This is a genomic window from Pseudomonadota bacterium, from assembly GCA_018817425.1.
In the GTDB taxonomy this organism is placed as follows: domain Bacteria; phylum Desulfobacterota; class Desulfobacteria; order Desulfobacterales; family RPRI01; genus RPRI01.
The window spans coordinates 57,672-115,342 of the sequence record JAHITX010000001.1; the positions used below are offsets into that span (position 1 = coordinate 57,672).

Annotated in this window: 59 protein-coding genes, 2 tRNA genes and 1 riboswitch (2 of these 62 cut by a window edge); of the genes, 39 read left to right on the plus strand and 22 right to left on the minus strand. The window is 39.4% G+C overall.

Translation table 11 applies throughout. The features are described from left to right. A protein-coding gene (nhaA, locus tag KKC46_00290) for a Na+/H+ antiporter NhaA (protein MBU1052252.1) crosses the window boundary here: on the plus strand, window positions 1-893 show its 3' portion. Its footprint begins 268 nt before the window's first position; the window shows 893 of its 1,161 coding nt (coding positions 269-1,161); its start codon lies beyond the left edge, outside the window; its stop codon occupies window positions 891-893. Window positions 894-1,194: 301 nt separating this feature from the next. Here the strand turns inward: nhaA and KKC46_00295 are convergent. Then, window positions 1,195-1,270, minus strand: a tRNA-Ala gene (locus tag KKC46_00295). 119 nt (window positions 1,271-1,389) lie between these two features. Between KKC46_00295 and KKC46_00300 the strand changes: the two genes are divergently transcribed. Continuing rightward, on the plus strand, window positions 1,390-3,120 hold the full coding sequence (locus KKC46_00300; protein ID MBU1052253.1) for a YcaO-like family protein: 1,731 nt from the start codon (window positions 1,390-1,392) through the stop codon (window positions 3,118-3,120). A 75-nt stretch (window positions 3,121-3,195) separates the two neighbouring features. Here the strand turns inward: KKC46_00300 and KKC46_00305 are convergent, their stop codons facing one another. Then, complete coding sequence (locus KKC46_00305) at window positions 3,196-3,993, minus strand: O-antigen ligase family protein (protein ID MBU1052254.1); 798 nt, start codon at window positions 3,991-3,993, stop codon at window positions 3,196-3,198. Between the two features lie 514 nt (window positions 3,994-4,507). Next, on the minus strand, window positions 4,508-5,659 hold the full coding sequence (locus tag KKC46_00310; GenBank protein ID MBU1052255.1) for a glycosyltransferase: 1,152 nt from the start codon (window positions 5,657-5,659) through the stop codon (window positions 4,508-4,510). Between the two features lie 274 nt (window positions 5,660-5,933). Here KKC46_00310 and KKC46_00315 point away from each other — a divergent pair, with 274 nt between their 5' ends. Together KKC46_00315 and KKC46_00320 are read left to right on the plus strand one after the other, a co-directional pair. Continuing rightward, window positions 5,934-7,070 carry a glycosyltransferase gene (locus KKC46_00315; GenBank protein ID MBU1052256.1) on the plus strand — a complete coding sequence of 379 codons (1,137 nt, stop codon included), beginning with the start codon at window positions 5,934-5,936 and terminating at the stop codon, window positions 7,068-7,070. Window positions 7,071-7,072: 2 nt separating this feature from the next. After that, window positions 7,073-7,315, plus strand: coding sequence for a hypothetical protein (locus KKC46_00320; GenBank protein ID MBU1052257.1), 243 nt, complete (start codon window positions 7,073-7,075; stop codon window positions 7,313-7,315). Between the two features lie 44 nt (window positions 7,316-7,359). Here KKC46_00320 and KKC46_00325 read toward each other — a convergent pair whose 3' ends face one another. The 8 genes from KKC46_00325 to KKC46_00360 form a co-directional block, all read right to left on the minus strand. Further along, window positions 7,360-8,259, minus strand: coding sequence for a hypothetical protein (locus tag KKC46_00325; GenBank protein MBU1052258.1), 900 nt, complete (start codon window positions 8,257-8,259; stop codon window positions 7,360-7,362). A 280-nt stretch (window positions 8,260-8,539) separates the two neighbouring features. Beyond that, window positions 8,540-8,794, minus strand: coding sequence for a GIY-YIG nuclease family protein (locus KKC46_00330; GenBank protein MBU1052259.1), 255 nt, complete (start codon window positions 8,792-8,794; stop codon window positions 8,540-8,542). A gap of 60 nt (window positions 8,795-8,854) precedes the next feature. Next, on the minus strand, window positions 8,855-9,526 hold the full coding sequence (locus tag KKC46_00335) for a virulence RhuM family protein (GenBank protein MBU1052260.1): 672 nt from the start codon (window positions 9,524-9,526) through the stop codon (window positions 8,855-8,857). 694 nt (window positions 9,527-10,220) lie between these two features. Then, window positions 10,221-10,296, minus strand: a tRNA-Ala gene (locus KKC46_00340). 63 nt (window positions 10,297-10,359) lie between these two features. Next, window positions 10,360-11,229 carry an agmatinase gene (speB, locus tag KKC46_00345; GenBank protein MBU1052261.1) on the minus strand — a complete coding sequence of 290 codons (870 nt, stop codon included), beginning with the start codon at window positions 11,227-11,229 and terminating at the stop codon, window positions 10,360-10,362. A gap of 142 nt (window positions 11,230-11,371) precedes the next feature. Continuing rightward, on the minus strand, window positions 11,372-11,917 hold the full coding sequence (locus KKC46_00350; protein ID MBU1052262.1) for an arginine decarboxylase, pyruvoyl-dependent: 546 nt from the start codon (window positions 11,915-11,917) through the stop codon (window positions 11,372-11,374). 250 nt (window positions 11,918-12,167) lie between these two features. Next, the gene (locus tag KKC46_00355; GenBank protein ID MBU1052263.1) at window positions 12,168-13,388 is read right to left on the minus strand and encodes an aldo/keto reductase; all 1,221 of its coding nucleotides are present in this window, start codon (window positions 13,386-13,388) and stop codon (window positions 12,168-12,170) included. Window positions 13,389-13,531: 143 nt separating this feature from the next. Next, window positions 13,532-15,466 (minus strand): 4Fe-4S binding protein, encoded by a 1,935-nt coding sequence (locus tag KKC46_00360; GenBank protein ID MBU1052264.1) that lies wholly within the window; start codon window positions 15,464-15,466, stop codon window positions 13,532-13,534. 317 nt (window positions 15,467-15,783) lie between these two features. Here KKC46_00360 and KKC46_00365 point away from each other — a divergent pair, with 317 nt between their 5' ends. The 11 genes from KKC46_00365 to KKC46_00415 all read left to right on the plus strand — a co-directional run bounded on the left by KKC46_00365 (window position 15,784) and on the right by KKC46_00415 (window position 24,635). Further along, a complete protein-coding gene (locus tag KKC46_00365) occupies window positions 15,784-17,292 on the plus strand; it encodes a sodium-dependent transporter (GenBank protein MBU1052265.1) in 1,509 nt (502 codons plus the stop codon). A 76-nt stretch (window positions 17,293-17,368) separates the two neighbouring features. Further along, entirely contained in the window at window positions 17,369-17,575 is a 207-nt protein-coding gene (locus tag KKC46_00370) for a hypothetical protein (protein MBU1052266.1), read from the plus strand. 209 nt (window positions 17,576-17,784) lie between these two features. Continuing rightward, window positions 17,785-18,510: a spermidine synthase gene (locus tag KKC46_00375; protein ID MBU1052267.1), complete on the plus strand. Its 726-nt coding sequence runs from the start codon at window positions 17,785-17,787 to the stop codon at window positions 18,508-18,510. Window positions 18,511-18,627: 117 nt separating this feature from the next. After that, window positions 18,628-19,056: a hypothetical protein gene (locus KKC46_00380; protein MBU1052268.1), complete on the plus strand. Its 429-nt coding sequence runs from the start codon at window positions 18,628-18,630 to the stop codon at window positions 19,054-19,056. Window positions 19,057-19,149: 93 nt separating this feature from the next. Next, window positions 19,150-19,599 carry a hypothetical protein gene (locus KKC46_00385; GenBank protein MBU1052269.1) on the plus strand — a complete coding sequence of 150 codons (450 nt, stop codon included), beginning with the start codon at window positions 19,150-19,152 and terminating at the stop codon, window positions 19,597-19,599. A 53-nt stretch (window positions 19,600-19,652) separates the two neighbouring features. Further along, the gene (locus KKC46_00390; protein ID MBU1052270.1) at window positions 19,653-20,282 is read left to right on the plus strand and encodes a hypothetical protein; all 630 of its coding nucleotides are present in this window, start codon (window positions 19,653-19,655) and stop codon (window positions 20,280-20,282) included. Between the two features lie 203 nt (window positions 20,283-20,485). After that, a complete protein-coding gene (locus tag KKC46_00395; GenBank protein ID MBU1052271.1) occupies window positions 20,486-21,514 on the plus strand; it encodes a TIGR00730 family Rossman fold protein in 1,029 nt (342 codons plus the stop codon). A gap of 79 nt (window positions 21,515-21,593) precedes the next feature. Beyond that, complete coding sequence (tpx, locus tag KKC46_00400) at window positions 21,594-22,220, plus strand: thiol peroxidase (GenBank protein MBU1052272.1); 627 nt, start codon at window positions 21,594-21,596, stop codon at window positions 22,218-22,220. A gap of 15 nt (window positions 22,221-22,235) precedes the next feature. Next, window positions 22,236-23,348, plus strand: a complete 1,113-nt coding sequence (locus tag KKC46_00405; protein ID MBU1052273.1) for an FAD-dependent oxidoreductase — start codon at window positions 22,236-22,238, stop codon at window positions 23,346-23,348. 48 nt (window positions 23,349-23,396) lie between these two features. Then, complete coding sequence (locus KKC46_00410) at window positions 23,397-23,753, plus strand: DsrE family protein (protein MBU1052274.1); 357 nt, start codon at window positions 23,397-23,399, stop codon at window positions 23,751-23,753. Between the two features lie 30 nt (window positions 23,754-23,783). Then, the gene (locus KKC46_00415; protein ID MBU1052275.1) at window positions 23,784-24,635 is read left to right on the plus strand and encodes a sulfurtransferase; all 852 of its coding nucleotides are present in this window, start codon (window positions 23,784-23,786) and stop codon (window positions 24,633-24,635) included. Between the two features lie 6 nt (window positions 24,636-24,641). On the opposite strand, the gene KKC46_00420 is transcribed toward KKC46_00415, so the two are convergent. From KKC46_00420 to KKC46_00430, 3 genes are all read right to left on the minus strand, one after another. Continuing rightward, the gene (locus KKC46_00420; GenBank protein ID MBU1052276.1) at window positions 24,642-25,073 is read right to left on the minus strand and encodes a pyridoxamine 5'-phosphate oxidase family protein; all 432 of its coding nucleotides are present in this window, start codon (window positions 25,071-25,073) and stop codon (window positions 24,642-24,644) included. A 227-nt stretch (window positions 25,074-25,300) separates the two neighbouring features. After that, the gene (locus KKC46_00425) at window positions 25,301-26,200 is read right to left on the minus strand and encodes a TIGR01777 family oxidoreductase (protein MBU1052277.1); all 900 of its coding nucleotides are present in this window, start codon (window positions 26,198-26,200) and stop codon (window positions 25,301-25,303) included. Between the two features lie 178 nt (window positions 26,201-26,378). Further along, complete coding sequence (locus KKC46_00430; protein MBU1052278.1) at window positions 26,379-26,846, minus strand: SRPBCC family protein; 468 nt, start codon at window positions 26,844-26,846, stop codon at window positions 26,379-26,381. 108 nt (window positions 26,847-26,954) lie between these two features. On the opposite strand from KKC46_00430, the gene KKC46_00435 reads away from it, so the two are divergent. The 8 genes from KKC46_00435 to KKC46_00470 all read left to right on the plus strand — a co-directional run bounded on the left by KKC46_00435 (window position 26,955) and on the right by KKC46_00470 (window position 35,063). Continuing rightward, window positions 26,955-27,632, plus strand: a complete 678-nt coding sequence (locus KKC46_00435; protein MBU1052279.1) for a DUF2071 domain-containing protein — start codon at window positions 26,955-26,957, stop codon at window positions 27,630-27,632. Window positions 27,633-27,652: 20 nt separating this feature from the next. Beyond that, the gene (locus tag KKC46_00440) at window positions 27,653-28,090 is read left to right on the plus strand and encodes a hypothetical protein (GenBank protein ID MBU1052280.1); all 438 of its coding nucleotides are present in this window, start codon (window positions 27,653-27,655) and stop codon (window positions 28,088-28,090) included. Window positions 28,091-28,115: 25 nt separating this feature from the next. Then, window positions 28,116-28,862 (plus strand): DUF4197 domain-containing protein, encoded by a 747-nt coding sequence (locus tag KKC46_00445; GenBank protein MBU1052281.1) that lies wholly within the window; start codon window positions 28,116-28,118, stop codon window positions 28,860-28,862. Window positions 28,863-28,871: 9 nt separating this feature from the next. Continuing rightward, window positions 28,872-29,771 (plus strand): AEC family transporter, encoded by a 900-nt coding sequence (locus tag KKC46_00450; GenBank protein ID MBU1052282.1) that lies wholly within the window; start codon window positions 28,872-28,874, stop codon window positions 29,769-29,771. Window positions 29,772-30,186: 415 nt separating this feature from the next. Continuing rightward, the gene (locus tag KKC46_00455) at window positions 30,187-31,542 is read left to right on the plus strand and encodes an efflux RND transporter periplasmic adaptor subunit (GenBank protein MBU1052283.1); all 1,356 of its coding nucleotides are present in this window, start codon (window positions 30,187-30,189) and stop codon (window positions 31,540-31,542) included. Window positions 31,543-31,550: 8 nt separating this feature from the next. After that, window positions 31,551-32,297 carry an ABC transporter ATP-binding protein gene (locus KKC46_00460; GenBank protein MBU1052284.1) on the plus strand — a complete coding sequence of 249 codons (747 nt, stop codon included), beginning with the start codon at window positions 31,551-31,553 and terminating at the stop codon, window positions 32,295-32,297. Continuing rightward, complete coding sequence (locus tag KKC46_00465) at window positions 32,294-33,658, plus strand: ABC transporter permease (GenBank protein MBU1052285.1); 1,365 nt, start codon at window positions 32,294-32,296, stop codon at window positions 33,656-33,658. The genes KKC46_00460 and KKC46_00465 overlap by 4 nt, the downstream gene beginning before the upstream one ends. After that, a complete protein-coding gene (locus KKC46_00470; GenBank protein MBU1052286.1) occupies window positions 33,651-35,063 on the plus strand; it encodes an efflux transporter outer membrane subunit in 1,413 nt (470 codons plus the stop codon). The genes KKC46_00465 and KKC46_00470 overlap by 8 nt, the downstream gene beginning before the upstream one ends. Before the next feature lie 325 nt (window positions 35,064-35,388). Here the strand turns inward: KKC46_00470 and KKC46_00475 are convergent, their stop codons facing one another. Continuing rightward, the gene (locus KKC46_00475; GenBank protein ID MBU1052287.1) at window positions 35,389-36,162 is read right to left on the minus strand and encodes a sulfide-dependent adenosine diphosphate thiazole synthase; all 774 of its coding nucleotides are present in this window, start codon (window positions 36,160-36,162) and stop codon (window positions 35,389-35,391) included. Between the two features lie 114 nt (window positions 36,163-36,276). Then, window positions 36,277-36,381, minus strand: a riboswitch (TPP riboswitch). A 110-nt stretch (window positions 36,382-36,491) separates the two neighbouring features. Continuing rightward, window positions 36,492-37,643, minus strand: a complete 1,152-nt coding sequence (locus KKC46_00480; GenBank protein ID MBU1052288.1) for a DNA polymerase IV — start codon at window positions 37,641-37,643, stop codon at window positions 36,492-36,494. 187 nt (window positions 37,644-37,830) lie between these two features. Here KKC46_00480 and KKC46_00485 point away from each other — a divergent pair, with 187 nt between their 5' ends. The 7 genes from KKC46_00485 (at window position 37,831) to KKC46_00515 (ending at window position 44,603) form a co-directional block, all read left to right on the plus strand. After that, the gene (locus KKC46_00485; protein ID MBU1052289.1) at window positions 37,831-39,354 is read left to right on the plus strand and encodes a sigma 54-interacting transcriptional regulator; all 1,524 of its coding nucleotides are present in this window, start codon (window positions 37,831-37,833) and stop codon (window positions 39,352-39,354) included. A gap of 900 nt (window positions 39,355-40,254) precedes the next feature. Then, entirely contained in the window at window positions 40,255-41,139 is an 885-nt protein-coding gene (gene lepB, locus KKC46_00490) for a signal peptidase I (GenBank protein ID MBU1052290.1), read from the plus strand. A 103-nt stretch (window positions 41,140-41,242) separates the two neighbouring features. Next, window positions 41,243-41,629, plus strand: coding sequence for a hypothetical protein (locus KKC46_00495; protein MBU1052291.1), 387 nt, complete (start codon window positions 41,243-41,245; stop codon window positions 41,627-41,629). 16 nt (window positions 41,630-41,645) lie between these two features. After that, window positions 41,646-42,599, plus strand: a complete 954-nt coding sequence (locus KKC46_00500) for a hypothetical protein (GenBank protein ID MBU1052292.1) — start codon at window positions 41,646-41,648, stop codon at window positions 42,597-42,599. A gap of 113 nt (window positions 42,600-42,712) precedes the next feature. Continuing rightward, window positions 42,713-43,306 (plus strand): DUF502 domain-containing protein, encoded by a 594-nt coding sequence (locus KKC46_00505; GenBank protein ID MBU1052293.1) that lies wholly within the window; start codon window positions 42,713-42,715, stop codon window positions 43,304-43,306. Continuing rightward, window positions 43,303-44,109 carry an FRG domain-containing protein gene (locus tag KKC46_00510; protein ID MBU1052294.1) on the plus strand — a complete coding sequence of 269 codons (807 nt, stop codon included), beginning with the start codon at window positions 43,303-43,305 and terminating at the stop codon, window positions 44,107-44,109. The genes KKC46_00505 and KKC46_00510 overlap by 4 nt, the downstream gene beginning before the upstream one ends. 29 nt (window positions 44,110-44,138) lie before the next feature. Then, complete coding sequence (locus tag KKC46_00515; protein MBU1052295.1) at window positions 44,139-44,603, plus strand: hypothetical protein; 465 nt, start codon at window positions 44,139-44,141, stop codon at window positions 44,601-44,603. Window positions 44,604-44,783: 180 nt separating this feature from the next. On the opposite strand, the gene KKC46_00520 is transcribed toward KKC46_00515, so the two are convergent. The 4 genes from KKC46_00520 to KKC46_00535 form a co-directional block, all read right to left on the minus strand. Beyond that, a complete protein-coding gene (locus tag KKC46_00520) occupies window positions 44,784-45,701 on the minus strand; it encodes a mechanosensitive ion channel (GenBank protein ID MBU1052296.1) in 918 nt (305 codons plus the stop codon). 6 nt (window positions 45,702-45,707) lie between these two features. Further along, window positions 45,708-46,145, minus strand: a complete 438-nt coding sequence (locus KKC46_00525) for a DNA-binding protein (GenBank protein ID MBU1052297.1) — start codon at window positions 46,143-46,145, stop codon at window positions 45,708-45,710. Window positions 46,146-46,326: 181 nt separating this feature from the next. Next, window positions 46,327-47,232 (minus strand): NAD-dependent epimerase/dehydratase family protein, encoded by a 906-nt coding sequence (locus KKC46_00530; GenBank protein ID MBU1052298.1) that lies wholly within the window; start codon window positions 47,230-47,232, stop codon window positions 46,327-46,329. A 402-nt stretch (window positions 47,233-47,634) separates the two neighbouring features. Continuing rightward, the gene (locus tag KKC46_00535; GenBank protein MBU1052299.1) at window positions 47,635-47,793 is read right to left on the minus strand and encodes a hypothetical protein; all 159 of its coding nucleotides are present in this window, start codon (window positions 47,791-47,793) and stop codon (window positions 47,635-47,637) included. A 175-nt stretch (window positions 47,794-47,968) separates the two neighbouring features. Between KKC46_00535 and KKC46_00540 the strand changes: the two genes are divergently transcribed. Both KKC46_00540 and KKC46_00545 read left to right on the plus strand, forming a co-directional pair. Continuing rightward, a complete protein-coding gene (locus KKC46_00540; GenBank protein ID MBU1052300.1) occupies window positions 47,969-48,664 on the plus strand; it encodes a hypothetical protein in 696 nt (231 codons plus the stop codon). A gap of 393 nt (window positions 48,665-49,057) precedes the next feature. After that, the gene (locus KKC46_00545; GenBank protein ID MBU1052301.1) at window positions 49,058-49,426 is read left to right on the plus strand and encodes a phosphomannose isomerase type II C-terminal cupin domain; all 369 of its coding nucleotides are present in this window, start codon (window positions 49,058-49,060) and stop codon (window positions 49,424-49,426) included. A gap of 36 nt (window positions 49,427-49,462) precedes the next feature. On the opposite strand, the gene panP is transcribed toward KKC46_00545, so the two are convergent. Both panP and KKC46_00555 read right to left on the minus strand, forming a co-directional pair. Next, window positions 49,463-51,091, minus strand: coding sequence for a putative pyridoxal-dependent aspartate 1-decarboxylase (panP, locus tag KKC46_00550; GenBank protein MBU1052302.1), 1,629 nt, complete (start codon window positions 51,089-51,091; stop codon window positions 49,463-49,465). Further along, entirely contained in the window at window positions 51,088-51,567 is a 480-nt protein-coding gene (locus KKC46_00555; GenBank protein MBU1052303.1) for an NAD(P)H-dependent oxidoreductase, read from the minus strand. The genes panP and KKC46_00555 overlap by 4 nt, the downstream gene beginning before the upstream one ends. Window positions 51,568-52,157: 590 nt before the next feature. On the opposite strand from KKC46_00555, the gene KKC46_00560 reads away from it, so the two are divergent. From KKC46_00560 to KKC46_00590, 7 genes are all read left to right on the plus strand, one after another. Then, on the plus strand, window positions 52,158-53,519 hold the full coding sequence (locus KKC46_00560; protein MBU1052304.1) for a sigma 54-interacting transcriptional regulator: 1,362 nt from the start codon (window positions 52,158-52,160) through the stop codon (window positions 53,517-53,519). Between the two features lie 280 nt (window positions 53,520-53,799). Beyond that, window positions 53,800-54,249, plus strand: a complete 450-nt coding sequence (locus tag KKC46_00565) for a hypothetical protein (protein ID MBU1052305.1) — start codon at window positions 53,800-53,802, stop codon at window positions 54,247-54,249. Window positions 54,250-54,453: 204 nt separating this feature from the next. Further along, a complete protein-coding gene (locus KKC46_00570; protein ID MBU1052306.1) occupies window positions 54,454-55,299 on the plus strand; it encodes an Mrp/NBP35 family ATP-binding protein in 846 nt (281 codons plus the stop codon). A 109-nt stretch (window positions 55,300-55,408) separates the two neighbouring features. Beyond that, complete coding sequence (locus KKC46_00575) at window positions 55,409-55,639, plus strand: hypothetical protein (GenBank protein ID MBU1052307.1); 231 nt, start codon at window positions 55,409-55,411, stop codon at window positions 55,637-55,639. A gap of 13 nt (window positions 55,640-55,652) precedes the next feature. Further along, a complete protein-coding gene (locus tag KKC46_00580) occupies window positions 55,653-56,495 on the plus strand; it encodes an ATP-binding protein (protein ID MBU1052308.1) in 843 nt (280 codons plus the stop codon). A gap of 14 nt (window positions 56,496-56,509) precedes the next feature. Further along, on the plus strand, window positions 56,510-57,379 hold the full coding sequence (locus KKC46_00585; GenBank protein ID MBU1052309.1) for a P-loop NTPase: 870 nt from the start codon (window positions 56,510-56,512) through the stop codon (window positions 57,377-57,379). A 53-nt stretch (window positions 57,380-57,432) separates the two neighbouring features. Next, on the plus strand, window positions 57,433-57,671 hold the 5' portion of the coding sequence (locus KKC46_00590) for a NifB/NifX family molybdenum-iron cluster-binding protein (protein ID MBU1052310.1). The gene runs 145 nt beyond the window's last position; only the first 239 of its 384 coding nucleotides appear in the window; it begins with the start codon at window positions 57,433-57,435; the stop codon falls past the right edge of the window.

Sequence of the window (57,671 nt, forward strand, 5' to 3'; positions counted from 1 at the left end):
TAAGTCAGATCGCGTTACCAGGAATAGCAGCGCTCGGAGGAATGACGGTGCCTGCTCTGGTTTTCATTGCATTCAATCAAGGCGAGTCATTCGCAATGAAAGGCTGGGCAATACCAACCGCAACCGACATTGCTTTTGCTTTGGGAGTTTTATCTCTATTAGGGAATAGAATTCCCGTCTCTTTAAAAGTATTTCTGTTAGCGTTGGCTATTATTGATGATTTAGGAGCTATCGTTATTATAGCACTGTTTTACACGGCTGACATATCTACAGTCTCTATAGTCATCGCTTCAATCGCTCTTACTACCTTGTTTACCATGAACAGAATGGGCGTAGCTAGTAAAGCGGCTTATATTTTGCTCGGCATCGTGCTTTGGGTTAGCGTATTAAAATCAGGCGTTCATGCAACTCTATCAGGTGTCGCATTAGCCTTTATGATTCCTTTGAACTGTATAGGCAGAGACGGTAAAGTCTTTTCTATGAGCAAAGAAATGGAGTATGGTTTACATTATTGGGTAGCCTTTATGATATTGCCCCTTTTTGCTTTTGTTAATGCAGGTGTTGATTTAAGAGGGATTTCTTTTGAGGAAATGCTAAATCCTGTCCCTATGGGAATTATGATTGGATTATTTATCGGTAAACAGTTGGGGGTTTTTAGTTTTAGTTGGCTTGCTATCAAATCAGGATTCGCAAGCTTGCCCAAAGATAGTAGCTGGAATCAACTGTATGGTGTATCCATTCTTACCGGTATCGGATTTACCATGAGTTTATTTGTTGACACGTTGGCTTATGATGATAATCAGATTTATCACTATGCAGATAAACTAGCCATTCTCCTGGGTTCATTTATGTCTGGTATCGTTGGTTATTATGTTTTAAAAAGCTCGAAGTAGTTCCTTGAAAAAGCTCCGGTTGTGCCTTCACTTTGAAAATCTGCATATTGCGACGTTAGCTTCCATAGCGTATAGATACCATAACGTTTAAAAGTTATAATGTCGATAAACACTTTTGGCGGTGATATTATGGCAACTGCTACAAAACGTGCCACGATTTATTGAGACCCAGTTTTACATAAAGCTTTGAAATTGAATAAAACAAATTAGCTATGCGGAATTTTGTTTTTATAAGACGAAAAAAGGCTGGTTGTATTTTACCAGCCTTTTCTTTTTTGAAACTGGCTCTAATAGTTTTATTTGGTGGAGATGAGGAGGTTCGAACTCCTGGCCTCAGCATTGCGAACGCTGCGCTCTCCCAACTGAGCTACATCCCCACGTTAATATTTTAATACCAAATTAAAAAAATCCGGTCAATTTAAAATTTAATTTTATGTTTAAGCTGTATAATGTTAAAGGGGGCAATGTAGATTATTCCAAACGGAGGATTTTTAAAATGAGTTATGAAATTATTCTAAATGATGCTTTCAAGCGTTTTACACTTGATCAGGACAAAATCAAAACACCGGAAGAAACCGTAAATAGCTTTAAAGAAACGCTTAAAGAACTTGATCTTGATATTCTTGAAAGCACTTCACGAATAGATAATGGCAGGCTGAAAATTCCCGTTTATTTCAGCGTATGTGGTAAAGATGCTTCAAATATTACCGGAACAAAAAAGCAGATGGGAAAAGGCGCAACTCCTTCACAAGCCGAAGCAAGTGCTGTAATGGAACTTGCAGAAAGATTCAGCTTTTTTTCTTTTTGCCAAAACCCCGATAATTTTTTCTATGAAAAACCTGCTAATATAAATTATAACGCAATCTCTTTTGAGATGATTGCAAAATCTGTTCATGACTCTTCGGATGATTTAAAAATAACAAAAAATATATATGATAACCTGACGCTTAAATGGACATGGGCATATAACCTGACAAAAAAAGAATCGGTGCTTATTCCCTTTAACTGGTTTTATATGATTAATGAATTCAACGGTCCATCCGCCGGAAATTGTGTGGAAGAGGCATTGAGTCAGGGAATTTGTGAAATTGTTGAGCGGCACGTTTCATCACTAATCAGCATAAATAAACTTAAAGTTCCTTTAATTAATCCTGATTCAGCAACAGATCCAATGGTAGTTGAAATGATAGAAAAATACCGTGCCGCGGGAATTAAACTATATATTTCGGACTTTTCTTTAGGACTCGGAATACCCACCGTAGCTGTTCTTGCTTATGATCCATCAACCTTTCCCGAAAAAAGTGAAATTGTGTGGACAGCAGGAACCACACCTGACCCTCAAAAGGCTTTAAGCAGGGCTCTTACGGAAGTAGCCCAGCTTGCCGGAGATTTTAATACATCCTCAAATTATGTTGCCAGCGGACTTCCAAAATTTACTGATCTCGACAATGCACGGTTTGTAATGGAAGCAGAACCAGTTATTGATATTGACAACCTCCCGGATATTTCCAGCAATAATATAAAAGTAGAAGTAGAAAACCTGATTTCATCGCTTTACGCAAACGATATGGAAGTAATAGTTATAAACACCATGCATCCCAAGCTTAAGATTCCTGCATTTTACACCATAGTGCCGGGCGCTCATTTCAGGGAAAGAGCTGCAAGTGCAAGTACCGGTTTGTTCTGCGCAAAAATCATTATTGAAAATTATGAACCCGAAAATGCTCTTTATGAGTTAATGCAAATGGATCAGATGCTTGCCGGAAAATATTACATAAAGTTTTATATAGGCCAGTCTTATCTTTTGTTAAATGATCCCGGCTCGGCATTACCTTATTTTAAACAGGCTCTTGAGTTAGACCCGTCAAAACAGGATATTTCCAGCATATATTCTTATCTTGGTGTATGTCTTAAAGAAATGGGGGAATACCGGCAGGCGATTTCCATGCTAAAAGAAGGTGAAAAATATGACAATGAAAGAACAGACATTTTCAACCTGATGGGATTTTGTCACTTCATGCTTAAAGAACATGAAATGGCTATCGAAAATTTTATGAAAGTTATAAAATTAGATCCGGCCTCTGCAATAGATTATGCAAATATAGCTTCAAATTACCGCGATATGGGAGAAAAAGAAAAAGCAATATACTATTACAAAACAGCTATCGAACTTGACCCTTCAATAGAATTTGCAAAAACCAATTTAAGTAAACTGCTACAAGCATAACAACGCAATGTCGGGATATAGAGATAAATTAGTTTGAACCGCAACACGGATTCCGTCTGGCATCATACAAGAAACCTATTGCTCGGCACTATTCTTTATCTCTTCTGCTACTAAATATGCCACAGGGAGCCAGAAAAAAAACCAGGTGGGGTGAGGCCCTTTCAACAGTATATGAGTATCTGTTGCAATAGATAGCAGCGCAAACACAACAAGAGAAATGGCGAGACCGTTTTCTCTTACAGATTTAATAGTCAAAGATTGCCTGGCTATATGAACCGCCAGGTTCAACAATAATACTACTCCTATGATACCGCCTATAAAAAATGTTCCTACATATCCGCTATGAGCATGCGGAAAACTGAGAGCCGGTGTTATAGTAACAGTTTCATTTACCGCTATGCCGTGACCAAAAAGCCAAGCACCGCTATTTATACTCTCTGAAATAACCTGTTTCCATATTGGGATTCTAAAGCTGGAATGTGCCCAAAAAATTCTTCCGCAGGATATAATTTTAAGATAATCGAGCACCCATAAAACTATACCCGAACCTCCTATGATAAATGGCATTATTTTTCTGCTCTGACCAATCAAACCCGCAACAACGGCTACGGATAATGCTAAAATTGGTCCTCGGCTCTGAGCAAAAATAATACTCAAAAGAAGAATGGATAGCGCGCAAATTCTTAGAGCTTTCCCGGTTTTTTTTTCGGAAAACATTAAAAACAAAAACAGTGTGGCATAGGTGCAGGCTCCAAAAATGGGACTTTCAACGCGGCCATAAAAAAGCAATCTTTGGGCAAAAGGCTTGTCATAAAAAAATAAAAGTATAGATAGCCCTCCCCATATAGCTGCCCAGAGAGAAACGTAATTCATCTTTTCTTCCAGGTCGTATTTGCTAAATAGCAATACGCAAAGAAAGAAAAAAACCAGGAAAGAAAACCAGTGCCTAAAAGGCTTGACAATCTCAGATAAAGACACGAATTGCATATTCAGAAAAACTGTTAAGGCTAAATATGAAACCAAAATAAAAACCAAAATAAAACCTTTGGACTTAATAACATTGAACAAATCTTCTTTTTTTACTCTTATAAATAAAACGAAAGGCACCAAAATAACCAGATAAAAAAAATTGTTATGAGCCTTTGAGCTAAGCGGACCGAAAAAAAGCGATAAATAAATTATAAATGGAATTATAAGAACTTTTGGATCATGCTGCCTGAATTTAATCAAAGGAAACTCTCACCCATAAAATGTTTTGATAGTAAGAAAGACCTCGAATTTTCAAGGGTTTTCCCCGCTCTTTGTTGAATTTATAATAGATTAACGAAAAAATCAGCACTCTCAGACATTTCGGAAACCACAAATGAAAATGCAGATTATTAAGCCTTTATCCTCTATTCTTTGACTGATCAAGCAGTATATCATCATAAACTCTGATAATCTGCTCTGTCATCTGCTCTATAGTAAAAGCATCCAAAACCCTCTGCCTCGCTTTTATGCCCATACCACTCTGCTCTTCCGTGTTGAGCCTTCTTAGCTTCAATAAACCCTTTAAGATGCTATCTTCATCTTTAGGATCCACCAAAATGGCACTTTCTGTTGAATCAACAACTTCCTGACAAGGCCCTATGTCGGCTGCCACCACGGGAAGTCCAACAGCCATAGCTTCGAGCAAAGCAAGTCCTAATCCTTCATTAAGAGAAGGAAAGATAAAAGCATCCAAAGAATGTAGAAATGTTGGGATATTTTCTCTTTGTCCTAAAAGAACAATATTATGCTCAAGACCAAGGTCTTTGATTTGTTTCTTTAACTCGTACTCTAGCTGGCCAGCGCCTGCAACAAGTAATATGGAATCTGGGAAATCTATAACTAAGTTCTTAAATACCCTAAACAAACGCTGGTGGTTTTTCTTGGGTGCCAGTCTGCCTACCATACCGAACCAATAACTATTGGCATGCCCTTTAAGGATCTCTTCTCGAATCTTTTGTTTTGGTATAGATGAAACTTTCAAATATTTAGAATAATCGAGGCCATTGGGTATGCTTATAACCTTTTCTTTGTCTATCCACTTATTGGTCATCAAGATGTCATCATGCACAGCCTTAGAAACACCAATAATCCGGGCTGTTTTATTAAAAATAATCCGATTTGTAAATTGTCTTTTCTTTGATCTTGTCCGTCCGGTACCGTGAACTGTTGATATAACTGGTTTTCCACCTGCAAGAATAGAGGAGATGACCCCATATACCGTAGGTTTGTGCCGATGACAGTGAATGATATCGATTCCTCTGTCCCGAATCACACTCTTTAGAAATAAGACTCTCCGAGGAAAAATTAATCTGCTTTGTCCTAAATACTTTTCGGGATATATTGTTTCAATGCCTGCCCGTTCTATGCGAGTGGGCTTCTCTGGTTTGCCGCGAAGAAAAATGACAGTACTTTGATACCGATCTGGCTCTAGTCTTAGAATGAAATCATCAAGCAGAGGATAATCACCATGGAATTTCGAAATAATATGGAGGATGTTTATTGTTTTCATAACTATCTCATAATCCTATTCTGTCACGGGTCAGATGTTTTTAAAGAATATTTTTGATCACATCTTTATCCAAAGTTAACGGCTCATAACAATTCGTATAACCTTTTTCAACTATTTATCATTATCCAGGTGAATAAACTGCCATATACTGTGTTGATTGTCAAATTATAACCTTTCTTGACATACAAGTCTAATTTTCCTATACTTTGGCCCTTAAAGAACAAGTTCTTATAACCGATGGTCAACAATCGGCGCGTGAAAATAAAACAAATCCATGGGAAAAACAAAAATACTTCAGGTTTGTCACAGCTATGAACCGCCTTTTTTTGATGTTGCCAACCAATACGCGGCAGTGTTTGATGGGAGTAAATATGAGGTTACCTGCCTTTTTTTAAAAGGTAAAGATTCTCCCATGGTGCGGAATCAGGCCATTGCTGACAAATTGCTGTTTCTGGAAAGCTCAACAGGCGATATGCGGGGAATGAAGGCAGGCCTTATTAAAAAGCTATGTCGCATCCTGGCTGAAGAACACTATTCCTTGGTAGTAGCTCATCGCTATAAAGCCATTTATCTCATAGGTATAGCCAGTCTTATATCGTCACCAATACTAATAGTCGGCGTGGTTCATGCCTACAAAGTGTTTTCGCAACTGCCCCGCAAACTGCTTGTCTTTCTGCTGCGCAAAAGACTCAAGCTGCTTGGTGTATCAGAATCTATCCGTATTGATATTCTTGATAGCCTTAAAACGGTCAGTTTTAATGATGTCTATTCACAGCCAAATTGTGTTGAAATAAACAGATTACAGAAAGAACAACTGCCATGTGATGAGGCACGACATAAACTGGATCTTGATACCAAAAGCTTTATCATCGCTACTGTGGGCAGGATGCATCCGGAAAAAGACCAGGCCACATTAATTAATGCTTTTTGCAATGCAACCTTACAGATGCCTAAAGCTAAGCTTTACATATACGGAGCAGGACCACTAAAAGATGAGCTGAAGAATTTAATCGTTTCCCTGAATCTTACAGACAAGGTGTTTTTGGCAGGCTTTGTTCCTGAAATTTCCAGACTCTTTTGCGCTTTTGATCTTTTTGTCTTACCTTCCAAAATCGAGCCGTTCGGCATGGTGCTTATCGAAGCAATGAGTGCAAAAATTCCGGTGCTTTCCTCAAAATCCGGTGGTGGCGTTGAGATTCTGGGCAACAATAACGATCTTCTCTTTGATATTGGGGATGTGGAAGGACTGGCAGCTAAACTTGTATATATGTATAACCTTGCATCAGGTGAGCAGAAAATGCATATTGATTTTGCGATAAACCGTGTGGAGACCCTTTTTTCCCAGCAGGCATTTAATCAAAACTTCTGGAAACTTCCCTTTATGCAAAACATATTAGCATCCGGACACTAAACATGACAATTTCAATTTTCAATAAAAAGATAATCCTTTTTGACGGCATAAGCGGTGTTCCCCTGGGAAAAGAAATGCATGAAGCCTTTGTCCAAAGCGGATTTGCAGCAGACTATATTGACAACACACAGCTCATAAAAAATCATACTACAAACTACTATCCACGGCCAGTAAAGTACTGCACAGAGCTTTGTTGTTTATCTTTTTTTTTCTCTTCAAGGCACATGAATATTCTGGGTATATGAGTGGATCAATTTCACTCTCCCATAAGACAAGGCAACATAGTCCTTTACAAAGGATGAAAACCGGTACGATTGATCCGGAATCCATGGCTAATTTCTTTTTTATCCATGTGGACAATGCTACCAAGACCTTCCCAAGCTGCTCTTTCCTGCCTCTTTCGCATTTCCTTGGGAAGCCAGGCAGAAGACTTCCAGTTCATGAAGTGAAGGTACATGAACTCCCGATCACCATCGTAGTTATTGGTAAGACGACCGTTGTGCCAATACCACTCCTGGGGATGTTCAAGGTTGCCGTCATGCCAAGGTTGAGGAGACAGAATTGTGCTGAACTGCTCTTGCCAGTAATTGTTTCTTTGAAAACGGTTGAAAATCCCATACGCTTTTCGTAGCAACATCGGATGTTTGCGATGTCGTAAAAAAACTTTGGTGAATTTGGATTCGTCAATACTGAGGTGATTGGGGTTTTCGAAAAGAGCCTGCCAGTTTTTTATACGGCCGAAAGCATATCGCATATCATCAGTGTTTTTCAGCAAGGCAAAATGCCCTGAAACACGATTGTAATGCGTTGAAATCATGTTATGAGAAAGAACATCATCGTTAATAAAATTGCGGATGTTTCCATAAATGACATCTATATCACCATAGCCAAAATAGTCATAATCTTTAATATCCTTTTCATGAATAAAACCATAGGCTGGTTTAATATCGCACAATTTATAAGGGCTGCGGGGAGAAAAATTGATCTTTAGGCAGATAGATGCTCTCCGGCAATAGTCATTAAAAGAAATTCTTTCAAAGCGTACATTTGGACAACTACTTTTAATTTCATCGCAATCGGTAAAAAAAAGCCAGTCCACCGACGGGTTGCATCTACAGCTTTCTAAGAAAAACTCAAACCATTCCGGCCAAATGCCGAAATAGGGAATTATGACGGCAATACTTTTCATTCAAATTACCTGTTTATCAAGGAAAGAGGGCTGCTCTTTGTGCATAACAACTGCTTTACGTGTTTATTTTCTAACGGCGTTAAATTATGTAACCAGTATGTATAAATAGAAAATTCTATCAATATTTTTTTGTGATTTAAGCGGTTTTTTGTGAAAATATACGCACGAATTAATTTATATTCAAGCATTTAAATATTGAGACATACCGTTCCTCTAAATTTAAAACTTCATTGATAGCCTCTTTCATTTCTCCTTTAACCTATTTGGAGATACAGTTAGGTTATGAACCTAAAACACAAAGGAGCTTGATCTTCTTCGCTCTTGGCTCTTTCTTGATCCTTATTTCCAGCCTGAGAGCCTCCGATCGTGTCATTGCCCGGCTTTTAGCTTCGAGGTGGACGGGAAACCTCCCCCGCGTGTAAACCGCCCCCTTTCCGGAATTGTGCGCCTGGATGCGCTTTAGAAGATTATTGGTTATCCCGCAATAAAGAGTTCCATCAGTGCATCGTACGAGATAAACAATCCAATTTTTCATTGATTAATAACTCTCCGCAAGTTTTATTGATATAATACGATCATCGGGGTGAAGCTATATCTATTCATCTTCCTCATTCTTCTGTTCCAGCTGTTTGATCATACGGTCGAAGTCGCTCTCGAAAAGACGGTCCTGAATGATGCGATATTTTTCAAATTCACTTTCGGCATGGGTTTTGGCAATTTCAACAGTTACTTTTCCGGCGTCCTGTAGAATTTCACGATCTGTGGCCTCAATAAACCGGTTCAGGCGGGTTTCCCAATATTTTTTACCAAGGACAGAGCCATCATTCTTCAGGCGTTCATCATCCATCGTATAGCCTTTGATGGTGAACTCCTGAATGATTTGGGTTGCCCATTTGCGGAACTGCACAGCCCGCTCCGAATTAACCTTATAACCAACGGCGATGATGGCCGAAAGATTGTAGTGATTTGTGTTGTAGTTTTTGACATCTGTGGCAGTTATTCGAAAATTTCGAATAACTGACTCTTCTTCCAGCTCACTGTCAGAAAACACTTTTTTCAGGTGATAGTTAATGGTATGCGTCTCAACATCATAGAGAACGCCCATCATTTTCTGTGTCAGCCAAATATTCTCATCCGAGTAGACCGCCTCAATCCCGCCTTCTCCACTGGCTGCCACAAAGGTCAGGTATTCCGCCGCCGAGGAGCGAACAATGGAGGTCTCTTCTTTTTCGTATTTTTGTATTTCTTTGTTTTTATTTTTATTCATTCTTTTCAACGACAGCAAGAGGTTTTCCGTCTGTACCAAGGAGAAGATAATCTGCAAAACCCAATCGTTCTGCTTTTTTGTTTGCAGGTTGATATCCATAGGGGAGGCAATCCTCGGCAACTGATAGAGGGGCTTCTTCAATAATAGAAAATCTGGAACCAAACCAACCAGATCGAGCAAGTTGCATATTACGGTTTGAATCGTCAATAGATACTATTCAAATTCCCATAGAAACATATAACATTTGCTATGTAGTCTGCAAGCTCAAAATATAGACTCAGACAGATCCCATATCACATGTTTAAGACTAACCACATAGACCTATATTTAAAACATTATTTTCCATCCGACCGTTCTTCGTCTCTCCGGTAAGTAAGACACAGAGCAACCTGAACACAGAAGAACTTAATAGATATTAATGATTTGTTTGACGGAATGGCCGAGGCGTTTTGGCGGTATCAAGCGGAAATGGCAGAGCAGGTGCAGACTTCAGCTAATCCTATTCCCACTGGACTTGAAGCCGAAAGGAAAGCTGCGAAAACGGAGAAGAAAGTAGAAGGAAATTTCCCGAAACAGGAGTGATTTGATAATATCCGGATGAAAGCTGCTTTTAGGTAACCTGCTAATTTATTAAAACAAAAAACCGATTCCGGTTACCGGGCTTGGCAACAGGATCGGTTTGTTTCAAAGTTGTTGGTGGAGCTGAGGAGGATCGAACTCCTGACCTCATGACTGCCAGTCATGCGCTCTCCCAGCTGAGCTACAGCCCCATTCACTAAATGGCCAAGTAACAAATTACACTAAAAGAGTCAACATTAAAATGTTGCCCCTGGTTACAGGCAATATACAAAAATTTTAGTTGCAATCTTTGCAGCAGTAAACTCCGATACATTAGAGCCATCTATTTTCGATAGTTCGTTGATATCTGCTGCAATCACTTTTCTTTTTTTACCGACTGCTTTTATAAGCCTAATAAGCTGCCTGTAAGAAAGGCCCCCTGGTTCAGGAGTGCCTGTGCCGGGTAAAACCGAAGGATCAAGCCCGTCAAGATCTATAGTCATATATACTTTTTCAGGCAGAGTCTGTGCAACTTTATCTATCCATGAATCATCAGAAGATTCTATTTTATGCGCATAAAATGGTTTTAATTTGTTTTTCTTAACATATTCGGATTCTTCTTCAGAAAAAGACCTTATTCCAACTTGAACAACCGGTATCTTTATATCATCAACAACCCTTCGCATTACACAGGCATGATTATACTTGCTTCCGTTCCAGCTGTTTCTCAAATCAAGATGAGCGTCTACCTGCAACACTCCTATGTCAGGATAAATTTGTGCTGCCGCCATGATAGGTCCGATTGAAATTGCATGGTCTCCACCAAGAGATAATAAAAATTTATCTTTTTCAAGAACAGCCTTTGCTGCTTTTTTCATTTCTTTGACAGCTTTTTCAGGATCATTTGCCGGAATCAACGGTTTTAGGGTATGAATGCCTATATCTTCCCAATTAACTAATGTTTCTTCATCCATACTTTCAAGCTGCATCGATGCATCAAGTATATGGTATGGGCCATCTTGACTGCCGATTCCATATGATGGCGCATTCTCATAGCATAGCGGTAATACAACTATTTTTGAATTATCAAAACCTCTTGGGGAAACTTCATTGCTGCCGAAATAAATTTGTTTTTTTCTTTTCATAAAAACCACATTCAGTCAAAAAGATATTGCCTTATGATGGATTAAAAAACACTGTTTGGTAAGCTGTATCCGGAAATAGAGAGAAAAGCCGATAGTTTTAACCTTTGGCTATTAAGGCCAAAGGTTAAAATCCGGTTGAGATTTATCCTACAAAAATGGCCGCTGCAACTACTGTAGTCCAGAGATTCTTCTCCGCACCCAAACAGCCTTGGCTTGTATGTTGTGATTTGACTATCTTTCCGCTCATCTTGTAAACTTCGCGTCGTTCGTCGTAGTCTTTATCCGGATCAAAATCGATGCCCAGTGTATTTGCAAGCATTGATGCGGCAAGATCTTCGGCATATTCACCGGCTTCAAGTTCGGTCTGGCCGAATCCGTGATGTTCGGAAAGATATCCGTAACGTCCAGGTTCGGCAGGTAAAGCAAGGCCTATGCTTGCAACAACTCTTCGGCCAGGCTCATTAATTTGCTCACGAGCCATAACACAATATGTTACTTCACCCGCTTCAAGCTTTGAAAGCCCCTTTTCAATGTCTAATATCTTGCAGCGTGGCGGAAATATTGATGAAACGGTAACTATATTAAGATGCGCAATGCGCGCATCGCGAAGAGCATTTTCAAAGGAAGACAGTTTTTCCTTCGCTACTCCAAATCCTTTGGTGAAAAACATATACTTTGGCACATACATGTTTTGTCCCCCCTTTTTTATTTATTTGAACCAAATAATGACCTTTCACAAGTCCTTCAATAATCATAAACTCATGACATAACAATCCTGTCTTATAAATTAACAATCATTAAACCAGCTTGCTTGTTTATAAGAAACTTGCCTTTTTACATATCATAGAATGTATAATCAAGAAAAAAATGTGCTTTAATAATAATAAAAGATTATTTCTTATAATTCCAATAAGATCAACAAATAAATAAACAACAATTTATGATAACTCGTGGCAGGCTTCTCTGATAAGCTTTCCTATTTCTAAATTCTGCGGACAATTCTTTTCAGCAACCGAAAAATCAAGATCTGTTAATCTTTTTCTTTCCGAAAAGGGAATTGTTTCAAAAAGCTCTTTTGCTAATACCGGTTCCTTATAATTTCTTGAATACATAAGACAGCGCATAAGGTTGCCAATAGGAACAGCCCCGGAAACGGCAGCTTCGCATATCCGGGTGCAGCCGGCGCAGTAAGTACAAGCCGTTTCTTTGGCATATTGATTTAAAAGATCTTTTTCAACAGATGAAAGCCTGGTCTTATCTATGGCTGCGGCAATATTGGACATAAGGATGGTAATGCTTGGCATTTGTGAACAAATACTTGCAATATCAGGATTTTCCCAGATAGCTTTTAGCTTTGCCTGTTTATCGCTATATCCTTTTTTTATAAATCTTCCGGCCATTTCAAGCTCTGTTTCGGAGCTTGTATTAACCTGGCCCCCGCCTTGAGTTTTCATGGCGGTTAAACCTATTCCGGCTTTCACACAGGCTTCTACCGCTTTTTTCATATTATCGGTATGCATAAGTCTGAAATTATATGTCATCATTATTCCGTCTATCCAGCCGAGACGGGAAGCAGCCAACATATTTTTTTCCATATTGCTGTGAGTGCTGAAACCGAAAAACCGTATCTTCTTATCCGCCTTTGCCTTCTCGGCCCATTTTTTTGTGTTATTATCAAGTTCATCGATTTTTTTTAAACCATGAATAAAATACAGATCAACATAAGAAGTTTTCATTCTTTCAAGAGACCGGTTCAAAAGGCGGGTCATTCCATCAGGGTCTCTATCGTCAGACTTTGATACAAGAAATATCTTTTTTCTATCTTCGGGGTATTTATCAAAAAACTTGCCTATACCCTGTTCGCTTTTTCCTCCCTCATAGCAATCAGCAGTATCCCAGTAGGTCACACCCCACTTAATAGCCTGTTTTAAAAGAAGCTGATTTGACGGTATATCAAACATTCCGCCAAGCGACAGCATAGATACTTTCTCGCCTGTTTTGCCGAATGGGCGCTTTGCTACCGTATCCTTGCCGGTATTTTGCGTTTTATCCGGCATGTTTCCAAGAGAATCGGAAGATGACAGCATTGTTCCCAAACCTGCAATGGATGCGCTTCTCAAAAAATCCCTTCGCGAAAAGCCTTGTTGATTGATCTTCATTACATACCTCCTCTTGTACTATATAGACTTCCAGATAAAATTTTTGGACTGCGTCATCAGTCGCCCCCCTTCAACAACGTACTAACTGTACGCCTTACTCAGGGGGACTCCTTCTATCCTTGCCAAAAACATTATCTGAAAGTCTATAAAATAATGTTTGCCATCGGGTTTCTTGACTCATTATCTGATGTTACTCTTATAGCCCGTTTTGTTCTCACGGGGCATTCATGTTCACAAACTCCACAACCTATGCAACGCATCGGATCTATATAAGGTTTCTGAAGTCGAATATAAATTTCGGCTATACTCCCATACACCGGTTTTTGTACCCATGGATTAGCTGTTGATATTGAAACCGATTTTTCAGTATTTTTTATTATGAGCCGTATTTTATCATCTTTACCCGGAACTTTACAGAAATAATCTCCTGTTGAAAAAGAACCCGGATTAAAATTTGAATTTGCAAATTCAAGATTGAGCGAATCGGAAATTGATACCTCCAATTGCTTACCAACTAGGGCAAAAGCCTCTTTAGTCAAAATTGCTTTCGGACTTACAGGACAATTTTCCTGGCATACTATACAGGGTTTCTCCATAGCCCAGGGAAGGCAGCGGCCCATATCTACAAATGCAGTTCCTATCCTCACAGGGCCTTTTGAAGCGAACTTGTTTTTACCCACTTTTTCATCAGGGCTTAAAGGGCGTATGGCCGATGTCGGGCATATATTACTGCAAGCTACACAATTTAGCTGGCAGCCGCTTGTACCAATTGTAAAATCAAGAGTAGGGCTCCAAAAACCCTCAATACCCGCTTCTGTTAAAGCAGGCTGAATTACATTGGTGGGACATATTTTCATGCACTGTCCGCATTTTATACAGCGTGCAAGAAAACCGGTTTCTTCCAGGGCTCCCGGAGGTCTTATTAATTCAGGATTATTGGCTTTAACTGCGTTCCCGCTTAAGCGAAGCATTGGAATAGCCATAACTCCCGATACAAAAGAAGTAACCAGTTTCCTTTTCGTAAGATCAGGAGAAGTTATTTCACCTGAGGCGGATGCCGATGTTTTATATCCTATCAGATCATGCGGACAAACATGCAAACAATTCATACAAAGTACGCACTCGCTATTTCTGATTTTTGAAGAAGGTGTGCATGCACCTTCACAATTATGCTCGCATAACAGACAGTCAGGACATTTATCTTCTGATTTACCAATTCGCCATATTGAATAACGGCTTAGCAAACCAAAAAGAGCGCCAAGCGGGCAAATGAATCTGCAATAAAATCTTGGAATATATAAATTCATAAAAACCGCTGTAAAAAAAACTGCTCCTATAAAAAATGCCCCATTATAAAACCGCGTGCTGTGCGAAAGCTTAAAAAAGGTGCCGTCCATAAGCGGAATCAAAACAAGATTTACCGATCTGTAAAAAAGAGGAATGGGGTCCAACAAACCTGTTTGCAGCGAAGATATTAAAATACGGCTTGTTTTAGGAAGCATTGATAAAAATACTAATAATACTGATGCTGCAATAACTGAAATTAAAACATTTTTTGGTTTTGAAATGATTTTAAAAAAGGAAAAAATAATTAATAAAAATATAATTGCAGCAATAAAGCTTAAAAAAATTACAGGGCGCTCACTGGAAAAACCTGAGATATATATCAGAAGATCAGACAGAGCAGCGCTTAAAAGAAATATAAGGAATATATATTTTAAGTTCTGAGCACTTCTATATTTATTATACTCTGCTTTTTTTGCAGCTGATTTCTTTCTGTTTGCAATATATCCCGTAAACTGATGAAGCGTTCCGAAAGGACACAGCCAACCACAGAAAAACCTTCCTATAATAATGGTAATAATAACTGTAGCAAAACCCCATATAAGGCCGGAATGTATGGAATGAGTTGCAAGAAGAGTTCCTATTGCCGAAAGGGGGTCCAGTTGAATAATCCAGTTTACCGGCCAGCCGCGTAACTGCCACCATTCAACACCGGGGGCAGTCACAATACAGAACCAGATTGTGATAATAAAAAAAAAGCCCTGGCTTATTCGTCTTACAGTTGTGATTTTCATTTGGCGTAAATGCTTATAATATGAAATATGGCAGTTTATGAACTTAGCACGATGCTATGATAATATTATAAAATATTTCAGTGCAATATATGACAAATTACACAAAATATTATTCAACATCAATACCTTTTTTTATTTTCTCAGTTTTTTGCGGTTGTAAGAATAATGAATCGATTTCGTTTTGATGGGTTCGTAAAAAGCTAAATGCGGTTACCTTGTGCTGAATATAAATTAGTCTTGACTTAAAACGCTAAACTCCTTATGCAGGTAGTGCTGTAAAAGCAGGCTCTTATCGTTCAAACCAAGAGGAGACATAAATGGAAAACAGGGGCGCTTGGAAAACAAATACCGGTTTTTTGCTGGCGGCAATAGGCTCTGCAGTCGGATTAGGCAATATTTGGCGGTTTCCTTATGTGGCCTATGAAAACGGTGGTGGCGCGTTCTTGATTCCTTATGTGATAGCGCTTATTACAGCCGGTATTCCGATTTTGATGTTAGAGCTTGCTTTAGGGCAAAAAAAGAAAGCATCTGCGCCCATGGCGTTTTCCAAGATCGATTCCAAATGGGAATGGCTTGGATGGTGGTCGGTATCTTTTGTAATGTTCGGCATTGTACTTTACTACATTGTGGTTATCGGTTGGTGCGCTAATTATATGCTTTTTTCTGTTTTTAAAAGCTGGGGAGCAGATACCAATAATTTTTTCTTCAACAAATTTCTTTCCAAATCTGGCGGAGTCTGGGAGTTTGAGGGGCTAAACTATTCTATTGTAATAGCTGTATTCATTATTTGGTTTCTCAATTGGCTTATCACCTATAACGGTATTGAAAAAGGCATTGAAAGAGCGGCGAAACTTATGATGCCGCTTTTGTTCGTTATTACCGTAATTATTATGGGGTGGGCTATTTCCCTTGATGGTGCAAAAGAAGGCATCCGTCTTTATACAAAACCGGATTTTGCTAAACTCCGAAATATTAAAGTTTGGATAGATGCCTATGGCCAGATCTTTTTTTCCCTTTCTTTGGGCTTTGGCATTATGATCGCCTATGCTTCTTATCTGCCAAGAAAAACCAATATTTTAAAAAACAGCCTTATCATCGGTTTTTCAAATAGTTTTTATGAAGTATTTGCCGGTTTCGGAGTTTTTAGCATATTAGGTTATATGGCCTTAAAGTTGGGCAAACCAATAGAAGAAGTAGTAACAAGCGGAATCGGCCTGGCATTTGTAGCATATCCGGAGGCAATTTCACTGCTTCCGTTTGGTCAGGTTTTTGGTGTTCTTTTTTTCTTCCTGCTGGTTATAGCAGGTATCTCTTCGTCTATTTCAATCATCGAGGCCTTTTCTTCTGCTATCCTCGATAAATTTGGAATATCTCGCAAAAAAGTTATTACTACCGTCTGCATTATCGGGTTTTTCGGTTCTTTGCTGTTTACCACCCATGCCGGTTTGTTCTGGCTCGATATCGTGGATCACTTCTTAAACCATTTCGGCCTTTTGACAGTGGGTATCCTGGAGGCGATAGTAATCGGGTGGCTTTATAAAACCCATCGACTTAAAAACCACATCGTAGATAACCTGGGACTTTCCGGTAACCGGCACCGGGTTTTTCAATACATTGTTTTACAGCTCTGGATGTACTGCATTAAGTTTATCACACCTGTAGCACTGGGCCTTGCCCTGATCTACAGCCTGATAGAAGAATTTAAAACACCCTATGGAGGCTATCCTGTTTCCGCCATAGTTGTATTAGGCATCGGATGGCTTTTGATAACACATCTTTTAGCATTCGGCTTAAGCGGGCTTCCGTGGAAAAAAGATATAAATTGAGAAGAATAATTATTGAAGATGAAAAGACCACGAGCATTATGTAAGATTCAATAACACCATCATAATGATGGTGTTATTGAATCAGATTGTTTGGGAACAATCAGCACTTGAAAAAGCAGTAGAATTTAGTCCAAATAATCTTGAAGACCGCTGGAACCTGGGCGGGATATACTACAACACTGGATTCTCGCAGACACCTGCAATCGAACAATTAATGCAAATTGTTCGATTGCTCCAAATTCGATACTGGGTAATAAAGCAAAACGGATGCTTAGCCAATTAGGTCAATGATTTTGTGGGTCAAGGATTTGGGTTAAACCTTGAATTGTGATTTAAATACGAAATCCCCAACTGATGTATGTTTGTGCTTCTTAATCACTAATCAAGTTTTGACGCCTGTTACCTGGTGCAGACTAAAGGGTCAAAAACAGAATTGCTCCATTGAAGGCTGCTGAGAGCATCAATCAAATGATTGAGAACGAGGAGGATGGCATGAGTGTGAACTTCGAAGAACTGGATTACCAGCGGACGGCTCTTGGTGAATTGATTCTGCGGCGGCGGTGTGTGTTGGAAATGGGCGGACGTGAGGTATTCGAGGTGAAACTCAATGATGAATTCCTCATGTCGTCTTTGTTTCATGAAGTTGAAGTGGCGCTGGCTGACCTCGGATTGTCAGGGCTTGCAGGCGAAAAATGGGACATTGTGGTTGGAGGATTGGGCTTGGGCTACACAGCGGCGGCCGCTTTGAAATATAACCAGGTTGCGCGAATGATTGTGGTTGAGGCGCTGGCGCCGGTGATTGATTGGCATCAACGTGAGCTTGTTCCAAACGGCGCAGTGCTTTCGAAAGATGTTCGATGCCGCTATTACAATGAGGATTTCTTTGCACTTGTGCAAAGAAATGGTTTCGATCCGGATGACCCGGGGCACTTGTTTGATGCCATACTTCTTGATATTGATCACACACCTTATGCCCTGCTTAATCCAGGTCACGCAGATCTTTATTCGGAGGAGGGAATGATACGCCTGCGAGCATTTCTCAGGCCGGGGGGTGTATTCGGTTTGTGGTCTAATGACGTCCCTGACAAGGGATTTCTGGCTATTCTGTCCAGTGTGTTCGATCAGGTTGATGGACATGTCGTTGAGTTTGAAAATCCAATTCAGGGAAAAACAGTGGAGAATGGAGTATACGTCGCGAAGGTTGAGAAAAGTCCTTAGCTGGAACGATTCAGCTAAAGCCGTATCGGCGGACAAGACAAGACATAACATAACAAAGACTACGGCCGCGTAAACGCGCCGCAGATTTGAATCGGCTATAGTAAAAAGGACCGTTATATGGAATTTGAACCGGCTGGAGAGATAATCGGCAAACAACACCAAGTTAGAACGGTAGGATTGAAACAAAGTCCACATCTACCTGATGGTGATTACACATTTGTCGATACCTATTGTACAGATGAATCATGTGATTGCCGTAGAACTCTTATACAGGTTTTGCATAATGGTGTCCATGTATCCACTATTGGTTTTGGATGGGAGTCACCAGACTTTTATAAAAATTGGATGGGGGCAAAATCTGATACAGATTACATGCCACAACTGCACGGGGTAACCATTGATATTACCAGTCCGAACAAGGTTTCAAGCCAGTACATGCTCGCTTTCTTTAATGCACTACTTGATAGAAAGTGGATTAGTGTCTTTAAGAGCAACTATAACGCAGTGAAGGCAAAAATTGTGAATTTAAGAAAGAGAAGGATTTAGCCGAACAATCTGCTGTTGGGGACGACTAGTACCATGCCGCCCCAAAGCAGCACGTAATCATTTTATTCCTTGACTAAATAAGGCGGTTTGAAAGTGAAAACTTTGCTTACAATTCTCAAAATACTTGCTGGTGTTTTTCTCTCAATGTCTTTGTTGATAACGCTCTTTGCATTATTTATGGTCATTGAAAAGCGAGATAATGCCATTGTTATTACCCTGATTTTTTTTGTGACAGATGCGCTTGCGCTAATATCTTTCTTGTTCATAAGAAGTAAATTGTTGCGAATTAAAACGGATGAGCTTGAAAATATTATATTTAAGATCGCTAATGATCACGGAGGTATGATCACTGGAACAGAACTGGCCAAGGATAGTAATTTAACTTTTGAAGAATCAACAGAAGCATTGGAAAAATTACACAGGCAGGGCATATGCGAGAAGAAGGTGACTGACAATAATGTCTATATATATAATTTTACTGGGATGATAACCGATGAAGAAAAGAATAATGCCAAACAAGTTCTTTCCGATAGGTTTACCTAAGACTACAAATAGCATAGTATGGAAAGCTTACTTAACAAGGAAATATGAAAACAATGAAAAACTTATTTCTTATTTTATTTATCTTGTTATTGCCATTCATTGTGTCCGATTATTCATTGCTTTATGCCGAAACCTATCAGCGAAATAATAACGACGGGCCAGTATATTTTAGAGATAGCTCGATAGATGTACCCAGAGACAAGCAAGTCAAAAGCAACCAGAAATCAAAACTGCCTTCGTGGATGCCTGAACAGTCATGTATGGAAGAGTTGGAAAATTTATCAAATCTTTGTGATATGCAACCAGAAGCAAAAAAATGTATGCATGAACGCCTTTCATCTGAATGTTCGAAACAAATTGGTTCCGACTATAGCCAGAAAGCCACAATGGATACTATTTGCAAGCAAGAGCTAAAAGAAGTTTCTGTTCAGTGTGTAAACTTGATTCAACCACAAATGCAACAATGCATACATGAGAATCTAAGTCTAAAATGTAGTAATCAAATAAAAAAGGCGCAAAATAAGATTAGTGTAATTGTTCCTAAGTGCTACGAAGTACATCAGCGATTTATTCAAAAGTTAGCCGCTTGCTGTACTGGTGCAAATGCAAAGAAATCATGTTATGAGAAAATCCGTCTCGAATTTGAACCTGAGATTCAAGCCGCATGTGGCGAAATGCCTTAATCTTTAGTTCTCAGTCGGGATAGATTCCAGCTTTATGTTTCCGCTTCAGTAAGGTACCCCTTATACTTATTTTATGCCCCGTCCTGTCATTAATCTTAAAAAACATGCAAGATATTTCCGCATTCCTGATAAATAATTAGTTTTTTCGCAATTGATCAGGTATTATATATTAAAAATATATCTCTCAAGGAGTTTGCCTATAAATGGAAATGCATTTTAAAGAAGATAACGGCCCTATTGAAGAAGTTATAAAGCAATTAATGAAATTATCAGGCGGAATTCGCAGACCTGCTATTGTCAGGGAGATGATATTGGCGTCATTAAAGGCGGGGCAGGAAGATAATGGAAAAGTGGATTTAAAGCTTATGAATACCTCCTTAAAAGAAATGCGTTTTACTGCTAAGGTCTTTGGGCCTTACGACCATTTAAAAAAAGTATCCGTATTCGGATCGGCACGAACAAAATTAAATGATCCTTTATATAAAACAGCATATGACCTTGGAGCTAAACTGGCCGAAATAGGCTATATGGTAATAACAGGAGGTGGTCCGGGTATTATGCAGGCTGTTCATGAAGGCGCCGGGCCGGATCATTCTTTCGGAGTGAGTATTCGTCTGCCTTTTGAGCAGGATTCAAACCCCGTTATCAGAGGGAACTCAAAAAATATAATGTATAAATATTTTTTTAACAGAAAAGTTGCCTTTCTTAAAGAATCCGATGCAGTTGTTATTTTCCCTGGTGGTTTCGGTACACATGATGAAGCCATGGAAACTTTGGCACTGGTTCAAACAGGCAAGCACAGTCCGCTGCCCATTATACTCGTAGATGAACCAGAGGGCAAATACTGGTTTAATTGGGGAAAATTTATAAAAGAAGAGCTGTTGGGGAAAAATTACATCAAAAAATCGGATATGAATCTGTTTGATTTTACCGACTCTGCAGACAAGGCAATTAAAATAATAAACAAGTTTTATTCCCGTTATCACAGTATTCGCCAGATTGGTGATTGTTATATCATACGTCTTAATGAACCTCTTGAAGAAGAAAAGCTAATAGATATTAAAAACCGATATGGTGATATTCTGAAAACCGATGGGAATATTTGTGTTTCAGAAACACTTCCGGAAGAAATTGATGAGCCTGAAATCAGCAATTTACCAAGAATTATAATAGATTTTAACAAAACAGATTATGGGAAATTAAAACAATTAATTGATGACATAAATTACTGATCGTTGTCATAAAAAGCTAATCTTCGAATCTACCGGGAATATTAAGTTTTATAAACCAAGAACTTTGTGGAGGCAAAAAATGAAAAAACAAATAATTAATCTTATAGTTGGTTTTACTTTTTTGGTATTATTTATTTCATGCGGTAATAAACAAGCAGACATTCCAATAGATACCAGCAGTGTTGCTCCCGGTAGTCAGGTTACAATGAAAGGCGAGGCATTACCATTGATCGGCAATGCTGTGGTGGTGGGTAAGCCGTTGCCGGATACAAATCTTGTTGATGCCAAAACAATGACTTCTGTTAATCTTAATGATTATAAAGGTTCCGTTCTTTTTCTCAGCATTGTACCTTCCATTGATACTGTAGTCTGTGAAGCGCAAACTCATTATTTAGGAGAAGAAGGGGATAAACTTCCTGCAACAATTAAGCGAATTACTATAAGCCGTGATACGCCTTTTGCCCAAACCCGTTTTGCAAAAGAAGCCAAGCTAAATGATATTTTGTATCTTTCAGATTATAAAGAAGGCAGCTTCGGCAAATCAATCGGACTGCTTATTGACGGGCCGATGTTGCTTGCAAGGGCAGTAATACTTGTCGATAAAAAGGGAATTGTACAATATATCCAGGTTGTACCTGAAGTCACACATTTGGCTGATATGGAAAAGGCCTTTGAAAAAGCGATAGAACTTGACAATCTTTCTTAGGAAAAGGATATGAAAATGGGAAAACGGCTTTTACTTGTGGGTGGTGGGCATGCACATATGATGACACTTGCCGCTATACATGAATTTATTGAAAAAGGATATGAAGTTTCAGTAATCGGTCCTTCGCCGTATCACTTTTATTCCGGAATGGGTCCCGGAATGCTTGGCAAGATCTATACACCTTATGACATCCGGTTTGCTACCAAATCTTTGGTGGAAAAGCAAAAGGGTAATTTTATTCTCGGCAAAGCGGCAAGTATAGATCCCAAGAAGAAAATAGTATATCTGAAGGCTGGAGATGAAGTACCATATGATGTTGTTTCTTTTAATTCCGGCAGCCAGGTGATTAAGCTGGATGTAGAAGGTGACACAAAAAATATATATACTGTAAAACCTATAGAAAATCTAAAAGAAGCACAGGAACGTATAGAAGTACTTCTTTCGGATAAACCTGTTCGTGTAGTAGTGGTCGGTGGTGGCCCCTCTGCTACCGAAATTGCAGGTAATGTCTGGAGAATCGGGGCCTTTTCCGGGAAAAACACTCCCGAAATCATGGTGTTCGCAGGCAACAAATTTATGGATCGCTTTTCGGATAAAATCCAAAAAAAAGCTTTTAAGTCTCTCACTGGCAGGGGAATTAAAATTTATGAACGAACCTTTGTCAAAAAAATTAAATCCGGTAGTGTAATTTTAGAAACCGGAGAAGAACATACATTTGATTTTTTGTTTCTGGCGCTTGGTATCAAACCCTCTCCCATCTTTGAGACTTCCGGGCTGCCGGCAGGACCTGATGGCGGTTTGCTGGTAAATAAGTATCTCCAGAGTACGGCGTATTCTGATATTTTCGGAGGTGGTGATTGTATTTATTTTCAGGATCAGCCTCTTGCCAAAGTAGGAGTTTATGCCGTAAGGCAAAACCCTGTTCTTTTGCATAATCTAATGGCACAGCTTGAAGGTAAGGCGCTTTTACCTTTCGATCCTGGAGGAGACTATCTCCAGATTTTTAACATGGGGGATGGCACCGGAATTTTTTATAAAAAGGGAATAACTTTTAGTGGGAAACTTGCGTTTATGATCAAAGATTATATAGACGGAAAGTTTATGAAAAAATTTCAGGCATACGAGTAAGTACACATAAATACTTTTAATGATACGCTTAAAACGGAAGGAGGCAAAATGGGAAAATTCTTATTTGTTCTTACACGCGGCATGGAAGATCCAACCCGTGTTACCCGTGCATTACAATTGGCAAAGGCAGCTAAGGAAGCAGGGCATGAAACGAATATTTTCTTAACAGATGATGCCGCATTACTTGTCAAACAAGGTATGATTGACAATATAATTGCTCCTACCGGAGATGAGGCATTTGCTCATTATCAATACCTGATAAAGAACAAGGTTCCGATTTATGTTTGTATTCCATGTGCAAAAGCCCGCCAGGTAGACGAGAAAGATGTGGAAGCATCTGTACAGTTTGCAGGGGCGACAAAGCTTTTTGAGCTGGCCGAGGGTTCAAATATTTTTACATTCTGAGCAAATGACAACAGATAAAGGGAATTAAACATGAACTGGAAAAATCTATTTACGCCGGTAAAGAATATGAATTCTGATGAAGCCAAGAAATATATGGATACGCATACTTCGGATTCGTACCAGCTTCTTGATGTCCGCCAACCTGATGAATATGAGCGCGAACATATTCCAGGTGCTGCTCTTATTCCATTGCCGAAGCTGCCAGACAGATTATCCGAGCTTGATAGTAAAAAACCTACACTAGTATATTGTGCCGTGGGAGGCCGCAGCAGAGCTGCAGCACAACTTATATCGGGCAAAGGTTTTAGCGAGGTTTATAATCTTTCCGGCGGAATTAAAGCATGGAACAGCCCAAAAGCAGCAGGTTCTCTTGAAGAAGGGCTTGAAGTTATCAGCGGATTATTTGGTGGAGAAGAAGAATACAGCGACGCATTTCATCTTGCCTATGCTATGGAAAAAGGCTTGCAACTTTTCTATCTTAAACTTGCAGGCAAAGAGTCTGATGAAAGTCACAAAAAATTGTTTAATCGTCTTGCCGATTTTGAAAACAAGCATATGGACCGTCTGGTAGAAGAATATAGGGCGGATACCGGAAACAAATCCGAAAGTTTAAAAGAAGAATTTACTACATCCAATATTCCGGAAGGCATCATGGAAGGCGGTTCCATAAGTAAATTCTTGCAAAAAGCCGAGTCTGGTTTTGAAAAAATGGCGTCAATCATTGATTTTGCTATGTCTTTAGAAGCTCAGGCACTCGACCTTTATAGCAGAATAGCTAAGACAAGTGATAAAATTGCGGTGCATGATTTCTTCCTGCGGATTGCCGATGAAGAAAAGGAGCATCTCAATTACCTGGCAAAAGAGATGGAGCAGTATTTATAGAGTTTGCTACATTTTTATAAAATTAGTTGAATCAAAACCGGCTATAAGGTATTCCTCAATATCTATTTTGATTAATGCTACATCAGGACTGTTTATAAAAGCTGACAGATGTGGATGTTTTTCTATGTAAAGAGTTGTCCATATATTTTCTTTTTTAACATCCTGTTCTTTGGCATTACCTTTTGCTGTTACTGCTGCTGCCTGCTTGAAATCCGATTCACGATTCGACCTGTTGTCGATCAACATCGCTACACGCGGGTTTGAACAAATATCGGTATACTTTCGAGTCTTTCTGCTTGTTGCAAACAAAAGGTGTTTCAAATCATCGGAAAACGCAAAGGCGACCAGGCAGCAATGTGGTTGATCTCCACTATGTGTGGCAAGTACAGCAAGAGTTTCTGAAGCAAATAATTGTTTTAAGTCTGAAAGTTCTTTCATATTTTTCCTCAAGTTTTAATCAAATATTAGAGCCAGTTTCAAAACGCCCCATTTTGGCCGATCTCTGCGTTGGGCTCAAATTTCGCACGGAGTGAAGCTTTAGCGCTATCCTCGAAATACTCAATGTATTCCTGCGGTTGAAATTTTCGCCCGCCTTGAGCTTGACCAAACTGAAACGTTTTGAAAGTGGCTCATTAGTGGTAGCTATTATACTGATGCTATGTTTATCAAACATTGGCATCGATTACATATCTTAAAGCTTTTTCCAGATCCGGATAAGCAAATTTAAAATCTGCATTTATAAGCCGTTCGGGTATAGCCTGGTTGCTGAAAAGCAGTTCTTCTTCAGCCATTTGCCCGAACAATATTTTTAAAACCGGGCCCGGCAAATTTAATACAGCCGGGCGATTAATTACCTTTCCCAGTATTTTTGCAAATTGATAATTTGTTACAGGATTTGGTGTGCAAAGATTTACAGCGCCCTTTATGAAATTATTATGCAGTATAAAATCCATGGCATCCATAAGATCGCTCATTACTATCCAGCTTAAGTACTGTGTGCCGGGTCCCATTGAAGCTCCAAGCCCCAGCTTAAAATACGGTAAAAGTCTTTTTATCATGCCGCCTTTCATACTTAAAACCGGAGCTATTCTTAAATGAGCAACCCTTATACCGGCATCTTCAGCCGGTTTGGTTTCCGCTTCCCATTTTTTACATACATCTGCAAGAAAACCTTTACCGGGAGAAGTAGCCTCGGTAACAATTTGTCGCCCCTGATCGCCATAGATACCTATACCTGAAGAAGACAGCATTACTTGCGGTTTCGGGTCAAGAGAAGCTATAGTTTTGCTTATAAGATGCGTTCCTGCAATTCTGCTGGATAATATTTTCTCTTTCTTTTTTATAGTCCAGCGGCTATCCCCCACATTTTCTCCGGCCAAATGAATTACGGCATCAAAAGATATTTTATCGGAAAGTTCAATTATATTGTTTTCAATATCCCAGAACAATCCTGATTCAGGTTTTTTCCCACGTTCCAGTTTAAAAATGCGATGCCCTTTTGCAGATAGATAAGGCAACAGCGCTGAACCTATAAAACCCGATGCCCCTGTGATCAGAATATCCATAGAACCAGTTTCAAAACGCCCCAGTTTGGCCGATCTCTGCGTTGGGCTCAAATTTCGCACGGAGTGAAGCTTTAGCGCTATCCTCGAAATACTAAATGTATTCCTGCGGTTGAAATTTTCTCCCGCCTTGAGCTTGACCAAACTGAAACGTTTTGAAAGTGGCTCCATAGTTTACCGTTTAAAAGTTAGATTCTTTTAAAAATATACCTTTAATTGTTTTTAGCCTGTAATCGAAAATTCTGTTTAACTGTCTTCTCACAATCGGGTACGCTATTTCACCCATAGGCCATAACGGTAGCCGGTAAGTGACGCTGTCTTCTATTGTAGTATTGCCGTTTTCTTTATAAAATCTGTGCGTGTGTTCCCATATTTTGTAAGGCCCTTTTTCCACCTGGGTATCCATAAATTCAAAGGGAGGGTTCCATTTACATATTTCTGAGCGCCAGCGAAAAGGTATCTTAAAAAGACTCATCTGATAATCGATAATAGTTCCTTTTGCAATTTCAATCGGCAGGGGGCTAAGTATTTTAAAATTAAGCTCCGGCGGAGTGATTCTTTGCAGATTTTTCACATCGCAAAAAAACTGAAAAACTTTTTCAATATTAAACGGCAATTTCATTGATCTTGTGATAAGATGATTTTTCATATTACATAATATAATGGTACACTCAATAAAAGTCAAAAAACGTTTTTTTGCTGAACTTTCAAAATCAATTTACCGTCTTTTATAAAACAGGATAATAAAAACCACTATATGGCCACAGTCAGGATAAACCTACATAATGTTATATATATTTCCTACCTGGTACCTGCGGATCGCATACGCCCTTTTGTACCTAAAGTTCTGAATCTTGTGCCCGATGAAAATAATATGGTTTATATATCATTTGTAGCCATGGACTGTAGGCAGACCCGACTTTCGGCTTTTCCGTTTATTAAATTTTCGTATAAACAATTAAATTTACGCACATACGTTTCAGATCCAAAAACGGGTGATGCGTCAGTATATTTTTTTAACAGTGGTGTTTCACTTGGTTTCATACCTGTACTTACAAGATTAATCGGAATTTCCTGGGAAAAGATAACTTTTAATTTAAATAAAGGCTATGATGGAAAATACAATGCAACCGGTTACTGGCTGGGAGATTTTAATTTTGAGATCGATACCGCATTATCAAAAGAGCTAAATAATTCTACCGTTTCGCATATAACAAACCCTATGATGGGTTTTATAGGGCCTGAAGGAAAAACACGAAGTTTTAAAATATATCATAAGGCGCTTAAAGTATATTCTGCTGTTTTAAATAATATTAAATTTCCACTTCCGGAAGAAAAAGGTTTTATTACCTACAAAGAACTTACCAATCCTGACAGCGTGCTTATGGTGCCCGAAGCGGAATTTATTATATTTCTGCCGCCATCAAAAGTTTAATTTATTCCAAGGAGAGTGTTATGATAATAACCAATATAGTAATTGCAGCTGTTGTTGCCGGTATTATGATGGGGTTAGCTACAGAAATCGGATATCGGATTGGCTTAATCCAGGCCAATCTTCTCAAAGTTGATGGAGAATTTGCGGTTAAACTTTTAAAGCTAAAACAAAACACAGGTCTTGTTTATTTTGCCGGAGCAGTTGTACATCTGGCAACCAGCGCTTCATTTGGGGCGGTATTATATTTTATTGCTAAAATATTTGAAGTGGATGCATCTTCAATTATAATTATTGCAGCATATGTTTTTGCTTTATGGCTTTCCATGCTGTTTCTCGCATTGCCGGTAGCAGGGCATGGAATATTGGGAAAGCGGTTGGGTGGTTCGGTCTGGTTAGAACAATTGTTTCTTCATATAATTTTTGCTCTCGGGTTATGGTCAATGCTTAATATTTTCTAACAATTAACAATAACGGAGGTATTCTATGAAAAATCTAATAAAAATTTCATGTATGACTTTGATGATCTTAATTCTCATAGTAAGCTACTCAATTGCAGGGGATTCATGGTGGGAAACAGGCTTAAAACTTTTAACAGATTCCAGCGAAACCGAGACAACGCAAGAACCCGCTACGGCAGATATTGGGAAAGCCTTTAAAGAAGCTCTTACCATCGGGTCAGAAAATGTTGTCAAACAGCTTGGAAAGTCAGATGGATTTAATGCCGACCCCAAAATTCATATTCCTTTACCTGTCGAACTTAATACTACTAAAAAAATGTTAGGTAAAATCGGAATGTCATCAATGGTTAATGACCTTGAATTGAAACTTAACAGAGCAGCCGAGGCAGCTACACCCAAGGCTAAAGATCTTTTTATACAGTCAATTAGTGAAATGACGTTTGATGATGTTAAGTCTATATATAATGGCCCTCAAGATTCTGCTACAAAATATTTTAAAAGCAAAATGTCTCCGTCATTGAGAGAAGAATTTAAACCTATTGTGGAACAAAGTCTTTCGGAAGTAGGAGCGGTTCAGGCTTATGACAATGTAATGGGGCAATATAAAACTTTGCCTTTTGTTCCTGATGTAAAATCCAATCTTACAAATCATGTTATTGAAAAAGGAATAGACGGCATTTTTTATTATCTTGCAAAAGAAGAAGCCGCAATCCGTAAAGATCCTGTGAAACAGACAACAGCATTGTTGAAACAAGTATTTGGCGCAAAATAAATCAGCTTGATGGAAAATTTCATTGTAATAATAACTTATTTGCTTATAGGCATGGCTTTAAGGCGTATTCCCGTATTTCCCGCTGACACAGGAAATGTATTAAATTTATTTGTAATTTATATATCTCTACCGGCTTTGGTTCTGTTAAATATTCCCGAACTTATTTTTTCCAAAGCTTTATTGGTTCCTGCTTTAATGCCGTGGGGAACTTTACTGCTTTCCTGTGTTGCAGTAATTCTATCATCAAAAATATTTAAATGGGATCGTCCTACTACAGGGTGTCTCCTTCTTTTGATACCTCTCGGCAATACTTCTTTTCTTGGCATCCCGATGGTTAAGGCATTTTTCGGAGATCAGGGTGTACCATATGCGGTATTATATGATCAACTGGGATCTTTTCCGGCCCTGGTTACTTACGGGTCATTGATTCTTGCTTTATATGGTACGCAAGGGATTAAACCAACTACCATAAGTGTGCTTAAAAAGGTTATTACTTTTCCACCATTTATCGCGCTTGTTATCGCATTTGCTTTCCGGCCTTTTTCTTATCCGCCTATATTAGTTAATTTGTTAAAAGTGCTTTCTTCCACTCTTGTGCCGGTTGTAATGATTGCCGTAGGCTTTCAGCTCGTTCTGCGTTTAAACAAAAAAATTACTTCTCAGCTTGGTATCGGGCTTTTTTTGAAACTGATTTTAATCCCTATAGCAGCATTATTGATTTGTAAGATCGGAGGGCTTGAAGGAAAAGCCGTTCAGGTTTCGATATTTGAAGCCGGAATGCCGCCAATGGTTTCGGCCGGGGCACTGGCTATTTTAGCTGATCTGTCTCCTGCGCTAACTGCCGCACTGGTAGGTATCGGAATTATCGTGAGTTTTGCTACATTGCCCTTGCTTTATCAATTATTATAGCTTTAATTGATATGGATACTTTATATCCGCAACATATTACATCTCCACAAATTATGTATACATGTTAACCATAACCTTTTTATATTTATAACATTTACCACTATTTTAAACCTAATAAAACCCTGTCTATTAAATAAGTTATGAATAATTAAAGTGCTGAAAAATGATTGGCATATTGATTGCTATATTAAAAACAAAATTAAGGAAGAATAGATAAAAAAACATATGACCTTAGAGCCACTTTCAAAACGTTTCAGTTTGGTCAAGCTCAAGGCGGGAGAAAATTTCAACCACAGGAATACATTAAGTATTTCGAGGATTGAAATTTGAGCCCAACGCAGAGATCGGCCAAAATGGGACGTTTTGAAACTGGCTCCTTACAATTCAAATTATATTTTCTTATGAGTTTAAAACTATGAAACCTCTCATTAAGCGTAGCATCATTACAGTTTTGGTTTTGGGGCTTGCCATTATTGCTATTGTCATATTTTTCAAAAAAAGCAATGGACAGGGTGTTTCATACCGTACCGAAAAGATTAAGCGAGGCGACCTTCTGGTTACCATCAGCGCTACCGGCACTATAGAACCTGAGGAAGTGATTGATGTAGGTGCCCAGGTAGCCGGTCGAATATTAAAATTCGGTAAAGACAAGAATAATAAAACAATAGATTATGGGTCGGTTATTGAAGAAGGGACAATACTGGCCGAAATCGATGACTCTCTTTATGCCTCTGATGTAGTTCAGGCTGAAGCTCAGGTGCAGCAATCCAAGGCTTCTCTTGCAAGAGCCAGGGCCGATATCGAGCAGGCAAAAGCAAAACTTTACCAGGCAAAGCGTGACTGGGACCGGGCGCAAAAACTTGGCCCTTCGGAAGCTCTGGCTCAAACAACTTATGATGCTTATAAATCCAATTATGAAACAGCTAAGGCAAACCTTGGTGTAGGCCAGGCAACGATTGAACAGGCTGTAGCTGCTGTGGCTCAATCTGAGGCGGCTTTAAAACGCGTTAAACGGAATCTTGGATATTGTACGATAAAGTCTCCGGTTAAGGGAGTTATTATCGACAGGAGAGTTAATATCGGCCAAACTGTTGTTGCAAGCCTGAATGCTCCCAGCCTTTTTCTGATTGCAAAAGATTTAAAACGTATGCAGGTATGGGTTGCCGTCAATGAGGCAGATATCGGAAAAATTCATCCTGGTCAGAAAGTCAGTTTTACGGTAGATGCCTTTCCGGGTGAAGTATTTCAAGGAGAAGTCGGCAAAGTGCGTCTTAACGCATCCATGAGCCAAAATGTTGTTACTTATACTGTAGAGATTATTACCGACAATTCAAGCGGACGACTTCTTCCATATCTAACCGCTAATGTTCAGTTTGTATTAAAACATCTCAAAAATGTCATGTTGGTGCCAAACGCTGCTCTGCGCTGGACGCCAAGCCCCGGGCAGGTTAATCCTAAATTCCGCAATCAGCTTAAAACGTCTTCATCCGATAAAAAAGATCAGGATGAAGTTTTAATGCAAAGTCAAAATAAGGCATTAAAGGCACAAAACGGCAAAAAGAAAGGTACCGTATGGGTCATTAACTCCGGTAATACAGTTGAACCAATACAGATAAGTGTTGGAACCAGTGATGGTGTTGTAACAGAAATCGAAGGTAATGGCCTTGTGGAAGGACTTGAAGTTGTTTTGGGACAACAGATTCAAACAAACGACAACATTGGAGGAAGTTCTAATCCATTTGTTCCTAATTTTCATAAAAGCAGACGGTAAAAATACATATGGAACTTATTGAATTAAAAAATATCTATAAAACCTACCATATAGGCGAAATCGATGTTGAGGTACTAAAAGGCGTTTCAATGCAGATTAAAACCGGAGAGTTAGTTGCCCTTATGGGGGCATCCGGCTCTGGTAAAAGCACTTTGATGAATATACTTGGTTGTCTGGATAGACCGACATCAGGAAAATACCTGCTCGAAGGACAAGATGTCGGGAGGATATCTGCCGATGAACGCGCTCTTATAAGAAACAAAAAAATGGGGTTTGTGTTTCAAAGCTTCAATCTGCTTGCCCGTGCCAGTGCCGTTGAAAATGTCGCTATGCCTCTTACCTACACAACGGATTCGATATCTGATGGAAAGGCGCGTGAAAGAGCAATAGAAATGTTAAGCCGTGTAGGATTGCAGGACAGGCTTGATCATGAGCCGTCAAAGCTTTCAGGAGGACAGCAGCAGCGTGTGGCAATTGCAAGGGCTTTGATTAACCGCCCACCGGTTCTTTTTGCCGATGAACCTACCGGAAATCTGGATTCAAATACCAGTACCGAGGTTCTTGAAATGTTTCGCCAACTGAATATAGAAGATAAGATTACTATAGTGCTTGTTACTCATGATGCCGCTGTAGCCAAATATGCCGATCGGATTATTCGCATAAATGATGGTGTAATAGTAAATGAAATATCGGATCAGGAAGATACTGAACTTTTAACTCCTGTCGATTCTCTGCAAATTAATGAGGTTGTATGAAAGCCCATCGCACAATAAAGATCGCTCTTCAAGCTCTTTTGCGCAATCCAATGCGGGCAATGCTTACAACTCTTGGAATTGTTATAGGTGTTGGTGCTGTTATTGCCATGATGGAAATAGGCAACGGCTCCTCTTCTGCAATTAAAAAATCAGTTGCCAGTATGGGTGCTAATACTATCCTCGTCCGACCCGGAACCGCATCCAGCGGAGGTATAAGTTTCGGTTCCGGTAGCGCTATGACTCTTACGTCTGAAGACAGTGATGCTATACGTGAATGCCCTTCCGTTTTAACTGCTGCTCCTGTGGTGCGTGCCCGGGCTCAGGTGGTTTACGGCAATCGTAACTGGGTTCCCTCATCCATTTATGGAACTACCCCGGAATTTCTTACCGTGCGTGATTGGACTACATTTTCGGAAGGAGAAGTATTTGGCAATCGTGATGTGCTTAACGCCAATAAAGTTTGCGTTCTTGGCCAAACCGTAGTCAGGGAGTTATTTGAAGGCAAATCACCCATAGGAAAGGAAATCCGCATCAAGAATGTATCATTCAGGGTGGTCGGTGTGCTTTCCGCCAAAGGGGCAAATATGATGGGACATGATCAGGATGATACCATTATTGCCCCGTGGACGACAATAAAATACAGAGTTACAGGCTCGACTCTTGGTAATGTCAACCAAAGCAGTTCCGGTATTGCCTCATCCGTGAATTCGATCAGCAGTCTGTACCCGGGAGATCCTCCCAGTTTATATCCTGAACAATCATCCGTTCAGGTTGCTAATAATCCTATGCCAATACGCTTTGCCAATATAGACCAGATTATGATAGCTGCGGCTTCTACAGCTCAAATTCCTGAGGCTATTAGCCAGATGACACAAGTGCTTCGTGAACGTCACCGTATAAGGAATGGAGAAGCGGATGACTTTAATATCAGGAACATGAGTGAGATTATAGATACGCTTTCTTCAACAACAAGAATGATGACCAATCTGTTGCTGAGTGTGGCACTGATTTCACTAATTGTAGGCGGAGTCGGGATAATGAACATAATGCTGGTATCGGTCACCGAGAGAACCCGTGAGATAGGTTTGAGAATGGCTGTCGGTGCCAGAGCTCGAGATATTTTAAGTCAGTTTCTTGTAGAATCTATCGTACTTTGTCTTGTTGGAGGAGGCTTAGGAATTGCTCTGGGTCATGGCGGTTCCAAGCTTGTAAATTTTTTTCTTAAATGGCCTGTTGAAAATTCTCCCGGAGCAATTGCTGCAGCTATATTGGTGTCTGCCGCCGTTGGCATTGTTTTCGGATATTATCCTGCATGGAGGGCATCACGTCTTGATCCTATTGAGGCACTTCGCTATGAATAAAAAAAATACGATTGATATATGCATTGCTTTACTCATTTTTATGATTAGTATAACCGGTTGTGCTGTTGGCCCAAATTATAAGCCGATTGAGACAACTCTTCCAGCCACTTGGGCAGGGCCTGCTCCAAAGACAGATAATATGCCCGAAAACAAGATAGTTTCATGGTGGAATTCTTTCAATGACCCTGTACTTGTTTCTCTGGTGGAAAGAGCTATAGAGTCTAATCTTGATGTAAAGCAGGCTCAAGCCCGCATCCGGCAGGCCAGAGCAGCAAGAGGAGTATCAGGCGCAGGATTCGGCCCTGTTCTAAATGCAGTAAGTTCATATAGGCGCAGCCACTCACCGCAATCAGCAGCAGCAAATGATGGTATAACTTCAAGCCAGTATCAGGCAGGTTTTGATTCGGCCTGGGAACTGGATATCTTTGGAGGAGTTCGCCGAAGCGTTGAAGCAGCCGATGCTGATCTCCAGGCTGCTGTTGAAGGGCGAAGGGATGTGCTGGTGACTTTGGCGGCTGAAGTTGCCGTAAACTATATTGATCTAAGGGCATTACAGCAGCGCCTCATTATTGCACGCAATAATCTTGCTGCCCAGCAGCATACAGCCGGTTTGACGCATAAAAGACTTTCAGCCGGTTTTGCAAGCAGCCTTGATGCAGCAAACGCCGATGCTCAGGTAGCAACAACATCGGCTCATATTCCGCAACTGGAGTCTTCTATCGAGCAGGCGAAATACAGTTTAAGCCTGCTTATCGCTCGTGAGCCGTCAGCTTTGCTGACAGAGCTTAATACTTCTTCGAATATACCTGCTGCCTCTTCACCTGATGTGCCAGTCGGAGTTCCGTCAGATCTTTTAAGAAGACGCCCGGATATTCGAAGAGCTGAAGCACAAATTCATGCTGCAACTGCACGCATCGGAGTTGCTACCGCCGATCTTTTCCCGAAGTTTACTATTTCAGGTTCTGTGGGATTTCAAAATGATGAATTCAAATCATGGATAGACAGGGTCAACCGTTTCTGGTCGTTCGGGCCTTCGGTAAGCTGGCAGATTTTCAATACAGGCAAAACAATATCCAATATTGAACTTCAAAAGGCTTTGCAGGAACAATCTGCAATTTCTTACAAGCAAACAATCCTGACAGCACTACAGGAAGTAGACAATGCTCTTATCTCCTCGGCAAAAGAAGATGAGCGAAAAAAAGCTCTTTATGATGCAGTTACCGCAAACAAAAAGGCCGTGGCTCTTGCCAAGCAGCTTTATGTCCACGGCCAGAGTAATTTTCTGGATGTACTTTTAGCCCAGCGTTCCCTTTACGCTTCGGAAGATTCTCTTATCCAAAGCTCACGCACCGTATCAATAAATCTCGTTGCTCTATATAAGGCTCTCGGTGGTGGATGGGAATAAAAGCTGCGCTTTTTATTCTGTTAGTTTAAGATCCCATAAGCTTATTAATATCAGTGTCGTAACATGCAAAATAAATTGTTCCGAATCATCTTGTCCGGCAAAATAATATCATCTTTCCGGCTTTATAAAGCCACGACTCTGCGGCTATTTCAATATTAAAGAAATTATAAAAGAAAGAGCCACTTTCAAAACGTTTCAGTTTGGTCAAGCTCAAGGCGGGAGAGAATTTCAACCACAGGAATACATTGAGTATTTCGAGGATTAAAATTTGAGCCCAACGCTTAAGAACGGCCAAAATGGGGCGTTTTGAAACTGGCTCGAAGTATTACAATCGTTGGATAAGTTCTTTAGCCACTTTTTCGCCTGAAAGAAGCATACCGCCGAAAATCGGGCCCATACGGGGGCCGCCAAAAGTTGCATTTGCTGCCATACCGGCAACATATAATCCGGGAAAAATTTCCTTTGTATTTTCAAGCGTAAGATTTTCAGCTTTGTCCGCCCACATGGATTTTTCGCCTTCAATCACGCCGTTTGGTGTCCAAAGTTTTCCAGGAACCTTTTTTACTACCACCTTAACCACTTCGGTTGCATGTCCTGTGGCATCAACAACAAATTTCGTTCTTACGGTAAGCGGGTCCACGTGTAATCCGGCCATTTCAACAGGAGACCAGTTTATAACAAGTCCTACGATTTCTTCCGGGCGCATCATTACATCTTCAACGGAAATACAGTTAAATACTGTAAGGCCTGCGCGAATGGCTCCTGCGGTTAAGGAAGTAATTGCCTCAATCGAATCGGCAGTATAGTAGTCTTCCTTAAAATTTTTATAACGAATATTAAATTCTTCAAGCAGATGAACGGCGCTTTTTTGAACAACAATCTCGTTAAACAGCATACCGCCACCCCACATACCGCCGCCTATGCTGAGTTTTCTCTCATACAGCACCACTTTCTTTCCGGCTTTTGCAAGAAAATAACCTGCGATTAAACCTGATGGTCCGCCACCGACAATCGCAACATCGGTTTCAAGGTTATCCATAAGTTTTTTATAATATCGCTCTATGATAGCCTGAGTTATTATAACTTCATCCAATGCCATAATACTTGCTCCTTTCTTTCAGGCCGATTTTATATATTGCCAATCGGACCGAATTCGGAATTAATAAAAATAGCCGTTTCTCGTAAATAGAGAAACGGCTATCATAAAATCTTTGTTAGAGAAAATCCGTTTCCCTTCGCAGGCATTATCCTGATCAGGTTCCAAGGGTTACCCGTATTCCGGGTTCTCAGCTGCTTTGCAACACCCCTAACTTTTAATATTATTATTAAAAATGATATTACAAATTATATTATGCTATTGTCAACAGCAATTGCCGGTTCTTACAAAGTCTTCGTATATCCTTTATATTGGTTAAAGAAAGCAGACCTTTATAATATAGTTTTTTTTATTACTATCTTTTCCCCAAATTTCTTTTTGATGTCATCAACTGTTTTATCCACTTTTTCCCATTTGCTGCAATTTCCGGCATTAGTTTCGAAAATATCAATCTGGACCGGATTCGAAGCAGATATAAGATTGGTAGCCCCTATGCCGATAAGTCTGATCTTTGTTTTAATTTCATAGGCTTTTAAAAGATTATAGGCTTCTTTAAATATAATTTGTGAAGATTGAGTTGGTGTATTAATAGTATTATTTCTTGTAACCTGGCTAAAATCGGCATGTTTAATTTTAAGCACAATTGTTTTTGCTCTAAGATCAAGACTTCTTAACTGCTTTCCGACATCTTCGGCCTGATTTAAAAGATATTTCTTCAATAGCATTTTTTCACCAGTGTCCTGATCCAGAGTTGTTTCAGTGCTTATGGATTTGCTTTGGGCACAAACTACAACCGGAGAATCGTCATGGCCCGATGATAACTCTATCAACCTTTGGCCAAATTTGCCGAATTTTTTTATCAGCATATCTTTTGGATATTTTTTTATATCACCAAGCAGTTTAACTCCGATATTTTCAAGTTCTTTTTGTGTTACCTTGCCGACTCCCGGCACTTTATCTATCGGTATGGTTTCTGCGAACCTGACTGCATCAGCTGGATCTATTAAAGTTAAGCCATCTGGCTTATCCATATCAGAAGCAATTTTTGCAAGAAATTTGTTAGGAGCTATACCGATAGAGCAACTAAGACAGATATTGTCTTTTATCTTCTGTTTTATGGTTAAGCCTATATGCTTTGGGCTGCCATACAATCTTTCGCAGCCGCTAATATCCACATATGCTTCATCAATTGAAACAGGCTCGACAAGCGGAGAAAATGTTTCGAGCAGTGCCATTATTTTTTTTGAAATTTCAGAATATCTGCTTTTCCGGGGACTGAGAAATACAGCCTGAGGGCATTTTTGTCTTGCAAGGTACATGGGCATTGCAGAACGAACCCCATATTTTCTTGCCTCATAATTTGCCGCAGCAACGACTCCCCTTCCGGATAAGCCACCGACAACAACGCTTTTGCCGGTGAGTGTCCGGTCATCAAGCTGCTCAACAGAAGCAAAAAAAGCATCCATATCAATATGAAGAATCATAAATATTGTTCCTATCCGTTAATGCTTTACAATTGATCGGTTTGTTCCTATGCAGGTTTAAATATTATTGTAAGAAAGCTTGCTATTTTTTACATTTTTGTATTATTATCTCAAGAAAAATTTTACATAAAATAAAAGGAGAAAGTTTTCTTGAAACTTATTGCCGCCAATGACCGATAAACAAACCATGCAAAAAATTGAAGATGTTACGATGCTTTATGAAATAAGCAATGCATTAAACGAACATCTTGATCTTAAGAAATCATTATATAAAGTCTTAGATATTCTGTCCACTTCCATGAACATGGTTCGGGGAACAATTACTATCTTAAACCCCTTGAGCAATGAAATAAATATCGAGGTGGCGCATGGTATTTCAAAGAGCGCAGTAGACAATGTAAAATATAAGCTGGGGGAAGGAATTACAGGACGCGTCATTGAAACAGGAAAAGAATTCTCCATTGCCAAAATCAGTGAGGAGCCTCTTTTTCTCAATCGTACGGCTTCGCGCAAGAATTCAAAAAATCAGGAGGTCTCGTTTATTTGTGTTCCTGTAAAAAAAGAAAATCAGGTTATAGGAGCGCTCAGTGTAGACAGGCCTTATGATGAAAAATATCAGCTTAAGGAAGGCACGAAACTACTTTCGGTTATAGCAACAATGATAGCCAGGCAAGTTATAAATCTTGAGAACATAAATCTTGAGAAAGAACAGTTAAGAAATGAAAATAAAAGGCTGAAAAGTGAACTTGAAAACAAATACAGCATAACAAATATCACAGGCAACAGCAGCAGAATGAGAGAAGTCTTCCAGATGATTTCTCAAGTCTCAAAAAGCAATGCCACTGTTCTTGTTCGTGGTGAAAGCGGTACAGGCAAGGAGCTTATAGCAAACTCAATTCATTATGGCAGTCACAGAGCAAAAGGGCCTTTTGTAAAAGTTAATTGTGCAGCTCTTCCGGCAAACCTTATAGAAAGTGAACTGTTCGGGCATGAAAAAGGGGCCTTTACAGGCGCAATTAAACAAAAGCTCGGAAAATTCGAACTTGCAAATAAAGGCACTATATTTTTGGATGAAATAGGCTCAATAAATCTTGATGTTCAGGTAAATTTGCTTAGAGTACTTCAGGAAAAAGAGTTCGACAGGATAGGAGGGCATAAAACAATAAAAACGGATGTCCGTATTATCGCTGCTACAAATAAAAATCTTGAACAAGGTGTTGAAGACGGGACTTTCAGGGGGGATCTCTATTACAGATTAAATGTCTTTCCGATTTATATGCCGCCTTTAAGAGAAAGAAAAACCGATATTCTCCTTTTGGCAGACAGCTTTCTTGAAAAATATACAAAGGAAAATAAAAAAGATATTCGCAGGTTTTCCACACCTTCAATTGATATGCTTATGGCATACCACTGGCCGGGAAATGTGAGGGAACTGGAAAATTGTATAGAAAGGGCTGTTCTGTTATGCGAAGAAAAAACCATTCACAGCTACCATCTTCCACCTACCTTACAAACAGGTGTGGAATCCGGAACAATGCCCTTGCTTTCACTTGAAGGTTCGGTTGAAAATCTTGAAAAAGAAAAAATTATCGATGCACTAAAAAACACCAGAGGAAACTGCGCCCAAGCTGCAAAAGTATTAAAAACTACAATCAGAAAATTTAATTACAAGGCAAGAAAATTTAATATTGATTATAAGCTTTATCGTTAGATCAAGCTAAAGTAATATGAATCAAATAATTGACATTATCGAAGGTGTTTTTGGCATATGTGCGGCAATCTGGGGAACCTTGTATTATACTAGCCGACTAAATTAAACAGGTAAAACAGAACAACGAAGAAAAGAGAGAATTGAAAAATATGGGCAGCTTCTGATTATTTGTATTTTTCTTATGGCAGTAGGCGGTCTATGTTTGCTTCTTTCTATTATATAGATGCATATTGTGGTATATATGGATTTCTTACAAACCACTTTGCAAGGTGCGATCAAAGGTAAAACATAAAGCAGGTCGGTAAAATTTATTAATGTTTATGTCATAATCTTCGTCGGCTATCGCGTAAAACACAGCGAAGTACCCAGTTCTATCATCGTTCAACCGGTAGAGACGCAAAATTTTGCGTCTCTACAACGATAACGATCACCACCGTCTTCATGTTCGCAAAACCGCTTTGGGCCGCAATCAAAAATATTGGTTCCATCATCCGCGGAGAAAAAATAGATTTTGCATGGCATTTTCGTTTTTATGATCGCAACAAGCGAAATAATTAATCATGTTATAAAATGTAATATTATACTAAAATAATCCGATAAATTTGAAGGATGAGCCAGTTTCAAAACGCCCCATTTTGGCCGATCTCTGCGTTGAGCTCAAATTTCAATCCTCGAAATACTCAATGTATTCCTGTGGTTGAAATTTTCGCCCGCCTTGAGCTTGACCAAACTGAAACGTTTTGAAAGTGGCTCGGATGATGAAATTATATCTCACTGATTCATAGACATTTAGAGACGCAAAATTTTGCGTCTCTACACGAGGTATAAATAATGATGTGAGGCGATAAACAAAAATCGCCTTGCTATGCTTTGTTCTTTCTGTTCATTTATAATAACGTTATGTTTTCACGAAAAGGAGGACTACTTTTGAATGATAAGCCAAGAAGCGCATGGTATGCAGGGGTATTGACTCTTTTTGGAATAGGGTTGGGGCACCTGTACTCAGGAGAGGCTAAAAAAGGAATCCTTCTGTTTTTTATATGGCAAGTTTTTCTATTAGCTGGTTTTTCCCCGCTGGTTTATTTTTACCCAACGGCCCCTGTATTATTTTCCGGTGTTTTAGTAGTGATTGCATTCCTGTTGTATTGTATATTAGATGCCGCAAAAGCTTCAAAACAGAAAAGGTTCGGATATATCCCAAAGAAATATAACAAATGGTATATTTATCTCGGATGCTGGATCTTGGCTTCGCTTATCGTACAGCCGATAGATAATGCATTGGTTAAAAAGTATTTTTTTCAGGCTTATAAAATACCTGCCTCCTCTTTCAAACCAACTTTGCAGATTGGCGATCATATTATCGCCAGAAAATTATTTGCAGTAAGAGCAGGATTAAATAGAGGAGATATAATCCTTTTCCCTTTTCCTGAAGACCCCAACAAAGATTTCATAAAGCGAATTATAGCTTTAGGTGGAGAAACCATCGAAATTGTGGACAAGAAAGTATTCATCAATAGAGCCTTGTTTCAAGAGCCCTATGCAATTTATACTGAACCAAAAATAATTCCGAAAGATTCTATGCCAAGAGACAATTTCGGTCCTGTGACTGTCCCGGATGACTCTGTCTTTGTAATGGGTGACAACAGGGATCACAGTTATGACAGCAGATTTTGGGGATTTGTAAAAAAATCGAATGTGGAAGGAAAAGCCTGTAGTATTTATTGGTCATGGGATAAGGAAAACCGGAAGATACGCTGGGATAGAATCGGGAAAATAATACAATGAAGAAGAATAGTATTTGGCCACAAGAAATGGCAAATTAAATGCGCCAACACTTGCAATGAATACGAAAACGTGATCTCACTGAAAAGATACAGGAGGTAACCTGATGCAGATTAAAAACTATAATTGTTTTTTTATATTAATAACCTTATTGAGCGTTGTTATTTGTTCCGGATGTGCAATCGCAGATAAAGATAATAGACGGACACTTAATCTCCTGGATGACAAGATACAAATCGAAAGCACCGGGGGCAAAATTACTGCTGCACCGGTCTTTATGCCGGTAGGAACAGTTGCAGCCATTACAGATATGACAATAGTGCATCCACTGGTATCAGTTCCAAAAGCGGCTGAAGATACCTCTGAAGTCATTTGGGAAAATCCACAGGGATCTGATTTTCGTCAGATGATGCTACTTTTACCAAAAGTTATTTCAACACCACTCTATTTTACCGGCGATATGATTCTACGATGCTTTTTCTCAATAAATTAATAGGAGTGGATTAAATATGACTATTAATAAATTAATTATTTTTGTTGTGATAGTACTATTTCTAAATGGTTGCGCGGTTTTTAATCGAAACAACACTCCGATACTAAATACATTTGAAAAATATTGCGTTCCTGAAGATAAAACCTTAAGAGTAATTTCATCCCCTTTGATAATACCAACCGGATTAGTAGCAGTAAGCATTGATGCATTAGTTGTTCATCCCATATCCGTAGTGGATGATGCTGCCGCCGATACTGTGGATTTGTTGTGGGATAATATTAATTGGGATAAGGAATACGTTACCGAATGTGCTTTACTGGTGCCTCGAACGGTTTGTTCTCCAATAATATTAACAGGAGATTTTTTGGGGCGTAGCTTATTTGATATAGACGGGAGGCATAAACGTTATTATGGTGAGGAAGAAAAATACAGATTGCAGAAAAAGCTGGAAGAGTCGGAAAACTATCTGGCTTCTGCTGAAGATCTTTTTTTGAAAAAACAGTTTGATGCGGCTCAGGAAAAAGCGAGTCTTGCTCTATCTTTAAATCCCGCCAATCAAAAGGCTCTAAAATTAAAAATAAGGATTCTGATTGCATCTGCAAAATACCCACAGACAAGAGACCATCTGAGAGGATATAATAAATATTTATGTGATAAGGAAATAGCCGATGATATTTTGTGGCAGCTTAACAATAAAGGTAAAAGCTCGATACAGATGCTGCTGATACTGGAAGAGTCGTCCATAAGCCTGGCCAGGAATAAAGTTTGTGATGATATGGCAATTCGCTATATCAAAGAAGGTATTGAGCCGCTACTCATATCTGAAGATAGAGCTATCGTTTTACAGGCGGTAAGAGCAATAGGTGCTTTTCGAAATGATTACGCCAGGGAAGTACTTAAAAGAATTGTGATAGAGAAGGACCCTGTTATTTCCTGTATTGCCGAAATGCTTCTAAAAAGATATCACTGAAAAAGAGATGATAGAGAAGGACTTAAATACCTGACCAATAGAAAGATTGTAGCATTAAATATACCCAAACCAATACGCAGATTTATAAAATAACTTTTTAAAAATTAAAAAATATGAAACGAATACGTAAACACATTACAAGTAGTCTTTTGGCAGGAATCGTCGCCATATTACCTGTGGGCGGTTTAATTATTACCATTGGTTATCTGGAATCAAGCATTTCAAGTTCAGGGCTTTCGAAATTGCCTTTCTATTTTCCGGGTTTCGGGCTTCTTGCCGCAGTTATTCTTATTTATCTGATTGGATTTGCGCTTACTACTTTTATAGGCAAATGGGTTTGGAACCGGGTTGATAGCGTGTTGGATAAAATGCCCGCATTGGGCCGCTTATATCAAACTTTGAAACAGATACTTGGCTATGGGAAAGGAGAAGATGCAATATTCCATGAGGCAGTACTGGTTCCCAGCAGAGATATTGAATCTGAAGAGCTTGGATTAGTAACCAATAAAATAACCGATGATAAAGGAAATACAAAATTAGTAATTTTTATACCGGGTGTTCCGAATCCAACATCAGGACGCCTGATAGTAATGGATGAAAATTTAGTTAAACCGCTTGCAATGCCTGTTAATGAAATACTAAAAGCCCTGGTTTCCATGGGCAAAAGCGAAATTGATCTGCAAGCTATCTCAGTGAGGAACAAATGACGAATCCGGTTGAACAAAATGATGTAGTAATCAAGTCATGGGCCGATTTATGTGAACGTGTTTACGAAGGCTCCTGGCAGAAAGATATTTTACGTTTTAGATCCAATTATGCGTTCAGGGGACTATCCGACAAAAATTATAAACTGCTTACAAGTTTCTCGCGCAATTGCTGTAATTCGACCCAACTGGAATATCATCTGCTAAGAAATTTCAGGAAATATGCAAGGCTTGATGATGTTGATATTGGAGATTCTCATTGGAGCTGGATGACTCTTGCTCAGCATCATGGCCTGCCGACAAGACTTCTTGATTGGACATATTCGCCTTTTGTTGCTATGCACTATGCAACAAGCGATACCGGCAAATATGACGTAGATGGCGTTATTTGGAAAGTCGATTACGTAGAAGCAAACCGTCTTCTTCCTGAACCCTTGAGCGGCGAGCTTTCGGCAGCAAATGCAAATGCCTTGACAATAGGAATGCTGGAAAAAGCGCTTCCTGATGCCCACAGTTTTGACACTCTGTCCTCTGAAATGCTTGTCGCCTTTTTTGAGCCGCCTTCCATAGATGCGCGAATAGTTAACCAGTTTGCGCTGTTTTCGTTCATGTCAAGCCCGGTTTCAAGCATGGAAGATTGGATAATCAAACACCCAAAGCTTTTCAGACGTATCATAATTCCGAAAGAGCTTAAATGGGAGATAAGAGACAAGCTTGATCAGGCAAATATTACGGAAAGAATGCTTTTTCCCGGACTGGATGGTCTGGCTTCCTGGCTTAAAAGGCACTATCAGCCAAGGGCATAAAATAGATTTAACAAATTTAGGGAATAATTATGAGATTTATGAATAAATGCATAGGGGCAGTTTTTTTGTTTTTATTCATATTGGTATTTTTTTCTTCCAATGTGCAATGCGACCATGTTGTCAACAGGGTTTACTTGCCACAAATCAGGGAGAACCCCACAATCTTGCTTATCGGAACTTTTTATCCTGTAGACAAACGTCCGAAGGTAGATATCATTACTGTTAAAATCCTTAATAAAACAATGCTTTTTAAGATTGATAAAGTAAGAAATATTAGTGGGACCAAACACGGGTACTCCATTATTAATCAACTTTTTCCTCCTGTGCTAAAGCTTACCGGACCGGACAAAATAATAAGTACTTTGCTTAAAAAAGATATTTTCGGTAAAGTATACAGTTTAAGAGGAACTATTTATGCTTCCGATAATCTTTTGCATCTGGACATGGTAAAACAAGGTAATGTGTTTGATGATATTAACGGGCGAAAGAAATGAAAGATATTTGAGCCAGTTTCAAAACGCCCCATTTTGGCCGATCTTAAGCGTTGGGCTCAAATTTCGCACGGAGTGAAGCTTTAGCGCTATCCTCGAAATACTTAATGTATTCCTATGGTTGAAATTTTCTCCCGCCTTGAGCTTGACCAAACTGAAACGTTTTGAAAGTGGCTCATTTGTTTATCGATTTTCTTCCGGTACTGCCTTGTTGTTTAAAAGGCGAAATTCAAGCGGCTTTAAAGTATCAAGATGAACGTCACGCTGTGGAAAGGCAATTACAATGCCTGCCTCGCGGAAGAGAGCATCAATGCGAAACCTTATGCTGCTTTCAATGAGGCGTCGATCTATAATGCGGCGAATACTTATCCAAAAGTGAACCTCAAAAATTAAAGCATTATCTCCAAAATCGGAAAACACAACAAAGGGTTCTATATCCTGTAGAACTTTATCATTTTCTTTTACGGTTTTTAACAAAAGTCTTTCTACTTCCTTTACAGGAGAACCGTAGATAACACCCACAACAACCTTTGCCCTGATTTTCTGATCTGATAAAGTCCAGTTAGTTATGTTTTTTTCCAGAAAAACGCTGTTTGGTATCAATATATGAATGTTTTCTCCTGTTCGGATGCGCGTACATCTTGCTCCGATTTCCTCAACCTGGCCCAAAACTCCATCAACATCAATGAGGTTACCAATGGCAATTGGCTGTTCCGCCATTATAATGAAACCGCTGATGAAATTGTTAATCAGCGTTTGGGCTCCGAAGCCAACACCTATGGCAATGGCGCCACCCAGGAAAGCAAAGGCTGTGAGGGGGATGTTGAGCATACGAAGAGCAAAAAGCAAAACCAAAAGATAGGCAAAGTAGTTGAACATTTTCTGAATGGCAGCGGTGGTGGTCTCCTTGAACCGGGATTTGCTGAAGAGACGGTTTCCTATAGTTTTATTCAGGATTCTGATGGTTATAATGCCTGCAATAAAAACAGCTATTGCGATCACCAATTTTCCAATAGTGATAGAATGACTGTCTATTGATAAAACCCTGAAATTCCAGATTGCAGAAAAATTCTCCAGCATTTTTAATGCTTCTTTGCTCATTTGCTTTTATTTCCGCATTTCCCACAAATGCAAGCCGGTTAGTTTATCAGGCTTTCTCTCAAAAACCTGTCCTGTAAAAACTTCCATTATAAATTCACATGCAAAAACCACTGTTCCAGGAGCAAGATGCCCGCCATAGGCTTGTCCTGTCTTGTCCGCAAAAGTGATATGGGCATGAACAACCGGTTCCCCGTCCTTAAGTGAAATATTGCCCACTAGTTGCGTTATTTCCAGTGGTTGATCTATTGTAATAAATTGATATTCACGAGTTTGCTGATTGTAAAATGCAAGGCGTGCCTTTTGTACAGCACCTATAGCTTCTATACGCCCAAGCATTATGGACTTCTTTCGACAAATATCAGTGATTTCTTCCAACAGATCACTGCCGTTACTTATTTTCCCCATAAACAATTCACTGGATTCTATCTTATTAAAAATTGTCATATATATAGTAGACTCCTTAATTATTGTACATATTAATCCGGTAGAGGTCGCAAATCACAACTGGGTGATTCTGAAAGAGCTCGGTTAATAGGCGAACTTGAAAGATCGCCGACACAATAGCTTAAAATCATTATGCAGCAATTTTTACAATGAACATCTGCGGATAATCGATAAATTTTATTTATGAAAATACCGCCTTGAACGCTGTGAACGTTTTGTCCATCCCGGCGGAAAAAGATGTGTATTCAAACCCAAAGCGCTGTGTCATTTTCTCTCCGCTGCACAAATCGTCTTCGTCCAGCGGAAACGGCAGAGGGATATTTTCAGCTATGACCTGTGATACCGTCACCGGCTGTTTTAGAAATGGTGCCCCGTTGCAGCGCTCCAGCTCGGAAAACAAAGAGGTATATGTCACCTCCTCCACACCTGCCAGATTGAACTCCCCGTTATATGCCTTATTGTTTCCCACAAACATCTCAAGAGCGCGAGCGAGGTCCAAAACATATACCATACTGAACTTTGCACTTGCGTCCGTAAGCTCAGGCACAAGGAGACCCTTTAGTATCTGCTGTATGAAATACGACTCCCGAGGAACGTAATTATACGGTCCGTATATGAAGGTCGGGCGCACTATCGTATATGGTATTCCCAGGGAAGCACATGCGTCTTTCAACTCATGCTCCAGTTGTATTTTGTTGGATATATATTCTGATATTGGGTCTGTTCTGTCCTCTTCTACCAAGGGGGAGCTCTCTTTTTTCACACCTGTTGTTACGTACACACTGCTAGTACTTATGAATATATACTGCCCTGTCCTGCTTAGCAGCAAATTGATGATCGCGCTTATTTCGCCGGGATTATAGCCGCAGAAATCTATCACTGCATCAAATTTTATATCGGGTAGTATTTCAGACAATTTCTCCACATCATGCCTGTCGCATTTATACTCACATACGCCGGGCAGATTAAGAGTATATGTGCCTCGGTTCACCACATGCAGCGCGACATTGTCACCTTTTGAGGTATTGATGCAAAAAACTCTGCCGGCAAAATAACTGCCGCCGATGACAAGTACATTTTTCTTCATAGTATACCTCTTATTTATAATGGGGTGAAAGCTATAAAAGGAAGCTGTTTTCTATAGACAATGTTTTTAATTCGATATTTTAACAAAAAATATAACCAAAGGCAAGGGTAACAATTTGACCATATCGGGAGCCTCTCAAACATGATTGATCTTTACAGATTTGCCCCACTTTCTATCTTCTGTTAAAATGCCATATAGCCCATCCAGCACGCGATAAAAATTAAAAGATAACCAAAATATTTCTTATGACGCTTTTTATCGATCTTGTACGCCTAGTCTCGCACCTATCTGCGAGCCTGCAAGGACAGCTGCTCCGAGAGTAAGGGCCAGCTTGGAAAATGCAGCGGGAAAATATGGCGAAAGATAACCCCCAAAAAAAAGCCCCTAAATTTGTCGGGGGCTCTACAATTCGCTGAATTTGAAAATAATTGCATCAATATTCAAACTTGAAACGATTGACAACACAAGCTTTGCTAAATGGCCTTCAGGAAGATAGTCATTAATGGTTTCAGGAAATAATACCATTTGAGTTATTGACTCACCAACTTTGAATTTGGGCATAGATTTTTCCTTAACCCAAGTTCGACAAAAACAGATAAAAATTTATTAAATTTAGCGGTGATATTTTTATAACTATCTGATATTATAGTAAGCGATTTCTTGAAAAGCATATGTAGTGACTGAATATATAATAATAATGCACGACATGGTTCGGGATGGATAGTATACATACGTCATGTTTATCCGGGAAACTGTTAAATCCATAAAAGGTAAAAAATATATCCAGCATCAGTTGGTAGAATCGGTCCGCACTCCTAATGGTCCAAGGCAAACTCTTATATTGAATATGGGTTTTCTGGACTTGCCTAAAGATAAATGGAAAGAGCTGGCTAATTCTATTGAAAGCGAGCTTCATAAACAAGAAAGACTATTTCCGACAGATCCTGAGATTGAAACACTTGCCAAACACTATTCCAAAGTAATCATCAAAGAACAGCTTCGTTGTGCCGGTAACAATAAAACAGTTTATAATCCGGCTCCTCTGTATGAAAAAGTGGACATTCACTCTGTTTCTACAACCGATGTTAAAACCATGGGCGCTGAACATCTTGCAGTAAATAGTTTACAGGAATACGGGTTTGATAAAATATTAAAGGATCTCAAGTTCAGTGATAAAGAAATTGATTATGCGAAGATGTTGATTGTCGCAAGACTTGTTCATCCCGCAAGTGAAAGGGAAACAGCAAGAGGGATTTTTGATTTAAAAGAAACGGTTATTTTATATGATCTGACCAACACTTATTTTGAAGGCAGCAAGCGTACAAGCAGGTTATCCAAACCAGGCAAATCCAAAGAGCGCCGGAATGACCGGCCTTTGGTAACACTGGCATTAACTGTTGATGAAGATGGCTTTCCCAAACAAAGCAAATAGATTTGAGCAGGATAAAAATTAAAACATCCTTGAACAAAACCGGCTATCAAGCAATAATGTAGTGAAGAAAAAGCTATCTGATTTATCATATCATTTTGCTTTTATTCGTTATTCATAAAATTGTTGTCGAACATGGGTTAAGTGATATCTACCATAGTCTTTCCGCACACAAGTATCGGACTGGCTCAAAATCATGCAGCAACTGCTCCATTCGCCCTGTCTGTGGGTGGGCTTTCATTATTGACTTATCCTTTCATTTTGCTTATAGTTCTTAAAGAAATGCCTTTCAAATTGCTTATTAATTAAGCAGCGATAAACACTTGAACACGTTAGCTTTTTACGAGTCCATCAGATGTATGTTTAATTAAAAAATAAATCTATAAAGAATATACCATGCTTAATCTTGATTCATGGCGTAAATCGCCAAAATGCCGTAGACCTTGGGGTTATTATCAAATCTTATCTGATATGCCTGATCACAAGGTTAAACGAATAGTAGTTTATCCCGGCCAGCGCTTAAGCTATCAACGCCACTTTCATCGCTCGGAACACTGGTATATTATACAGGGTTATGCCGATGTTACTAAAAACAATATCGGCTATGCGTTATCTGCCGGTCAGTCTATAGATTTGCCTCTGGAGCACTGGCACAGGATAAGTAATCAGGGTGAAGAAAACCTTGTGTTTATTGAAATACAAACCGGAGAAAGCTTTAGTGAGCATGACACCGAAAGAACTGAAGATGATTATGGAAGGGTATAAAAGCTATAATGCCCTTACTCTCTTTGTACATCAATGTTATATATGAATATTATTTTTGTAAATATTTTCCTGTTCATCCAGTATTTCACGAAGAATATTCATATTTGTCATTGGATTCATTATGACGCAGCGTAGTACTACAATATTTTCACAACGTCCTTTATAGGCTTTTAAAGTGGTTCTTGATACAAAACTATTTCCGGCTTCTCTTTGAAACCTTTGTATCATGATGTTTATTTCATTAAGTTTTTCATTTATTTTTCTTTGAACATCTTCCGAATCGTCCCATTGTGTCCTTAATTCTTCAGGAAAAATCCTGTATGTTAAAATGTTTAACCAAGGTGGTGTTATCAGCTCAAAATCAGGCCGTTCATTAATTTCATCAGCAAAACTTTTTGCTGTTTCTATGCCATGTTCAATCAAAAGAGCATAGCCTTTGCTGCCCATTATTTTAAGAGCGCTATCAAGAACAAGAGAGTTTGCTTCTCTTGAGCCGGAAAGAGCTTTAATCCCAAGATCAACCGAACCGCGTCTGTTAACATAATTCGCATGATAACTTATTGAATCCATTAAGCATGGATCTTTGAAATAAACCATGCCTGAACTCATCGGCATATAAAATTGCTTATGTCCGTCAATTGTCACCGAATCGGCAAGCTCAATTCCATCAAGCAGATGTTTATATTTTTCAGATAAAAGGACAGGGCCTCCCCATGCAGCATCAACATGGAAATGAATATTATTTTCAGAGCAAATTTCTCCGAGTTGGCGTAATGGGTCTATGGTGCCGGTTTCGGTAGTACCTGCTATGCCTACTATCGCAAGAATTTTTGTTTTGAGTCCGGATTTTTTTATTTCATGGATTTTTTCTTTAAGCTTAATAATATCTATTCGATTGTCGCTGTCTACAATTATAGAGATAATGTTTTTGTTTCCTATGCCAAGCAGGCCCCCGGCTTTTTTTAGCGAAAAATGACCGAGTTCGGATACAAGTATCACGCTTTTTTCTATATCATAAGCTTTATATGCGGCGAATATCCCTTCCTGGTCTACTCCTTCAAAGCCCACTTTCGGGCATAGCTGAGTATTTCTTGCAATCCACAAAGCAGTCAGGTTTGCTATCGTTCCGTTTTCAGTGAAACAACCTAGGGAGGTGCGGGAATTTTGAACATGTTCTAAATAAAAATCTTCACTTTCTCTGAATATAATTCTGTGTATCTTTGCTAAAACCTGCTTTTCAATAATTGATAAGATTTTTGAAGTTTCAAGCTTGACTACGTTTTGATTTAAAGCGGTTGTGATTGTTTTAAGATGTACCATGAAAAAGGGTATTGCCGAAGTCATATGGCCAACAAAAAACGGAGATGCAACATTAACGGCATTAGGTGCGGTTTTTTCAATGATATTTGCAATAATATCGGCTAGTTTTTCTTCGGGATTTTCGCTGATAAGCGTATCTTTATAATGCTCCGATAAATCTTTTAAGCTGATTTCTTCCGTTATACCAACATGCGTATTTAAAAAATCATGAAGTCCAAAAAGGATCTGCTCCATGTATTTAAGAAGAGTGGCTTTTGCAGCTACATCTTCAGGCCTTATGAAAGTTCGCATAAGTGCATGCCAGTCGGCTACAAGCTCTTTATGTGGGATTTTCGGATTATTCATTTCAATATCTTTAAGCTAAGGTCGCCTATTATTTTTCCGTAACGTATACATTCTTCCCTGGCGGTTTCATCCGGTGCACCTATTGATACAGGTCCATAATGGTTTCCTTTTTGCATACCTTGTATTATCATACCATGGATGAGAAAACCCTGGAGAATACTTAATATTGTTGTTTCATTCCCGCCCCCGATATTGCCCGAAGATGTAAAAGCTCCTCCGATTTTTCCGTTGAGCTTACCAAAATATTTTACGCTTTTATCCATTAGCTCTTTTACCTCGGCAGTCATTACTCCAAAATAAGTGGGGCAGCCGAATATGATTACATCGGCATTAAGCATATCATCTATCACAGTATCTGCAATTTTATTTAATACAACTTCCATCCCCACAGTTGACTTAATACCTTCTGCTATATATTCGGCCATTTTTTTGGTATTTCCCGACCTTGAAGAATATGAGATGAGAGTTTTTACCATTTAATCCCCCTAAATTTTTTATACAAATTAAAATAATTTACAAACTGAAAGAAAAAATAGATTCTATTAACATGCCTTGTTTCGCTTTCCAAGCAAATATTAAATAATAGTTCAAAAAGTTTAAAACCCCCTTTTCTATCAGCGTAGATGTTAAGCGTTTGTTAATTCAAATTTTACAGCTGCAATGTACTTAAATAGTGCCTGAACAAAAACTCAAAATCCCATTATATTCGGGTATTGATGTGTAGTTGAAAGATTGAAGCTTTTTCGGAATGATACAATTATTACTTACATCAATTACTTATAGTTATCATGTATATGGACTATTAAAAGTCTGGAAATTCCTGTTTCGTCATACCGGACCCGATAAGCCTGCCCCGGCAGTATGTAAGCCGGGGGCATCCAATAATTTAAATAGTTTCAGGATTCCGGCTTTCGCCGGTATGACGGTTTGGTGACTTTCAACGAGTCCGTCATAATTTGAAAAGAAAAAATAATTTTGACTTTTTATGCATCAGATGTCACAAATTCAAATACATTAATATGAGACAGGATTTACGAATAGGGTAAACGCGAAAGATTTTGTTATAATGGAAGTTCAGACACAGATCATACTTGACAGCATTGCAGACGGGGTCTTTACGGTTGATTCGGACTGGCGGATAACCTCTTTTAATCGTGCTGCAGAGAAAATAACCGGGATAGAAAAAGCAGAGGCGCTGGGGCGTCATTGCTGGGATGTCTTCAGGGCAAGCATTTGCGAAAAAGCATGTGCTTTACGTCAAACAATGGAAACCGGACGGCAGGTTATTGATAAATCTATTTTTATTGTAAATTCAGAGGGTGAACGTATTCCCGTAAGTATTTCCACAGCTGTTTTGAAAGATAAAAAAGGACTTATGATAGGTGGTGCCGAGACCTTCCGCGATCTTAGCCTGCTTGAAGCTTTGAGAAAGGAACTTTCGGGAAGACATTCATTTCATGATATAATAAGCAAAGACAAGGAAATGCTGCGTCTTTTTGCTATGCTTGAGCAAATATCCGAAAGTGATGCAACAGTATTGATAGAGGGGGAAAGTGGGACAGGAAAGGAGCTTTTTGCCAAAGCTATTCACTCTCTTGGCCACAGAAGCAAAGGACCGATGATAACCATAAATTGCGGGTCCTTGCCTGATAGTCTTCTGGAATCGGAACTCTTTGGATACAAAGCCGGTGCTTTCACAGATGCTAAAAAAGATAAGCCTGGCCGTTTGGCTCTTGCTAAAGGGGGCACGCTTTTTTTAGACGAAATCGGTGATATAACACCCGCATTACAGGTAAGGTTACTCCGGGTGTTGCAGGATAAAACCTATGAGCCTCTGGGTGGTACGAAGTCCGAACAAGCCAATGTCCGAATTGTAACGGCTACAAACAAGGATCTGGCAAATCTTGTGAAAACCGGGAGTTTCCGTGAAGATTTATACTACCGTGTAAATGTAGTAAAAATAAAACTTCCGCCTTTAAGGGAACGCAAAGGGGATATTCCTCTTTTAACCGATCATTTTATCAAAAAGTACAGCCATCTGAATAATAAAGAAGTGCAAGGTGTTACCTCTGAAGTACTTCATATACTTATGTCTCATAGGTTTGACGGAAATATTCGCGAACTTGAAAATATAATTGAATATGCCATCGTTGTTTGTAAAGAAAACCTTATTAGTACCGAATACCTGCCTGATTATCTTTGCCAAAAACCGGTTGCCGAAGAAATTCTTCCAAGAAGTGAAAAAATAAGAGAAGCTGAGTCACTGGATGAAATTGAGAAAAATTTTATTTTAGATGTCCTGATTAAAAATAAATATAACAGGAAGACTACAGCAACTAAGCTTGGTATGCATCCGGCCACACTCTGGAGAAAAATCAAACGCTTTAATCTCGAAATCCCCAAAATAGATGGTCGTGCAAGAACTTAATGCACCTTTAATATAATAGCATAATCGCAACGCTATGTGCAGGTAATATTGCATTAATGCAAATATGCAATAGCGCCATTCTTTTTCCCGTAGATTCTTTCCAATAATAATATCATTAAATATTAGCAAGATACAAAAATAATGGGCGCTCCATATATCATGGCGTATAAAATGCTTATATAATAACAGCAATAGCTTTGAAGAAAAAGATTTGCAGATGTTGAAACAAGCTATTATCCGGTTTCTTTTATTAAGAACAGTATAGGCAAGGGTATTTCAAATGAGAATAGCCATTCCTGTTTGGTACGACAAAGTATCGCCTGTATTAGATACGGCATCAAAACTTTTAATTGTCGAACTCGAAGACAGGAAAGAGAAGTCAAGGTTTGAAATATACCTTGATGAACCGGAACTGTCCCGAAGATGTGTTCGTATCTGCGGCATGCAAGTGGATACATTAATATGCGGTGCTGTGTCGCGCCCTTTCTGGAGATTGCTTGCGGCATCCGGTATTAATGTTATTCAAAACATATCAGGTCATCCTGAGGATGTTCTGGAAGCATACCTTAAAGGAAACATTTTTCGTTCCGGATTCCTTATGCCGGGCTGCAAGCGAAGCAGAGAAAATTATGGCAGAAATGATATTCAAAAATGTCCCGTGCAGAGAAGAACACGAAAAACAAGCTGCAACAGAAACCCCAAAGAGGCTTCTTCGGAATATAAAGCGTAATATGAGCCACTTTCAAAACGTTTCAGTTTGTTCAAGCTCAAGGCGGGAGAGAATTTCAACCACAGGAATACATTTAGTATTTCGAGGATTGAAATTTGAGCCCAACGCCGAGATCGGCCAAAATGGAGCGTTTTGAAACTGGCTATAGATAATATAATTCGGTTTCTATCGGGTTGAAAGCACTAAAAAAGGAGAAAAAGTAATATGTTGAGCCAAAGTTGTGGGGCGGGCAACCAAAACGACCAGCATGCAATACAGGATATCGAAATCGGAAAACAGCTTGCCAATATTAAAAATAAAATTTTGGTAATGAGCGGAAAAGGAGGTGTCGGCAAAAGTAGTATAGCTGCCTATCTCGCTGTTCTCCTGTCAAAAAAAGGATGCAGGGTTGGTCTTCTGGATGTGGATCTTCATGGGCCTAGTATACCGAGAATGTTAGGAGTAAATGGCAAAGTGATGCAATCTGAAACTTCGGGGAAAATGCTTCCTGTCCAATATATGTCCAATTTACATGTCTTGTCTATTGAGACACTTATGGGAGAAAATAAAGATACCGCAACAATATGGCGTGGTCCTCTTAAAATTGGAGTTATCAAACAATTTATCTCGGACATTGAATGGTCAGAGCTTGATTATATGATTATTGATTCACCGCCGGGCACAGGGGATGAGCCACTTACTGTAGCTCAGACCATTCCGGATGCAAAGGCTCTCATCGTAACAACTCCTCAGGAAATTTCTTTGGCTGACGTTAGAAAATCCATTAATTTTTGCCGCGAGGTTAATATGTCTATACTGGGAATAGTAGAAAATATGAGCGGTTTTGTATGCAGCCATTGTGGCGAGAAAACGGACCTATTCAAGGCACATGGCGGTGAAGCAATGGCTGCCAGAGAGAACTTAAGATTTTTAGCAAGTCTCCCTATTGAGCCTGAAGTGGTCAGACGTGCTGATGAAGGGCTTCTGGCAAGTCTGGATCAGGAAAAACTGGGGTTTTCACAGGAATTTGATAAAATGGTTGAACTGATAATTAAGTTACATCCGTTTTAAATCGGTTTTTTCACTGGGTTGCTGCATCAAACTAAAACCCTCCTATGCTGATATTATGACTAAACTTTGAGCAGCAGCCTGGTGGAAAATTTTATAAAGGAGAAAAATTATGTCACCTAAAGGACAAGGGCAAGGAAGAACTGGCGGCGGGAAGAATCAGAGCGGTTCCGGAGCAACAAAAGGCATGGGCGGCGGGCGCGGCATGGGCGGTGGACAAGGTGTCGGACTGGGGGGAGAGTGCATATGTCCGAAATGTGGAGAAAAACAGCCCCATGAGCGCGGCAATCCCTGTTATGGTGTAGCTTGTCCTAAATGTGGAAGTCTAATGGCAAGGGCATAGGAAACTTAAAATAATGATTATAAGCGTTGCAAGCGGAAAAGGTGGAACGGGCAAAACGACTATTGCCACAAATCTTGCTGTTTCTGTAGGAAAGGATGTACAGCTTTTAGACTGTGATGTGGAAGAGCCTAATGCGCATCTTTTTCTTAATCCTGCAATTAAAGAAACTGAAAAAGTTTCAACTCCGGTTCCATTAGTAGATGAGGATAAGTGCAATTTCTGCGGTAAATGTGCCCAGATATGCCAGTTTAAGGCAATCCTGGTGCTGGGTGAAGTTATACTGACATTTCCGGAAATGTGCCATAGTTGCGGCGGGTGTATGAAGGTTTGCCCTGTTAGTGCTATTTCGGAAACGGGCAGAGAATTGGGTGTTATAGAAAGAGGGAATAGGAACGGTGTGGATTTTGTTCACGGAAAATTAAGAGTCGGAGAGGCAATGTCACCTCCGCTTATCCGTAAGGTTCGTTCTTTTACCCGGCCCGAATTATTAACCATTATCGATGCCCCTCCTGGAACTTCCTGTCCGGTGATTACTTCTATGAAAGATTCAGACTTTATATTGCTGGTAACGGAACCAACTCCTTTTGGCCTTCATGATTTGAAACTTGCAGTTGAAGCTGTGAGGATACTGGGAATACCTCATGGGCTGGTAATTAATCGTTCGGACATTGGAGACGGGCAGGTGAAAGACTATGCTGCAAATATGAAAATACCGGTACTTATGGAGATACCATTCAGCAGGAAAATTGCAGAGGCCTATTCACGGGGACAACTTCTTGTGGATGCAATGCCCGAATGGCGGGAGAAGTTTTTGTTTTTAAACAGCCGCATAAAAGAACTCGCAGATCAGAGTTGACCGGGGGATATTTAATGAAAGAGTTGGTAATAATCAGTGGTAAAGGCGGCACCGGAAAAACCAGTATTGTTTCAGCCTTTGCCTCACTTGCCGAAAATAAAATTCTATGCGATGCGGATGTGGATGCAGCCGATCTCCATCTTATAACTGCCCCGGATATTCAACAACGAAATGATTTTAAAGGCGGCTGCAAAGCAGTTATTGATGAAAAATTCTGTACCGAATGCGGTTTGTGCCGGGATCTGTGCAAATGGAATGCTATAAATGATGATTTTGTTGTAAATGATTTAGAATGCGAAGGCTGCGGTGTTTGTGTTTATTTTTGTCCTGAAAAGGCTATCGAGTTTCCGGTACAAACCTGCGGTGAATGGTATATTTCCGAAACCCGGTTTGGGCCTATGGTTCATGCCAGACTGGGTATCGCTGAGGAAAATTCCGGAAGGCTGGTAACGCTTGTGAGGCAGGAAGCCAAAAAGCTTGCGGAAAAAAACAGCCTTGATTTAATTATTACGGACGGGCCACCGGGCATAGGGTGTCCTGTCATTGCTTCCATTGGTGGTGCATCAGCCGTTCTGATTGTTACCGAACCTACAGTTTCAAGCCGGCATGACATGGAACGTGTTGCGCAGTTAGCCGCACATTTTAAGGTGCCGGCCATGGTATGTGTAAATAAGTTCGATCTTAATCAAGAAGAGACTCAGGCAATAGAAAAGTATTCGGAAAGCATGGGAATGGCTGTTCTGGGCAAAATTCCCTTTGATAATGCAGTAACTAAATCAATGGTACAGGGAAAAACGGTTTTTGAATATGATAAAGATTCGATATCTGCCCAAGCGATCATGACGATTTGGAAACAAATAAGTAAATATTTAAACGACAATTAGTAAACCAGATTGAAATAAGTAAATTAATTTAAATTATGGAGGGTTTTTAGCAAATGGAAAATGGAAGAATAGCAATTCCGTCAATGGAAGCAGGCGGTCTTGATGGCCAGCGTTCCGGTCATTTTGGTCATTGTGATGTGTTCACATTGATCGATGTGGAAGATGGAAAAATAAAGAGTGTAAGTACTGTTCCCAATCAGGAGCATGTCCAGGGTGGGTGTATGGTGCCTGTTAATATTCTGGCGGGACATAAAGTGAATGCTCTTGTTGTCGGCGGAATAGGAATGCGCCC

Excerpts from the sequence above, each read along its gene's own strand:
- KKC46_00300 (MBU1052253.1), top strand. The coding sequence starts at position 1,390 with ATGAGTTATGAAATTATTCTAAATGATGCTTTCAAGCGTTTTACACTT.
- KKC46_00305 (MBU1052254.1), bottom strand. The coding sequence starts at position 3,993 with ATGAATTACGTTTCTCTCTGGGCAGCTATATGGGGAGGGCTATCTATA.
- KKC46_00310 (MBU1052255.1), bottom strand. The coding sequence starts at position 5,659 with ATGAAAACAATAAACATCCTCCATATTATTTCGAAATTCCATGGTGAT.
- KKC46_00315 (MBU1052256.1), top strand. The coding sequence starts at position 5,934 with ATGGGAAAAACAAAAATACTTCAGGTTTGTCACAGCTATGAACCGCCT.
- KKC46_00320 (MBU1052257.1), top strand. The coding sequence starts at position 7,073 with ATGACAATTTCAATTTTCAATAAAAAGATAATCCTTTTTGACGGCATA.
- KKC46_00325 (MBU1052258.1), bottom strand. The coding sequence starts at position 8,259 with ATGAAAAGTATTGCCGTCATAATTCCCTATTTCGGCATTTGGCCGGAA.
- KKC46_00330 (MBU1052259.1), bottom strand. The coding sequence starts at position 8,794 with ATGAAAAATTGGATTGTTTATCTCGTACGATGCACTGATGGAACTCTT.
- KKC46_00335 (MBU1052260.1), bottom strand. The coding sequence starts at position 9,526 with ATGAATAAAAATAAAAACAAAGAAATACAAAAATACGAAAAAGAAGAG.
- speB (MBU1052261.1), bottom strand. The coding sequence starts at position 11,229 with ATGAAAAGAAAAAAACAAATTTATTTCGGCAGCAATGAAGTTTCCCCA.
- KKC46_00350 (MBU1052262.1), bottom strand. The coding sequence starts at position 11,917 with ATGTATGTGCCAAAGTATATGTTTTTCACCAAAGGATTTGGAGTAGCG.
- KKC46_00355 (MBU1052263.1), bottom strand. The coding sequence starts at position 13,388 with ATGAAGATCAATCAACAAGGCTTTTCGCGAAGGGATTTTTTGAGAAGC.
- KKC46_00360 (MBU1052264.1), bottom strand. The coding sequence starts at position 15,466 with ATGAAAATCACAACTGTAAGACGAATAAGCCAGGGCTTTTTTTTTATT.
- KKC46_00365 (MBU1052265.1), top strand. The coding sequence starts at position 15,784 with ATGGAAAACAGGGGCGCTTGGAAAACAAATACCGGTTTTTTGCTGGCG.
- KKC46_00375 (MBU1052267.1), top strand. The coding sequence starts at position 17,785 with ATGAGTGTGAACTTCGAAGAACTGGATTACCAGCGGACGGCTCTTGGT.
- KKC46_00380 (MBU1052268.1), top strand. The coding sequence starts at position 18,628 with ATGGAATTTGAACCGGCTGGAGAGATAATCGGCAAACAACACCAAGTT.
- KKC46_00390 (MBU1052270.1), top strand. The coding sequence starts at position 19,653 with ATGAAAAACTTATTTCTTATTTTATTTATCTTGTTATTGCCATTCATT.
- KKC46_00395 (MBU1052271.1), top strand. The coding sequence starts at position 20,486 with ATGGAAATGCATTTTAAAGAAGATAACGGCCCTATTGAAGAAGTTATA.
- tpx (MBU1052272.1), top strand. The coding sequence starts at position 21,594 with ATGAAAAAACAAATAATTAATCTTATAGTTGGTTTTACTTTTTTGGTA.
- KKC46_00405 (MBU1052273.1), top strand. The coding sequence starts at position 22,236 with ATGGGAAAACGGCTTTTACTTGTGGGTGGTGGGCATGCACATATGATG.
- KKC46_00410 (MBU1052274.1), top strand. The coding sequence starts at position 23,397 with ATGGGAAAATTCTTATTTGTTCTTACACGCGGCATGGAAGATCCAACC.
- KKC46_00415 (MBU1052275.1), top strand. The coding sequence starts at position 23,784 with ATGAACTGGAAAAATCTATTTACGCCGGTAAAGAATATGAATTCTGAT.
- KKC46_00420 (MBU1052276.1), bottom strand. The coding sequence starts at position 25,073 with ATGAAAGAACTTTCAGACTTAAAACAATTATTTGCTTCAGAAACTCTT.
- KKC46_00425 (MBU1052277.1), bottom strand. The coding sequence starts at position 26,200 with ATGGATATTCTGATCACAGGGGCATCGGGTTTTATAGGTTCAGCGCTG.
- KKC46_00430 (MBU1052278.1), bottom strand. The coding sequence starts at position 26,846 with ATGAAAAATCATCTTATCACAAGATCAATGAAATTGCCGTTTAATATT.
- KKC46_00435 (MBU1052279.1), top strand. The coding sequence starts at position 26,955 with ATGGCCACAGTCAGGATAAACCTACATAATGTTATATATATTTCCTAC.
- KKC46_00440 (MBU1052280.1), top strand. The coding sequence starts at position 27,653 with ATGATAATAACCAATATAGTAATTGCAGCTGTTGTTGCCGGTATTATG.
- KKC46_00445 (MBU1052281.1), top strand. The coding sequence starts at position 28,116 with ATGAAAAATCTAATAAAAATTTCATGTATGACTTTGATGATCTTAATT.
- KKC46_00450 (MBU1052282.1), top strand. The coding sequence starts at position 28,872 with ATGGAAAATTTCATTGTAATAATAACTTATTTGCTTATAGGCATGGCT.
- KKC46_00455 (MBU1052283.1), top strand. The coding sequence starts at position 30,187 with ATGAAACCTCTCATTAAGCGTAGCATCATTACAGTTTTGGTTTTGGGG.
- KKC46_00460 (MBU1052284.1), top strand. The coding sequence starts at position 31,551 with ATGGAACTTATTGAATTAAAAAATATCTATAAAACCTACCATATAGGC.
- KKC46_00465 (MBU1052285.1), top strand. The coding sequence starts at position 32,294 with ATGAAAGCCCATCGCACAATAAAGATCGCTCTTCAAGCTCTTTTGCGC.
- KKC46_00470 (MBU1052286.1), top strand. The coding sequence starts at position 33,651 with ATGAATAAAAAAAATACGATTGATATATGCATTGCTTTACTCATTTTT.
- KKC46_00475 (MBU1052287.1), bottom strand. The coding sequence starts at position 36,162 with ATGGCATTGGATGAAGTTATAATAACTCAGGCTATCATAGAGCGATAT.
- KKC46_00480 (MBU1052288.1), bottom strand. The coding sequence starts at position 37,643 with ATGATTCTTCATATTGATATGGATGCTTTTTTTGCTTCTGTTGAGCAG.
- KKC46_00485 (MBU1052289.1), top strand. The coding sequence starts at position 37,831 with ATGCAAAAAATTGAAGATGTTACGATGCTTTATGAAATAAGCAATGCA.
- lepB (MBU1052290.1), top strand. The coding sequence starts at position 40,255 with ATGTTTTCACGAAAAGGAGGACTACTTTTGAATGATAAGCCAAGAAGC.
- KKC46_00495 (MBU1052291.1), top strand. The coding sequence starts at position 41,243 with ATGCAGATTAAAAACTATAATTGTTTTTTTATATTAATAACCTTATTG.
- KKC46_00500 (MBU1052292.1), top strand. The coding sequence starts at position 41,646 with ATGACTATTAATAAATTAATTATTTTTGTTGTGATAGTACTATTTCTA.
- KKC46_00505 (MBU1052293.1), top strand. The coding sequence starts at position 42,713 with ATGAAACGAATACGTAAACACATTACAAGTAGTCTTTTGGCAGGAATC.
- KKC46_00510 (MBU1052294.1), top strand. The coding sequence starts at position 43,303 with ATGACGAATCCGGTTGAACAAAATGATGTAGTAATCAAGTCATGGGCC.
- KKC46_00515 (MBU1052295.1), top strand. The coding sequence starts at position 44,139 with ATGAGATTTATGAATAAATGCATAGGGGCAGTTTTTTTGTTTTTATTC.
- KKC46_00520 (MBU1052296.1), bottom strand. The coding sequence starts at position 45,701 with ATGAGCAAAGAAGCATTAAAAATGCTGGAGAATTTTTCTGCAATCTGG.
- KKC46_00525 (MBU1052297.1), bottom strand. The coding sequence starts at position 46,145 with ATGACAATTTTTAATAAGATAGAATCCAGTGAATTGTTTATGGGGAAA.
- KKC46_00530 (MBU1052298.1), bottom strand. The coding sequence starts at position 47,232 with ATGAAGAAAAATGTACTTGTCATCGGCGGCAGTTATTTTGCCGGCAGA.
- KKC46_00535 (MBU1052299.1), bottom strand. The coding sequence starts at position 47,793 with ATGCCCAAATTCAAAGTTGGTGAGTCAATAACTCAAATGGTATTATTT.
- KKC46_00540 (MBU1052300.1), top strand. The coding sequence starts at position 47,969 with ATGTTTATCCGGGAAACTGTTAAATCCATAAAAGGTAAAAAATATATC.
- KKC46_00545 (MBU1052301.1), top strand. The coding sequence starts at position 49,058 with ATGCTTAATCTTGATTCATGGCGTAAATCGCCAAAATGCCGTAGACCT.
- panP (MBU1052302.1), bottom strand. The coding sequence starts at position 51,091 with ATGAATAATCCGAAAATCCCACATAAAGAGCTTGTAGCCGACTGGCAT.
- KKC46_00555 (MBU1052303.1), bottom strand. The coding sequence starts at position 51,567 with ATGGTAAAAACTCTCATCTCATATTCTTCAAGGTCGGGAAATACCAAA.
- KKC46_00560 (MBU1052304.1), top strand. The coding sequence starts at position 52,158 with ATGGAAGTTCAGACACAGATCATACTTGACAGCATTGCAGACGGGGTC.
- KKC46_00565 (MBU1052305.1), top strand. The coding sequence starts at position 53,800 with ATGAGAATAGCCATTCCTGTTTGGTACGACAAAGTATCGCCTGTATTA.
- KKC46_00570 (MBU1052306.1), top strand. The coding sequence starts at position 54,454 with ATGTTGAGCCAAAGTTGTGGGGCGGGCAACCAAAACGACCAGCATGCA.
- KKC46_00575 (MBU1052307.1), top strand. The coding sequence starts at position 55,409 with ATGTCACCTAAAGGACAAGGGCAAGGAAGAACTGGCGGCGGGAAGAAT.
- KKC46_00580 (MBU1052308.1), top strand. The coding sequence starts at position 55,653 with ATGATTATAAGCGTTGCAAGCGGAAAAGGTGGAACGGGCAAAACGACT.
- KKC46_00585 (MBU1052309.1), top strand. The coding sequence starts at position 56,510 with ATGAAAGAGTTGGTAATAATCAGTGGTAAAGGCGGCACCGGAAAAACC.